The organism is Candidatus Acidulodesulfobacterium ferriphilum (assembly GCA_004195035.1).
GTDB classification, from domain to species: domain Bacteria; phylum SZUA-79; class SZUA-79; order Acidulodesulfobacterales; family Acidulodesulfobacteraceae; genus Acidulodesulfobacterium; species Acidulodesulfobacterium ferriphilum.
On record SGBD01000004.1, the window covers coordinates 57,672 to 115,342 of the forward strand.

General features: G+C 36.3%; 58 protein-coding genes (2 of these 58 cut by a window edge). 9 read left to right on the top strand and 49 right to left on the bottom strand.

The genetic code is table 11. From position 1 onward, the window contains the following. The 3 genes in view from EVJ47_07340 to EVJ47_07350 are tightly spaced (at most 35 nt apart) and all read right to left on the bottom strand, a layout consistent with a single transcriptional unit that may run on beyond the window. Positions 1-707, bottom strand: the beginning of a protein-coding gene (locus EVJ47_07340) for an HD domain-containing protein (GenBank protein RZD14040.1). Its footprint begins 2,101 nt before the window's first position; 707 of the gene's 2,808 nt are visible here — the first part of the coding sequence; the start codon lies at positions 705-707; its stop codon lies beyond the left edge, outside the window. A 26-nt stretch (positions 708-733) separates the two neighbouring features. Further along, on the bottom strand, positions 734-1,729 hold the full coding sequence (locus EVJ47_07345) for a tyrosine recombinase XerD (protein ID RZD14041.1): 996 nt from the start codon (positions 1,727-1,729) through the stop codon (positions 734-736). A 35-nt stretch (positions 1,730-1,764) separates the two neighbouring features. Continuing rightward, positions 1,765-2,868, bottom strand: a complete 1,104-nt coding sequence (locus EVJ47_07350) for a 3-dehydroquinate synthase (protein RZD14042.1) — start codon at positions 2,866-2,868, stop codon at positions 1,765-1,767. Positions 2,869-3,244: 376 nt separating this feature from the next. Between EVJ47_07350 and EVJ47_07355 the strand changes: the two genes are divergently transcribed. After that, positions 3,245-3,652, top strand: a complete 408-nt coding sequence (locus EVJ47_07355; GenBank protein RZD14043.1) for a HEPN domain-containing protein — start codon at positions 3,245-3,247, stop codon at positions 3,650-3,652. Beyond that, on the top strand, positions 3,600-3,953 hold the full coding sequence (locus EVJ47_07360) for a nucleotidyltransferase domain-containing protein (protein ID RZD14044.1): 354 nt from the start codon (positions 3,600-3,602) through the stop codon (positions 3,951-3,953). The genes EVJ47_07355 and EVJ47_07360 overlap by 53 nt, the downstream gene beginning before the upstream one ends. Before the next feature lie 99 nt (positions 3,954-4,052). On the opposite strand, the gene EVJ47_07365 is transcribed toward EVJ47_07360, so the two are convergent. The 3 genes from EVJ47_07365 to EVJ47_07375 form a co-directional block, all read right to left on the bottom strand. Then, on the bottom strand, positions 4,053-5,330 hold the full coding sequence (locus EVJ47_07365) for a B12-binding domain-containing radical SAM protein (GenBank protein RZD14045.1): 1,278 nt from the start codon (positions 5,328-5,330) through the stop codon (positions 4,053-4,055). Positions 5,331-5,694: 364 nt separating this feature from the next. Beyond that, a complete protein-coding gene (locus EVJ47_07370) occupies positions 5,695-5,973 on the bottom strand; it encodes a hypothetical protein (protein RZD14046.1) in 279 nt (92 codons plus the stop codon). Beyond that, positions 5,957-6,268 carry a toxin gene (locus EVJ47_07375; GenBank protein RZD14047.1) on the bottom strand — a complete coding sequence of 104 codons (312 nt, stop codon included), beginning with the start codon at positions 6,266-6,268 and terminating at the stop codon, positions 5,957-5,959. The genes EVJ47_07370 and EVJ47_07375 overlap by 17 nt, the downstream gene beginning before the upstream one ends. Positions 6,269-6,507: 239 nt before the next feature. Between EVJ47_07375 and EVJ47_07380 the strand changes: the two genes are divergently transcribed. Next, entirely contained in the window at positions 6,508-6,615 is a 108-nt protein-coding gene (locus EVJ47_07380; GenBank protein ID RZD14048.1) for a hypothetical protein, read from the top strand. A 33-nt stretch (positions 6,616-6,648) separates the two neighbouring features. On the opposite strand, the gene EVJ47_07385 is transcribed toward EVJ47_07380, so the two are convergent. The 20 genes from EVJ47_07385 to pilM form a co-directional block, all read right to left on the bottom strand. Beyond that, the gene (locus EVJ47_07385) at positions 6,649-8,313 is read right to left on the bottom strand and encodes a tetratricopeptide repeat protein (protein ID RZD14049.1); all 1,665 of its coding nucleotides are present in this window, start codon (positions 8,311-8,313) and stop codon (positions 6,649-6,651) included. A gap of 310 nt (positions 8,314-8,623) precedes the next feature. Next, positions 8,624-9,394: a class I SAM-dependent methyltransferase gene (locus EVJ47_07390; GenBank protein ID RZD14050.1), complete on the bottom strand. Its 771-nt coding sequence runs from the start codon at positions 9,392-9,394 to the stop codon at positions 8,624-8,626. Between the two features lie 191 nt (positions 9,395-9,585). After that, positions 9,586-13,788, bottom strand: coding sequence for a glycosyltransferase (locus tag EVJ47_07395; protein ID RZD14051.1), 4,203 nt, complete (start codon positions 13,786-13,788; stop codon positions 9,586-9,588). A 7-nt stretch (positions 13,789-13,795) separates the two neighbouring features. Then, positions 13,796-14,275, bottom strand: a complete 480-nt coding sequence (cysC, locus tag EVJ47_07400; GenBank protein RZD14052.1) for an adenylyl-sulfate kinase — start codon at positions 14,273-14,275, stop codon at positions 13,796-13,798. A 291-nt stretch (positions 14,276-14,566) separates the two neighbouring features. Further along, positions 14,567-15,193 carry a hypothetical protein gene (locus EVJ47_07405; protein ID RZD14053.1) on the bottom strand — a complete coding sequence of 209 codons (627 nt, stop codon included), beginning with the start codon at positions 15,191-15,193 and terminating at the stop codon, positions 14,567-14,569. A 62-nt stretch (positions 15,194-15,255) separates the two neighbouring features. Beyond that, positions 15,256-17,055 carry a glycosyltransferase family 9 protein gene (locus EVJ47_07410; GenBank protein RZD14054.1) on the bottom strand — a complete coding sequence of 600 codons (1,800 nt, stop codon included), beginning with the start codon at positions 17,053-17,055 and terminating at the stop codon, positions 15,256-15,258. Further along, the gene (locus EVJ47_07415; GenBank protein ID RZD14055.1) at positions 17,055-18,926 is read right to left on the bottom strand and encodes a hypothetical protein; all 1,872 of its coding nucleotides are present in this window, start codon (positions 18,924-18,926) and stop codon (positions 17,055-17,057) included. The genes EVJ47_07410 and EVJ47_07415 overlap by 1 nt, the downstream gene beginning before the upstream one ends. 15 nt (positions 18,927-18,941) lie before the next feature. Next, positions 18,942-20,654, bottom strand: coding sequence for a hypothetical protein (locus tag EVJ47_07420; protein RZD14056.1), 1,713 nt, complete (start codon positions 20,652-20,654; stop codon positions 18,942-18,944). Next, a complete protein-coding gene (gene fliS, locus EVJ47_07425; GenBank protein ID RZD14057.1) occupies positions 20,641-21,078 on the bottom strand; it encodes a flagellar export chaperone FliS in 438 nt (145 codons plus the stop codon). The genes EVJ47_07420 and fliS overlap by 14 nt, the downstream gene beginning before the upstream one ends. 72 nt (positions 21,079-21,150) lie before the next feature. Next, on the bottom strand, positions 21,151-22,902 hold the full coding sequence (locus EVJ47_07430; GenBank protein RZD14058.1) for a hypothetical protein: 1,752 nt from the start codon (positions 22,900-22,902) through the stop codon (positions 21,151-21,153). A gap of 226 nt (positions 22,903-23,128) precedes the next feature. Further along, a complete protein-coding gene (locus tag EVJ47_07435; GenBank protein RZD14059.1) occupies positions 23,129-23,563 on the bottom strand; it encodes a hypothetical protein in 435 nt (144 codons plus the stop codon). Between the two features lie 101 nt (positions 23,564-23,664). After that, positions 23,665-24,771 carry a hypothetical protein gene (locus EVJ47_07440; GenBank protein RZD14060.1) on the bottom strand — a complete coding sequence of 369 codons (1,107 nt, stop codon included), beginning with the start codon at positions 24,769-24,771 and terminating at the stop codon, positions 23,665-23,667. Between the two features lie 185 nt (positions 24,772-24,956). Beyond that, entirely contained in the window at positions 24,957-25,580 is a 624-nt protein-coding gene (locus EVJ47_07445; protein ID RZD14061.1) for a shikimate kinase, read from the bottom strand. Between the two features lie 88 nt (positions 25,581-25,668). Beyond that, entirely contained in the window at positions 25,669-26,892 is a 1,224-nt protein-coding gene (locus EVJ47_07450; GenBank protein ID RZD14062.1) for a chorismate synthase, read from the bottom strand. A 250-nt stretch (positions 26,893-27,142) separates the two neighbouring features. Next, positions 27,143-27,982, bottom strand: a complete 840-nt coding sequence (locus EVJ47_07455) for a GTP cyclohydrolase I FolE2 (GenBank protein ID RZD14197.1) — start codon at positions 27,980-27,982, stop codon at positions 27,143-27,145. A 124-nt stretch (positions 27,983-28,106) separates the two neighbouring features. Beyond that, positions 28,107-29,582 (bottom strand): type IV pilus secretin PilQ, encoded by a 1,476-nt coding sequence (gene pilQ, locus EVJ47_07460; protein RZD14063.1) that lies wholly within the window; start codon positions 29,580-29,582, stop codon positions 28,107-28,109. After that, positions 29,557-29,997, bottom strand: a complete 441-nt coding sequence (locus EVJ47_07465) for a hypothetical protein (GenBank protein RZD14064.1) — start codon at positions 29,995-29,997, stop codon at positions 29,557-29,559. Before EVJ47_07465 ends, pilQ begins: the two co-directional genes overlap by 26 nt. Next, positions 29,994-30,605 carry a hypothetical protein gene (locus tag EVJ47_07470; protein ID RZD14065.1) on the bottom strand — a complete coding sequence of 204 codons (612 nt, stop codon included), beginning with the start codon at positions 30,603-30,605 and terminating at the stop codon, positions 29,994-29,996. Before EVJ47_07470 ends, EVJ47_07465 begins: the two co-directional genes overlap by 4 nt. A gap of 3 nt (positions 30,606-30,608) precedes the next feature. Further along, on the bottom strand, positions 30,609-31,277 hold the full coding sequence (locus EVJ47_07475; protein RZD14066.1) for a hypothetical protein: 669 nt from the start codon (positions 31,275-31,277) through the stop codon (positions 30,609-30,611). 20 nt (positions 31,278-31,297) lie between these two features. Beyond that, entirely contained in the window at positions 31,298-32,350 is a 1,053-nt protein-coding gene (gene pilM, locus EVJ47_07480; GenBank protein ID RZD14067.1) for a type IV pilus assembly protein PilM, read from the bottom strand. 304 nt (positions 32,351-32,654) lie between these two features. Between pilM and EVJ47_07485 the strand changes: the two genes are divergently transcribed. After that, positions 32,655-34,199: a hypothetical protein gene (locus tag EVJ47_07485; GenBank protein ID RZD14068.1), complete on the top strand. Its 1,545-nt coding sequence runs from the start codon at positions 32,655-32,657 to the stop codon at positions 34,197-34,199. Positions 34,200-34,218: 19 nt separating this feature from the next. Here the strand turns inward: EVJ47_07485 and EVJ47_07490 are convergent, their stop codons facing one another. From EVJ47_07490 to EVJ47_07525, 8 genes are all read right to left on the bottom strand, one after another. Continuing rightward, positions 34,219-34,596: a rubrerythrin gene (locus tag EVJ47_07490; GenBank protein RZD14069.1), complete on the bottom strand. Its 378-nt coding sequence runs from the start codon at positions 34,594-34,596 to the stop codon at positions 34,219-34,221. Between the two features lie 186 nt (positions 34,597-34,782). Continuing rightward, on the bottom strand, positions 34,783-35,718 hold the full coding sequence (locus tag EVJ47_07495; GenBank protein ID RZD14070.1) for a disulfide reductase: 936 nt from the start codon (positions 35,716-35,718) through the stop codon (positions 34,783-34,785). A 41-nt stretch (positions 35,719-35,759) separates the two neighbouring features. Further along, on the bottom strand, positions 35,760-36,524 hold the full coding sequence (locus EVJ47_07500; GenBank protein ID RZD14071.1) for a 4Fe-4S dicluster domain-containing protein: 765 nt from the start codon (positions 36,522-36,524) through the stop codon (positions 35,760-35,762). Positions 36,525-36,582: 58 nt separating this feature from the next. Next, positions 36,583-37,347, bottom strand: coding sequence for a hypothetical protein (locus EVJ47_07505; protein RZD14072.1), 765 nt, complete (start codon positions 37,345-37,347; stop codon positions 36,583-36,585). Positions 37,348-37,352: 5 nt separating this feature from the next. Then, positions 37,353-38,396, bottom strand: coding sequence for a CoB--CoM heterodisulfide reductase iron-sulfur subunit A family protein (locus EVJ47_07510; protein ID RZD14073.1), 1,044 nt, complete (start codon positions 38,394-38,396; stop codon positions 37,353-37,355). A 220-nt stretch (positions 38,397-38,616) separates the two neighbouring features. Continuing rightward, positions 38,617-39,816 (bottom strand): heterodisulfide reductase subunit B, encoded by a 1,200-nt coding sequence (locus EVJ47_07515; GenBank protein RZD14074.1) that lies wholly within the window; start codon positions 39,814-39,816, stop codon positions 38,617-38,619. A 107-nt stretch (positions 39,817-39,923) separates the two neighbouring features. Further along, positions 39,924-40,601, bottom strand: a complete 678-nt coding sequence (locus EVJ47_07520; protein RZD14075.1) for a heterodisulfide reductase subunit C — start codon at positions 40,599-40,601, stop codon at positions 39,924-39,926. A gap of 234 nt (positions 40,602-40,835) precedes the next feature. Beyond that, positions 40,836-42,239 carry a hypothetical protein gene (locus tag EVJ47_07525; protein ID RZD14076.1) on the bottom strand — a complete coding sequence of 468 codons (1,404 nt, stop codon included), beginning with the start codon at positions 42,237-42,239 and terminating at the stop codon, positions 40,836-40,838. A 112-nt stretch (positions 42,240-42,351) separates the two neighbouring features. Here EVJ47_07525 and EVJ47_07530 point away from each other — a divergent pair, with 112 nt between their 5' ends. After that, complete coding sequence (locus EVJ47_07530) at positions 42,352-43,665, top strand: MFS transporter (GenBank protein ID RZD14077.1); 1,314 nt, start codon at positions 42,352-42,354, stop codon at positions 43,663-43,665. Here the strand turns inward: EVJ47_07530 and EVJ47_07535 are convergent. The 9 genes from EVJ47_07535 to EVJ47_07575 all read right to left on the bottom strand — a co-directional run bounded on the left by EVJ47_07535 (position 43,654) and on the right by EVJ47_07575 (position 48,536). After that, the gene (locus tag EVJ47_07535; protein ID RZD14078.1) at positions 43,654-44,364 is read right to left on the bottom strand and encodes a hypothetical protein; all 711 of its coding nucleotides are present in this window, start codon (positions 44,362-44,364) and stop codon (positions 43,654-43,656) included. The genes EVJ47_07530 and EVJ47_07535 overlap by 12 nt on opposite strands. 201 nt (positions 44,365-44,565) lie before the next feature. Next, positions 44,566-45,483 (bottom strand): universal stress protein, encoded by a 918-nt coding sequence (locus EVJ47_07540; GenBank protein ID RZD14079.1) that lies wholly within the window; start codon positions 45,481-45,483, stop codon positions 44,566-44,568. Between the two features lie 29 nt (positions 45,484-45,512). After that, positions 45,513-45,794, bottom strand: coding sequence for a hypothetical protein (locus EVJ47_07545; GenBank protein RZD14080.1), 282 nt, complete (start codon positions 45,792-45,794; stop codon positions 45,513-45,515). Then, entirely contained in the window at positions 45,778-46,098 is a 321-nt protein-coding gene (locus tag EVJ47_07550; GenBank protein RZD14081.1) for a BrnT family toxin, read from the bottom strand. Before EVJ47_07550 ends, EVJ47_07545 begins: the two co-directional genes overlap by 17 nt. A gap of 73 nt (positions 46,099-46,171) precedes the next feature. Continuing rightward, on the bottom strand, positions 46,172-46,729 hold the full coding sequence (locus EVJ47_07555) for a hypothetical protein (protein RZD14082.1): 558 nt from the start codon (positions 46,727-46,729) through the stop codon (positions 46,172-46,174). 10 nt (positions 46,730-46,739) lie between these two features. After that, the gene (locus EVJ47_07560) at positions 46,740-46,982 is read right to left on the bottom strand and encodes a hypothetical protein (GenBank protein RZD14083.1); all 243 of its coding nucleotides are present in this window, start codon (positions 46,980-46,982) and stop codon (positions 46,740-46,742) included. Beyond that, the gene (locus tag EVJ47_07565) at positions 46,930-47,466 is read right to left on the bottom strand and encodes a prepilin-type N-terminal cleavage/methylation domain-containing protein (protein ID RZD14084.1); all 537 of its coding nucleotides are present in this window, start codon (positions 47,464-47,466) and stop codon (positions 46,930-46,932) included. Before EVJ47_07565 ends, EVJ47_07560 begins: the two co-directional genes overlap by 53 nt. A gap of 86 nt (positions 47,467-47,552) precedes the next feature. Further along, positions 47,553-47,840, bottom strand: coding sequence for a GIY-YIG nuclease family protein (locus EVJ47_07570; protein RZD14085.1), 288 nt, complete (start codon positions 47,838-47,840; stop codon positions 47,553-47,555). Positions 47,841-47,981: 141 nt separating this feature from the next. Beyond that, positions 47,982-48,536: a hypothetical protein gene (locus EVJ47_07575; protein RZD14086.1), complete on the bottom strand. Its 555-nt coding sequence runs from the start codon at positions 48,534-48,536 to the stop codon at positions 47,982-47,984. Between the two features lie 186 nt (positions 48,537-48,722). On the opposite strand from EVJ47_07575, the gene ispF reads away from it, so the two are divergent. The 4 genes from ispF to gltX all read left to right on the top strand — a co-directional run bounded on the left by ispF (position 48,723) and on the right by gltX (position 52,342). Then, positions 48,723-49,226, top strand: coding sequence for a 2-C-methyl-D-erythritol 2,4-cyclodiphosphate synthase (ispF, locus tag EVJ47_07580; GenBank protein ID RZD14087.1), 504 nt, complete (start codon positions 48,723-48,725; stop codon positions 49,224-49,226). Between the two features lie 109 nt (positions 49,227-49,335). After that, positions 49,336-50,094 carry a 2-C-methyl-D-erythritol 4-phosphate cytidylyltransferase gene (locus EVJ47_07585; protein RZD14088.1) on the top strand — a complete coding sequence of 253 codons (759 nt, stop codon included), beginning with the start codon at positions 49,336-49,338 and terminating at the stop codon, positions 50,092-50,094. Positions 50,095-50,408: 314 nt separating this feature from the next. Beyond that, positions 50,409-50,726, top strand: a complete 318-nt coding sequence (locus tag EVJ47_07590) for a hypothetical protein (protein ID RZD14089.1) — start codon at positions 50,409-50,411, stop codon at positions 50,724-50,726. A gap of 17 nt (positions 50,727-50,743) precedes the next feature. Then, positions 50,744-52,342, top strand: a complete 1,599-nt coding sequence (gene gltX / locus EVJ47_07595; GenBank protein RZD14090.1) for a glutamate--tRNA ligase — start codon at positions 50,744-50,746, stop codon at positions 52,340-52,342. Positions 52,343-52,567: 225 nt separating this feature from the next. Here gltX and EVJ47_07600 read toward each other — a convergent pair whose 3' ends face one another. The 6 genes from EVJ47_07600 to EVJ47_07625 all read right to left on the bottom strand — a co-directional run. Beyond that, entirely contained in the window at positions 52,568-53,632 is a 1,065-nt protein-coding gene (locus EVJ47_07600; GenBank protein RZD14091.1) for a TRAM domain-containing protein, read from the bottom strand. 112 nt (positions 53,633-53,744) lie between these two features. Next, complete coding sequence (locus EVJ47_07605; protein ID RZD14092.1) at positions 53,745-54,257, bottom strand: CarD family transcriptional regulator; 513 nt, start codon at positions 54,255-54,257, stop codon at positions 53,745-53,747. Positions 54,258-54,311: 54 nt separating this feature from the next. Further along, positions 54,312-55,406, bottom strand: a complete 1,095-nt coding sequence (gene mqnE, locus EVJ47_07610; GenBank protein ID RZD14198.1) for an aminofutalosine synthase MqnE — start codon at positions 55,404-55,406, stop codon at positions 54,312-54,314. A gap of 7 nt (positions 55,407-55,413) precedes the next feature. After that, the gene (locus tag EVJ47_07615) at positions 55,414-56,076 is read right to left on the bottom strand and encodes a UbiX family flavin prenyltransferase (GenBank protein RZD14093.1); all 663 of its coding nucleotides are present in this window, start codon (positions 56,074-56,076) and stop codon (positions 55,414-55,416) included. A gap of 194 nt (positions 56,077-56,270) precedes the next feature. After that, positions 56,271-57,164: a 4-hydroxybenzoate octaprenyltransferase gene (locus EVJ47_07620; GenBank protein ID RZD14094.1), complete on the bottom strand. Its 894-nt coding sequence runs from the start codon at positions 57,162-57,164 to the stop codon at positions 56,271-56,273. Position 57,165: 1 nt separating this feature from the next. Beyond that, positions 57,166-57,671, bottom strand: partial view of a menaquinone biosynthesis decarboxylase gene (locus EVJ47_07625; GenBank protein RZD14095.1) — the end only. Its footprint extends 943 nt past the window's final position; the window shows 506 of its 1,449 coding nt (coding positions 944-1,449); its start codon lies off the right edge, out of view; it ends in the stop codon at positions 57,166-57,168.

The following is a 57,671-nucleotide window of genomic DNA, read 5'->3' on the forward strand; positions in this document are numbered from 1 at the left end:
CTGCCGTTAAATAAAATTTCATTTTCATAGTTTATTATATTTGGATTGTTATGCAGAAAATTAAGCGGAGCAAAGGGTTTTTTTGCAATATAATAAACCCACTCGCAAAACGAGTAATCCCTTAGCCCTCCTATTCCTTCTTTAACATCCGGTTCAAGAAGGAATATATCATTGTCAACCATTACATTAATTAACCTTCTCCTCCTTAAGCTTTTCATAAGTTCGACTAAAAAGACGGAACAAGCGTCTATCTTCTTAAACTCGTTTTTAAACCCGTCGTATAATTCCTTATTGCCAGCTATATATCTGGCATTTATAAACGATGTATATGTATTAAAATCGGTTTTCATTAAACCTATCGCTTCTTTAACGGTTCTAACGCTTTGAGCCAAATCGACGGATGCGTCCCAAAAGAGGTAAAAAAAATCCTTAAGTCTTTTCGAAACATCCTCCTGAGCAAGCCCGTCCCGCGTAATTACCATAATATCGACATCGGAGTAAGGGCATAGTTCGAGGTTGGAATAACTGCCCCCTGCTATGAGACAAAAGTCGTTTTGCGTTTTAATATCGGGAAATGCCTCTATAATGAGGGAATCGAAGAAAAGGGATATTCTTTTTGTCGTGTGAAAGGAGGAAAAATTAAGCAGGTCGTCCTTTAAGGATTTATACTCTAATGCAATTTTTTCTTTTAAGTCTTTCGGCGTCAAGTTTAACCTCGGTCATTCCCCGCTTTTCATTTATTCCTCGGATGAAACTTGGAATGCTGCGCTTTTAAATGCGATATGTCCGTATGGGTATATATTTCGGTTGTGGATATGCTTGAATGGCCCAGCATCTGCTGAATGGACCTTAAATCCGCCCCGCCCTCTAAAAGGTGTGTGGCAAATGTATGTCTTAACATATGGGGCGTAATGTTTTTATCTATGCCTGCGAGGAGCGCCGCCTTTTTAATTATTTTCCATAATCCCTGCCTCGTAAACGGAAGCCCGTTTTTTGCGATAAACATATAACTTTTGCCCGATTTTTCATATCGCCGCCTTAACGGCAGATAGGTCTTTAAAGCCTCTTTGACCGGGGTGCCGAACGGAACGATTCTTTCTTTAGAACCCTTGCCCCGCACCCTTATAAAATTCAAGTCAAAATTGAAGTTTTCAAGTTTTACTCCCGCCAGCTCGGAAATTCTTAAGCCGCTTGAGTATAAAAGCTCTAAAATAACTTTATTCCTTATATTTTCAAAATTTGTACCCTCTTTTGCTTTATTCCCGCCGTTTTTACCATTTTTAAAATCGACATTTAAAATCCGGCTGATTTCATCTTTCGTAAGAAACTCGGGCAGTTTTTTGGCAACAAAAGGATATTCTATATCCTTAAACGGAAATTCGCTTATTATACGGCACTTAAATAAAAACTTATAAAATCCTTTTATCGAGGAATAAAACCTTGCCCTTGTCTTTCCGTTTAGCCCTGCCTGCGCCAGATAACCTAAAAAATCCTGAAAAAATAAGGGTGGTAATGTCTTAAAATCAACTTTCTTACTCATTACATATTTATGGAATTTCATTAAATCGAGATAATACGATGAAACGGTATTGGCGCTTAACCCTCTTTCTATCTTTAAAAACGAAATATATTCCCCTGTAAAACCTTCAAGTTCGTCCTTTTTCCGGCCTGTTCCATTTTCACCGTTTTTACCAGCTTCTTTATTATCATCACCATCCGTTTTTTTCATTTTTCCGTTCCCGGTTTTAATGGTTTCTTTATTTTTTACAAAATTTTCTTTAAAAATTCATGGATATAATCAAAATCCAGTTCTTTAAAAACAAACCCGCCGATCTCTTTTACGAGAACAAATTTGATTAACCTGCTCTCCACCTTTTTATCGAGTTTCATTGCGTTAATATACTCTGCCGGAGTAAAGTTTGGAATTTTAGCGGGGAGACCCGAATTTTTAATAAGCGTTTTAATCCTGTTTAAGGTTTCGCCCGTGCAAAAACCCAAATCCTCAGAAACCATAGAAGCAAATATCATTCCTATAGCGATTGCCTCGCCGTGTTTAACGGTTTCGTAGTTATAAAGCGTTTCAACGGCATGTCCGAGACTGTGTCCAAAATTTAGCACCGACCTTAGTCCCGCCTCCTTTTCGTCTTTATTAACAATATCTGCTTTGATAGCGCATGACCTGCGGATAATGCGCGTCAAAGCGTCTTTATCCCGTGAAAGGATTTTTTCGTAATTATTTTCAAGGTATATAAAAAATTCCTCGTCTAAAACGGCGCCGTATTTGATAACCTCGGCAAAGCCGTTTTTAAGCTCGCGCTCAGGAAGGGTGTCGAGGAGATTAACATCTATAATTACGCATTTCGGCTGGTAAAATGCCCCGATAAGGTTTTTGCCGCCCGGATGGTCTATGCCGGTTTTTCCGCCCACGCTTGAATCGACATCCGCGAGCAGAGTGGTGGGAATTTGAATAAAATTTATCCCGCGCAAGTATGTTGCCGCGGCGTACCCTGCAATGTCCCCGATAACGCCGCCGCCGAAAGCGATTATAAATTCCCCTCTTTCGAACCTGTTTTTAATAAGTTCATCATAAATATAGGAAAGATACTTAATGCTTTTTGTGCTTTCGCCGTCTGGCAATACCAGGACAACCGGTTCGATACCGGCATTTTTTAGGAAATTTTTAAAAAGTCTTTCGTATAAGCCGTTAACGGTTTCCGTAGTTATAACGCATGCCCGGCCTTTTAACCCTGCCTGTTTAATAACATCTATAACTTCGCCGCCGGCTTCCGCGTTGACAATCCCAGAACCTATTAAAATGTCATAACTGTCGTCTTTGGCTGAACTGCTTAAATCTACCCTTATTTTCATCGTTTATAATGCCTTATCCCGCCTGCCGCCATGCCAAACTCTACCCTGCCCTTTATAGATTTAACCTTTTCGACCTTCTTTATCGACATATTTTTTAATACTATACAATTACGCATATATTGTATGTATAATTTTAATATCATTTTCGTGCCAATGTCAATAAATAAACATAAATCCAAAATCGACCCTTGCGCGATTTTTTTTCAAGTTCATCGAGGTTCGGTCCTTCATTTAAGGGATTTTTTTTAGGTAAAATCAATTATAAAGAAGTATTCATCCCTGCCCTCTTTTATGGTATAATTAAACAAGTCGGGCGCTAAGAGCCGGATAACGGAAATGCGTGCCCTTCCGTTTATAATTATACGGTCAAATAACAATGAACAGATGGAAAGATTGGTACAACCAGGGTAAAAGAGATTTTCAAAAAGCAAAACTCGATTACGATTATAAATATTACGAGTGGTGCTGTTTTACATCTCAGCAGGGAGCCGAAAAAACTATTAAATCGCTTGGGCTTAAAAATGGCGTAAACCTATGGGGACATTCCCTCACTGAAATGATAAATATACTTTCGGATAAATCATCGCGTACTAAGATAGAATTTCCTTTAAATATTAAAGATAGCGCTAAAATATTGGATATGTTTTATATACCTTCAAGATATCCCGACGGATTTTCTACGGGAAAACCTGAGGATTACTTTTCGGAAAAACAGGCCATGGAGGCTATCAATGCGGCGAACGATATCATCAAATTCTGTGAAAGCATTTTACTTCAATCATGAAATCGTTTTAGATAAATTAAAAGAAATATCGAAAGAAGCCTTGAATGTTTTTCCCGAAATAATCGAAGTCAGATTAATAGGTTCTTTTGCCAAAAACGAGGAATCGGGGTTAAGCGATATCGATTTATTTATAATTACAAAGTCAAGCGAAAAGAATCCGTTAGAACGGGTAAGACCTTATTATATGTGGTTTGCCGAAAAAATCGGAATATCTCTCGATTTAATTGCGGCAACCGAACAGGAACTGCGATTAAGCGATAATTTGAGAAAGATGATTGAAAATAGCATATTATTAAGTTAAAATAATTTTCAAAATATATATCGTCTGGTGTCTGGTATTCCAAGGACTGATGAAACCTTTCGGGGATACGGACATACTTGCCGTTCCAATTTAGCTAATTTAGCTTATAACCATTTTTTTATATTCCAAAATTAAATCTTTTTGAATTTTACCTATATCTTCGGCGCTAAGACCCGATGTTCTTACGGTTATCTCTGCGCTTCCGCCCTTGCCCTTATAAAAGCCGAGCATCTCGTCGGGGTCTTTTGTAAAAAAGATATCATAATGATTATCTTTTTTATCCATGTAATCTCTTACCCTCGTTCCTTTATACGGAAAATAAACCGTGATGTCAAAATCGTTGGTAATTTCCTTTCCGAATTTATTTGTGAATCTGTTAGACATAAGTACATCCAAAAATCTCCTTGTCTGCTTTATCGTGGACATATCTTCGCCGGGTAAACCCAAAATTATAAAGGCTTTCACCTTAATCTTATATTTGTTGCATATCTCTATAAACTTAATATTATCTTCGACTTTGGTTCTTTTATCTATCACATCCAGTATCTTTTGCGAACCGGACTCTGCGCCGAAACCTATTTCAATGCAGCCTGATTCCGATAACATTTTCGCCATCCCTTCATCCATGCTCCTTGCATGCCCGAAACATCTATAAAATATATCATGTTTTGTTATAACGGGAAAAAGATCCATTACCCTTTTTTTAGATATGGCAAATATGTCGTCAAAGAACATTACTCCTTTAAATCCTGCGCTTAAAACATCTTTTATCTGCATATTTATATTAGATGGGTTATATAATCTTACCTTGCTTCCCGCATCTTCGCAAAATGCGCATTTCATCGGACAGCCCTTGGCTGTAAGAATTGTAGATGTGTTAACCCCCTGTATGTCGAAGTTATATTGCTTTAAAAATTCAGGTTCCCTATACGGCACGGGAAGGGCGTTCATTTCTTCCTCGCTTATGGGGATATTTAATATTCTTTCCGGGGCTTTACCTTCCATAACGGCTTTAAGAGCAAACTCACCGTCTCCGACTATTATGTAATCGAAGGGTTCTTTTATGCAATCGTCGATATAATACTTGGCATGCGGTCCGCCTATTATGACGGTTTTGTCTTTAAATTCAGACTTTATAGCATGCAATATTTTATATGCCTCGACCTTTTGGGGCGTCATGCACGATATGGCAAAATGGGTATATTCGGAGTATTTTTCTATATTATCTATATCGAAGTCGTTTTCTATTGCCGAATCAATTCCCGAAGGCGGCATATAGGCCTGAAGGGACATGATGCCGATGGGGGGCATAACCCTGTCAGAATCTAAAAAAGGGTCGTGAAGCGAGATTAAAAGCAGCTTTCTATCAGCCTGCATAAAAACCCTCTAAATTTTCCATTTTAAAATTATAATTAAATTATAAAATAATAAAAAAGGGGCCGGTATCCTTTTCCGAAATTATAAAGATAAGCAAAATATTTACATTTATGATTATTTGGACGAAAATGTTCCGCTTCTAACTGCAATGCACAAGAAACGGATTAAAACTTATAACCTGCTGGATTATAATATTTGCGGTTAAGAATTATTTGCAATGCTGCTGGGCATGAAGGCAAACTGCATCGGTAGCAGGTTTATAAGTAGTTATTTCGTCTTTAGCGGTTTTTAAATAATTAATTTTTCGATTCAGTTTGTTATGAACTATCGGCAATGGCTATTATAGCTATTTTTTCTGTCACGGTTATATATTATTTTCAACATATTTATGAATAACCGACCTTATCAAGACCTGATAAGGAATTCCTTCTTTAAGGGCAATCGCTTTTATCTTTTCTACGTCTCTATTTAAAAGCCTTATATTTATTATTTTCTTTTCGGAATAAAAATTGTTTTTAAAAATTTTTTTAATCCTATCCTTTTCTTTTTTTACGCCGGGTACAGATTTAAAATTACCTTTTTCCAACTCGGCGAATAAACCGAGTTCAGCATCGGTATCGTTAAATTTAGTCGTTTTTTCCATTTTTCAAATCCCCTTCATTATTTAAATATATTTTGGTGAGTTTTCTGCTTGGATAAATAGTTTTAAGGAATATTTCATTATCGTTTTCAATAAATGGACATAAATATATATAACTATCTATTTCAACTACTAAAACTTTCTGATCTATATATTTTTCGTTATTCTGTATAATATCAATTAATTTATCGTGTTCTGCGATTGTAACGATTATTTCTTCAAAAGATATATTTCTTTCCGATTTCAGCCATTCATTTTTATCGCTGCTCCAGTTTACTATTTTTTCCGGCAGATTCATCTTTTCGTCTAATTTAGTTTATGTATATATTATATATCTAATACGCTACAATTTCAATGATTAAAATCTAAAATGATTAAAATCTAAAAATTTTAATAGGACATTTTTTTATCTAATTAAAAAATTTGCCTCGACTTTGTATGCCGTTTTAAAGATTTTTATCCTACATTTTTTCTTCATACGTTCCGATTTGTTTACTGCATAATTCGTAAACGTCTTCATATCGGCAACGTTTAGGCATGATTGATGCTTTTATTGATAAATATAATAATCACAGGCTGCATTCATCTTTGGGCCACAAACCGCCTCTAAAAGTCTATAACCAATATTTTGAAAAGGCGGCATGAATGAAAGGGGTTAATGCAGGGGGCGCGTCCCCGTTATTCTATCAGTCCTTCAAGTCTGCTTCTAAATTTTTTCCATTCTTCCGAGCTTCCCTGATACATTTTTTTGCGGACCTGCGCAAAGCTGGCGGTTCTCACTGCCCGTTTGTTTTTTTCAAATTCCATGCACCCATTTTCCCAGTTGAGTCCGCAATAATCAAGGAGTTTTTTTGTTTCTTCCTTCTGATTTTGGGTAAGTTTTTCGTAGTTAAGGTTATATATGCGACCCGGAAATAGCTCTTGCCAAAATTCCATAAGATCTTTATAAATTTGGTAATATCGATATATATCTTTTAAATCATAAGCAAACCCCGCTCCCGTTCCCGAAAAAAGCTGCTTGAAATTAGACCAGCATACCGCTTCAGGATTTCTAACGACATGTACTATTTTAATATCGGGTTGCGAAAGCATAATAAAACCCAGCCAACGAAAATTAAGCGGCATTTTATCGGTAAAATATTTTTTACCGTTTTCCGTTAATTTATCTATTTCGTCGAGATAGCCGGCCGTTATAAGCCTGCACCTTTCTTCTATGGAGCAAGACTCTTTTGCTTTAAGGAAATATTTTTTTACAAGCCTGTCCAAAGCATCTAATTCGCCGCCTCCAAATACTTCCGAATGCGAAGCAAGAATCTGTTCCACTAAGCTGGTCCCGGATCTCGGCATTCCGACTATCATTATAGGTTTTACTTTCTTTAACGGAATTTGTTCGGTTTTAGGAACTTTACGGAACAAAGATTTAATATTTTTAAAAAGCGATATGTCCTGTTCAATGTTATAATGAAGCTTTTTTTTCATAAGTCTATTGCCTTCCGCGTAAAAGTCGAAAGCCCTGTCGATTTTATTTAAGTCTTCGCAGGCTTTGGCAAGGGCAAAACATACTTCGATTTTATCGGAATCGTTTTTGTGGCTTTCATAAAGATAATTAAGGGTTTCTAATTGCGGATCATTTTTAGTAAAAGTCTTTATCTGGGCTAAGTTTCTATGGCACGCAACAAAATCGGGTTTAATGGATAACGCTTTTATATATAATTCTTTAGCTTCTTCTATTTTTCCTATGTCATTTAAAAGATTGCCCATATTATTATAGCTTTCCGCATAATTTGGATTTAATTCTATTGCGCGTCTAAAGCAGGCTTCGGCTTCGGTTATGTTTCCGGCATCTTGCAAAACAATTGCAAGGTTATTATAGCTTTCCGCAAAATCGGGTTTTATTTCTATAGCCCGCCTGTAACAGTTTGCGGCTTCATCATTCTTACCCTGATATTTCAAGACGACTCCAAGGTTTAAATGAGCTTCGGCATAATCCGGCTTCATCTCGATAACTTTTCTGTAAATAATTTCTGCTTCTTTATATGCGGAAAGTTCGGTCAGGACTATTCCTAAATTCATTTGAGTTTCAATATCTTCAGGCATTAACTCTAAGGATTTTTTAAGCGGTATAATTGCTTCCGAAAATCTTTTCATTATTTTTAAAGATAAGCCGAGCGACTTCCATGCAATATAATTATCGGGGAATGATTTAGTCATCAAAATCGACAGTCTTTCAGCTTCTAAAAAGTTTCCGCTGTTGAATGCATTTAATAATGCATTCAATTCTATTCGTGAATTTGAAGCATTTATAGCATATGACGAAAGATTTGATTTATTTTTTGTATCCATAAATTACTATATCGGAAATTTTTGTCATCTTATTTCTTGCCAAGGAACAGAATGGTATAATTTTTTTGGCATTAAACTTATTGGCATATATTTTTAATCATATAATGGTTTTATCTTTTAAGAATTATTTTAAGATGGTCTTAAGTTATCTATTCAAATAATCCTTAATCCTATCCGCTCATTACACAATGGGCGGAATATTAATTGTATATTCTAAACTTTTGGGGTATTATTTATATACTTTTAAGCATAATTAATTAATCACCTATGATTAAATATGTAAATTTAAATAATACTTATAAATTCTGTTTTATTTTTCATTATTTTCAAGAAATAAACGCAGGTTTAATATATCTTGTTGAGATTTAGAATAAGCCATTAATATTTTATCTAAAGCATCTTGAAGCTCTTTTATCTCAGTTTTACTTTTAATTAATTCAGACTTTAAAATATTAATTAAAGTATCTTTCTCTTTAACAGTAGTTCTAAAATTATATATAGCAATTGAATGGTTCATCTTTCTAAATCTCATTGCATGATCGATTATGAAAGAACAATTATAAGTATCTAAATAAAAACCATGCCTTGCAAAACTATCAATCCAATAAGATAAAGGTTGAACATTTATATGCGTCTTTTCTGAAAAATCATCGGGAGTTGAAGAAAAAATAACATCATCGGTACTTTTACAAATATTTTCAATGGCTTTCTGCGAATCTTGTTCAGTTAAATGCTCTAAAACTTCAATGCAAGTAATTAAATCGTACCAACTATCAAACTTTTCATTTGCCGGAGAAACTTTACAATATTTTTTTATATCTTGTCTAACCTCATTTATAGCGTATTCTGAAATATCAATGCCGAAAGCTTCTCCTCCTCTATCTCTAAAGGATTCGACCAAAAACCCCTTAGCACATCCAACATCCAAAATAGACTTAGGTTTTAGATCTTTTAAAATTTTATCAGCTATATTTCCAAAAAACCAGAGCCAGTGAGGATTAGATCTATCATAAGCAATAGGTCCTAAGCCAGTGTTATAATTGTTATAATAATTTTCATCATAAATAGATTGCAAATCCATATTTTGTCAATCCCTTTACTTAAAATTTATTAATTATTATGAATAAAAAAATTTATAAAAATAAAATTTGAATTAATTTTTAAACTTTAAAAAATCTTTTCGGTATTCCGTAAATTATTGCAATAAACATTCGAATGCGTAAACTTATTAAGTCTGTTTTGAACATATTTTTTCCATTCATCGCTCGTTTTTCAAGAACTGATTTCCATCGTTCGTAAAGATTTTTTTAATTTCTCATCTAATATGTTTTTATTCCCATAGGAATAGTCCACTGAATAATGCAATATTATCGACATATTGGAATTTATAATTTCAATTAATTTTTCCGGCAATTTTATTCCAAATAAACTATCAGACTCATGGCTTAAATTAATATTGTAAGCAAAATCCCGTTCAAGTAATCGTCCCCATTTATCTTTTAAATAATCCATTTCTTTTTTAAGTCTCAGTTTCTTTTCTTCCGTATCTTCATATCCTCTGATTTTAGATTCATAATTATATAAAACCGAATAAGGGGTATATACGTTAAAATATCCAAATTGCATTAATTTAATGCAAAAATCTATATCATTATAAGCTATCGGCAAATTCTCGTCCATACCGCCTGTTTTCATATACAATTCTTTTTTTAAAGCCATACATGCTCCCGTAACGGCTGAATAATTCTGTAATAAGTTCGCTCTTCCAGCATAACCGGTATCGTCTCCATGAAGTCGCGAAAATACATGCATAGGTCTATATTGCTCAACCACGACCCCCGCATGTTGAATAGTATCGTCGGGATACAAAAGCTTGGCTCCAACAACCCCTACTTCGGGGCGCAACGCATGAGAGACGAGTTCTCTTAGCCAGTCGTCGTTGATTACTTTCATATCGTGGTTTAAGATTACAAGAATTTCGCCATCAGCATATTTAACTGCAAAATTGATAATTTTAGAATAATTAAAAGGCTTATTGTAATATATAACATTAATTTTTTCATGCTCATTTAATAATTTTAGATATTCCAATGTTTGCATATCATCGCTATTATTAATCAATATAATCTCAAAATTTTTATATGAAGTTTTTTCAAATATGCTTTTAATAAGGTCTTTAAGATATTGATATCCGTTATGCGTGATAATTATTATGCTCACTAAATGGCCGCCTTCGATATCGTAAATAACGCGGTTCCAAATAGGCATCAAAGGCGCTTCGACCACTTTAGCTTTTATATTCATTCTGCCAAAATGGTCTTGAATTGCTTTTCTTGCGGCTGATACCGCATATAATTTATTTCCTATATTTACAGCCGTTGAACCTTCCCCCATTCCCCAGTGGTATAAAACCCTTGGAATATGCCTGATTTCGCCGTATTTTATTTTGTCTATAAAACGAAGCGCCAAGTCGTAATCCTGCGAGCCTTCATAGCCTTCTCTAAAGCCGCCTATTTCGTCGACAATCGATTTTTTAAAAACACCTAAATGGCTTATCATATTTTGCGATAAAAATAAATCAGGATTATAGTCGCATTTAAAATAAGGCGAAACCCTGCTGCCGTCATAATATATCTTATCTTCATCACTGTAAATCAATTTTGCCTCAGGATATTCGTTTATTTCCTTTACCGCAAAAAATAATGCGAATTCGGAAAGTTCGTCGTCATGGTCAAGCAATGTTATGTAATCTCCCGTTGCCAGTGAAAGCGCGCTGTTAGAAGCTTTTGATATATGACCGTTTTCGGTTCTGTATATAACTTTAATTCTTTCATCTTTTTCTTTGTAATATTTTAAAATTTCCTTTACGTGAATTTCCGTCGAAGCATCGTCGGCAATACACAGTTCCCAATTTGGATAAGTCTGGTTAATTACGGATTTGATCGCCTTAATCAAATATTCTCTGTCTGTATTATATGCAGGCATAATAATGCTGATTTTAGGTTCATATTCAAATTTAAAAAACCTTTGTTTTTCAAGCTCGACTTGAGAAGGCTCATTATATTTAATCCATACTTGATAAATTTCATTTTGGTCTAACGATATTTTTAAGTCTTTATTATTTTTAACGATATTATCCAGAATTGCCTGATAGGAAAAAAGCGTTTTATCCTTTTTCTCAAGGATTATCCTAAAGTCTTTTTTGGATTCCGATAAATCCAAAGCCTGTTTTATCTCAATTTTTTTTTTATGAACTTTTAAATTATATTTATTTATTTCTAAAATTTCTCCGCACAACTTTAACGCTTCTTCGTATTGCGTATTTGATGTAAGATTATCTATTTTATCCTCTGCCGCTTTAATTTTATTTAGCGGAATAATATATTTCGAAACATCGTCTTTAGATTTATTATTGATAAATAAGTTATCCATTTCTGTAAAAATATAATTGTCTCTTTTATATTTAAATTTCCATTTATCCATAAAACGATTAATATTGTCTATATCGTGCTTTTTCCTGCCGGGCGTCTTTTCCTCAAAATGAAAGATAATACTTTTGGGATTAAATATTAATTTATAACCTGATTCACGAAGTTTTAAACACAAATCGACGTCTTCAAATCCGTTGACATAACCTTCGTCAAACCCCCCGACCGCCTCGAATATATTTTTTTTAACCATCAGGCATGCCGCTGTAAGCGCATTAAAACTTCTTAAATATATTGCATTTTTAATATCTGATTCCTTGCATCCGGATATATCCATTCCGGAATATGCGTTATACGGAACTAAACGTTCCTCAAACATTATTCCCGCCTGCTGAATTTTTTTGTCGGGATATAAAAGCAGGGAGCCTGTGGCGGCTATATTTAAAGATTTTGCCTTATCCGCGTTTATAGAATAATAAAGTTCGTCTATAGCCCCCTTAGAAACAACCGTATCGTTATTTAAAAACAGTATATTCCCTGAATTGGAAATTTTTGCTCCAAGATTAGACGCTTTTGCAAATCCTAAATTTTCTTTGTTTGAAATAAACTGAAAATTCTTTAAATCTTGAAAATTTTTAAAATATTCCTTAGTTTCGTCAATTGAACCGTTGTCTATTATAATTATTTCAAAATCTAAAAGAGGGTGGTTTTTAAATATCGAAAAAACGCATTGCTTAGTATAATTAAAATTATTATATGCCGGTATAACGATAGATACGTCAAAACTTTCGGCTTTATGTTTCCTTTTATAATTATCAGTGCCTAAATCGGCATTATAAGACGGAACATAAAGGGCGTCGGCAAGAAAATAATTAAACCCGCCGCCTGCATAAAAAGACGAAAGTTGTAAAAGCAGAGATTTGTCTTTCATTGTTAAATCGTTAAAATCATCTCCTATAATAAGCGTTTTAAAGTCAACCCTGGTAATATAAGGAAAATCGATTTTGAACTTTTCTAAAACAATTTCTTTATTTTTGATATCTATAAAAGCATTATCTATAACCAGAAAAAAATCATCTACAGCAATGCCGTGTTCATCCATGAAGGCACGGACATTAGCCAAATTTTCCTGTGAATAAAATAAATCGGCTTTCCGGCTGTTAAGGTTCTTAAGTTCATAATTTATATGCGGAAACGGATTAAAATCGTCTATATAAACAGCATAATCTATATTTACAGAAGGCGGCTCAGAAGAACAGTATTTTAAGTAAATATTTTCGTCGAAAAATTTCCAGTCGTCGGAAACAAGATACAAATCCCAATTATTGTATTTATTATGCAAGTCTCTAATTAAAACAGTGCTTTCAAGTAATTTTTCAGGTTGTTTTAAATCGATGTTTATTAAAACTTTTTTAGGTTGTTTAGATAAGTCCGTTAAACCGGTTTTTTTAGAATAAATCTTTATTTTGCCATATTCGTATTCTACCGGAGACGTTGCCGGAAAAACATTTATAAAACCGGCATATTCTATGTATCCTTTTAAAAGATATTCGGAAAGAATGTTTCCTGTATATTCCATATAAAACGACGATCCATGGGATAAGATTCTGAAAGCCTCGAAAAATAATTTTTCTAATTCATCGTAAGTAAAATCGTCCGTTATTCCATTTATTGAAAATGCCTTGATAGAAGAATCTGGCATATTTTTCAGTATATCGTTTAACTCATTAAACTCTTTTTTAGTTTTCACGTTTAAATCAATAGCCGTATTAAAAGTGCTTATTTCCGAACCTGCAGCTTTTATCTTATTAAAATCGTGAAATTTTTTTACGGCAATTTCTATATGGTCGGAACTTTCTTTTAATATAAAAATCGACAAACCGCATTTCTCAATTTTTTCTTCTAATAAAGGTAAAAAAATATAATCTTTGGGAACGGCAAATTTAAAAAAATCTGCTGTTTCCAGCTCTTTTATAATTAAGGATACGGATTCGTTAATTGCTTTGTCGCCAAAAATATTAAATATTTTGAGTTTTATATTTTCCATATTTATATTAGAGCTTGTTTATCGCGGATAATATTTCGATGATTCTTTTAACCCCATCTTCGGCATTTATACCGCCGGCCTTTATATGCGCATCCGGCTTTTCCGGCTTTTCGTAAGGCGAATCTACGCCCGTATAGTTTTCGATTTCCCCGTTTAACGCTTTCTTATACCAGCCTTTAGGGTCTCTTTTTATACATTCGTGGAAAGGCGAATCAATAAATATTTCGACGAAATCGCCTGCGCCGATTATTTCCTTAGCCGTCTGCCTGTGTTTTTTTAGCGGCGATATAAACGATGCTATTACGATTATTCCTGCATCCACAAAAAGTTTAGCGATTTCGGCAACCCTTTTTATGTTTTCCAGCCTGTCCTCTTCAGAAAATCCTAGTCCTCTGCTTAGACCGTGCCTTATATTGTCCCCGTCGAGCAAATAAGTATGGTAATTTTTGGTGTTTAAGACTTCCTCGAGCATGTTTGCAATTATCATTTCCGCTATGATAAATATCTAAGGCCAATACTAACGGTTTTATTTCTTGTTTATAAAATTTCACAAATTTTCTGTTAATATTAAATCTATTTAAATATATGTCTATTTTAATAAACTTAATTTTATTGCTTATATTAAAATCGCCTTCCGGCGGCATTTTATCGGGTTCAGAAAATTTTTTGCTAATTTCTTCAATTAAACGGCTTATTTTAAAACTGCTTGAAATTTCATGCATGATAGTTAATTATCATTTTTTGTGCATTTTAATATTTATTTAATCCATTATTTGTTTTATTTATTATTCGTTATATCATTTTTAAGCGATAAAATAACCTCTTTCCAAATTTTAATTAGCGGCTCCATTTCAAAATCTATTAAATCCGCCAACATGACATAATCAAGAGTTTTTTGAGTTTCCAAAATATTTGAAAGTAATTTTTCCGTATCGTCAAAATAATCTTTAACGCTTTTTTCTTTATACTTATGCATTGAATAATCAATATTAAGAAATAAAGCTATTTTATCCATAATCTGGACAAAAGCTCCGATACCTTTCAAATCGGCGGCAAAATCTGTAAAACCTTCTCTATCGCTTCCAGCTCTTAATAAATCAGCCACTTTCCCAATATTTTTCAATAAATCGCTAAAATAAGCATCAACAGAATCTAAAGATTGCGCGACTAATTCCTGCGATGTCATCGTATTAATCTTGAATTTCCCTGGATTACTTAATTTAAATGATTTTGCTTTTTCGTCATCAATCATTAAATCATCATAATTCTTATCATCTAAAAATATTTCTTTAATTACCGTTCCCTTTGAAATAAATTTTTTTATGTCGTTAGTCAAAAAATCATAAATGTTTTCAACATTCGATGGATCAAAATCAATTTTATTGCCGTCAATTATAATATCCATTGTGCAACGCGCTCCTTAATAATTTTAAGTAAAATTATACAATAAAATATATATTTAATATTTTAATTAAATTTTAACTTAATTTCTTCTAAAAATACATCTATAAATTTTTTATAAGTTTTCAAAAAAAGTTTAAATCTTGAAAAATTTTTTAATCTGTCAAAGGCGATTCCAAATAAATCATAGCTTAAAGTACTTTCTTTTGCCGATCTATGCATAATATTTAAAGCATACAGCTCATCATAAGCTAAAGCCCTAAGCAATAGTGAATTGTCAATTCCGTTTAAATTAAAAAACAATTCAGCAATATAGTTTTTTTGATTATCTGTATTAATTTCATTATTTATAGATATTTTAATTAATGATTTGCAAAAAATCATTGCATCTATGCATAAATTTACCATAATATCTAAAATATTATATAATTTGCTTATATCAAAATTAAAATTTTCATCTAAATATGAATAGTTATCCATAAAAACTGTTATATCATCTTCGCTTAAGGGTTGACTGGAAATATTTGCAAGACAGGATTCCATCGCAAGTTTAAATATTTTTAACCTGAAATTTTCAAAAGTTAATTTTATATCTTTCAATGGTAAATAATCCATAAATCCATAACCGTCAAACTTTGAAACCATAGGGATTATTTTATTTAAAGCATGTAAATTATCACAGTCATTATTTAAAGCATTTAAATTTTCTTTATTTAATTTATTTTCTAATTTGAGCTTTATAATTTCAAAAACATTTTCGGGCCTTATATATTCGCCGCATAAATAATTTGTGCATGCCGTTTTAAAATCGCATGGAAAACATGGAATATCAGGTAAAATAAGTGTTTGGTTTTCTCTGTACGGTCCTGTTTCATAAAAACCTGCCTGCCCGGTATAAATAACTGTAACATCCGTTTCAACGGCAGTTGCTATATGCATTGTTCCAGTATCGTTAGTAACAAGCAAATTGCTTTTTTTTACAAAATTAACAAGTTCAGAAACAGTAGTTTTTCCTGTCAAATCGATAACATTATTACAATTATTATTATCTAAATAACTTTTAATATATTGTCCGCCTTCTTCATCATATTTAGCGCCTAAAATTAATATTTTAATATTTTTATCATATTTCAATAACGATTTCCCCAATTCTGCAAAATATTCCTTTTTCCATTTTTTTAAAGGGGAAGAAGCACCTATCGCAAAAGATATAATTCTATTATTTTTATTAACATTATTTATGCTAAAAAATTCATCTATTCTTTTCCTTGTATTCTTTTTTTTTTCGGTATTTAAATAAATTTTACCGGTATAATTATTTTGATTATATTTGCTATTGCCATTATTATTTTTATATATAACGTTGCGCATTATATTTTCGTTAAACATTTTTTCATATATATCAACAAGATTAATACAGCTTGCCTTTCTAACTTTTGCAATTGCGCTAAAAAATTTTAAAAATTCCCCGTAAGTAATTAGAGAATCTTCTCTATTTCTGGAAAAGCCGACAAATTTTTTTGAATTTAAAATATACATAAAATAAGAACTGGCTATATCATGAGTTAAATTAAAAACAATATCATAATTTTCACCGGTAAATTCTTTTAAAGCATTTTCAAATTTTTTGTATGTCTCATAATTAAAATTAAATTGATTGTTTTGAAGTTCAGTTAAAATAACATTCATATCAAAAATCCTGATTTCATCTATATCGTCAAAAAAATCACAAATTTCAAAAAAATCAGGAACCACTGCAAGCGTCACATAGCTGTCCGGATAAACAGCCTTGATTCGTTTAAATAAAGATGTGGATTCAATGAGATCCCCCATTCTTGTAAAATTTAACATTAAAATTTTTTGCATTATGTTATGGATTTAAGCTTTATTTGTTGAAGCATTAAAATTAAAGCTTCGGTTTTAGATAATCTTCCTCTGCCTTGTCTTATAAAATCAACAATATCATCTATAGAAATTTCATTCTTTGATACAGCGCCGTTATTTATCATTTCTGAAATTATACTATACAGTTCTTGATTTTCTTTAACCGAATTTAAAAGTTTAGCAAGGCTTTCTTTCCTATTTCCAAATTTTGATATATAAAAGTCATAAGAATCGATTAATATAATATTCATCATTTTTTCTATTCTTTTTTCATAAGTATGATATTTTCTTACCGTGTTGTAGCCATGCTCTGCTATTTCTAACCTTTCATCTTCATTTTTAAGATAATAATTTATTTTTTGCCTTAAATCTGAAATACTATCAAAAACTACAAAATCCTTTCCTTTTTCAAACTCATTGTCCATATATTTTCTGTTATCTACAAGCTGAAAACCGCCGCATCCTAAAATTTCATAAACTCTTGGATTTAAAAAATCGCCGTCGGGATTTATATCCCAGTGATATGTCGATGAGTGTAAATTTATATTTATTTTTGAATAATTATAAATTTTAACTACTTCTTCTTCGGTAAAACCTTTATTGTTGTTTTGAATGAATAAAGCCATCGGGGATTGCATATCCCAATCCCGCCCCCACAATTTAAAATTGTAATCGGCAAGCTTCAAAAATGCATTCCTTCTGTTATAATAACCTGCTCCCGCAAAACTTACATCGCTTCCGTAATATTCTTTGTCCTTTTCATTTATTTCAGAAATATCAAATTTTTTATGAAAATCAGGAAGACAAGCCAGAGGTATATAATAATAATTATTATCGGCAATCAATTTAAGTTCTTCAAAAAAATCGTCCTTCTGTATCGTAAAAAAATAATCAACATAAGGAGCGATTTCTTTCCAGTATGTCAAAACCCTAAAATCTTCGACAAACCAAAAAGCCGTTTTTATCCCCATCTCTCTAATTCTTTGAAGCACTGAAGAATTTACGGGGGATTGCGCCATAAAAAAAACCAAATCAGGTTTATCGTCTTGCAATTTTGCAATAATGGCTTCGCCCAATACATTTATAAAATTATCTCTTATAAATTTCAGATGTTCATTATTGGCGGTAAAATTTGAAAAATCAACATACGATTCAAAAAATTTTGAAAAATCTATAATATTAGCCTTATAGCCTAAATTTAAAAATGCTTTGTACACATAGTTTCCGATAGTAGAAGAACCGCCGTATAGCGGTTGAACTACCGTAACCTTAAAATTAGAATTATTAAAAAGTTGTTTTATATTAAAATTCTTATAAAAAATATCATATATTTCAGGAAAAGATTTTTGATATCCCGCAAGAGAAAAAAAAGCAAGATTTAACGAAGATAAATTAAGAGTTTCATCTAAATTATCCCCGTTAATGTTCTGGTTGAAAACAAATAAATCAATATATTTTAAAATATCGGATAAATCACAATTTTCTAATATTTCAAGCAATGAATCAAGAGACGGTTCTATTGCGGATATTTTTTTATTTATTTTATCGGATTCTGACCTATTGATAATTTCTTTAATATGATAACCGCATCCTATTCCAAAAATTAAATATCTTTCGGCATTAAAGGATAAAGTTTCAAAAAAAGAATTTATTAATTTTTTTGCCTCGCCGGCAGGATCGTAAACGGAATGAATTGTAATATTATTAATTTTTATGCTTTTAAGATTAGGTTGTTTAGTATCTATAATACTAATATTTATTTTTGAATTTATATCTTTGTTTTTAATTATAATATTAAAAAGTTCTTCATTGCTTTCTTTAATTATTTTTAAATTTTTTTCAAAATAATGCATTATTTAAATTACCAATTATTTTAATTTTATTTTTAAATTATCCAAAATTCCTGAACTAAATTCAACAAGATAAATAATTTCATTAAAAATATCTTTAAAATTTATTGAATTATTTATTAATTTATAATTAATTTCATCTGTAAAATAATCAAATATCAATGAATAATCAGGATAATTTATTTTTAAATTAACAATATTATTTTTAAAGTTTAAAAGCTCATATTTTTTTCGACTTTTTTCTTTTATATTATTAATAGAACAAGCATTTTTAAAAATTTCAATTAAATATTTTAATTCTGAATTTAAATTTTCGATTATAATATTATTTTTATCATTAAATATTTTACTGTTAAATAAATATTTTTTATTAATAATTTTTATTACATTTTCTTTCTTAATTTTATTTTGCTCGTCAAACGCAAATAGATTTATCCATGCATATTTGAAAATTTCGGCAATAAGTTCCTGTTTCGTAATATTTTGTTTAAAAATATTATAATATGCAACCGAAACAGAAGTATCACATTTATAAACATTAAATCTTTTTTCCTGCAAAGTTTGTTTCAGATTGTTTAAGAGCGTTTTTTTTGTATATTTTTTTCCCAATAATTTTAATTCAAGTACTTTAAATACATCATCTGCTTTAATATTATCTTTACATTTAAAATTATTTTCGCATTTTTCGGGTTCGCGGCATGGATAGCAAGATAAGATTGGGGAAATAACATAAGCATTTTTTAAATAAGGGCCCGTTTCATATACATTGGCGTTGCCGAGAAATATAGAAACGGAATCAAGACCGATATTGCATGCTATTTGCAATAATCCCGTATCGGGAGAAATAAGAATATCTCCTGTTTTGAGTAAATCTATTAATTTATTTAAAGTGGTCCTGCCTGTTAAATCTATAACGGAATGATTTAAATGATTTAAACCATTTTTGATTTCGGAAGCAGTTTCGATTTCTTTCTGCGTTCCAAGAAGTATTATTTCACAATCAAAATTTTTAATTATTGATTCGGCAAGTTTTGTAAATTCTTCCACAGGCCAATCCCGTTTGGAATTGCTTGAGGCTACAACAAAAAAAATTCTTATTTTATCTTTTATTTTTTTAAATTTAAAATTATACTTCGAATTTAAAAAATAACGGCCTGCACCGATTAGCGAAAATACATCTACGATATTTATTCTGTTTTGTTCTCTATACTTTATAGTATTATAAAAATAGTTTGCCGCTTTTCCCCTGCAAATAATTTCATTTTTTTTTTCGCTTTTACCGCATCCGATAAATCCAAATTTAACTTTTGAATCAATAATATTTAATATTAATGAATTTGTAATATCAAAAGTTAAATTTATTGCCTCGTCAAAATATATAAAATCATAATTGATACTGCTATCAATAGCGATATTATTTGAATTATTCCAGTAATAATTTTTAAAATTTAATTTAAATAATTCAATCTCGTTCGGATTTAATTTTAGTTTATTATTATTTGCAATATTTAAATAATAATGTTTGTAAAACTCCTTTTTACCTATTAATTCAATATTTGATTTAAAATTACTTTGAAGGTTGACAAAATCATCATCAACAACGACTAATATATTGCATTCATTATTATGCTTCTTTAATATATTATTGATTAAAGGCAGTGTTTGAAATAAATCGCCGATTCTTCTCGTTTGGAATATAATAATTTTCTTTTTATTCTCACGCGCAGACATGTGCAAAAGATTCCGCGGGGGTCATAATTTCTTCATGATTTTGAATTTTTTTCTCACGAGTAAGTTCAATTATCTTAACCCAATCGTTATGTAAATTCTCAAGTATTGATATTGCTTCGTCCATTTTATGAGTATCTTTTTTTAAGTTAGCGGTAGTTAAATGCATAGCCAGAAATATATATAATTTATCTAAATTTTTTGCTGTTTCCCCTCCTTTTTCAATATCCAATCTTGCCCTTAGTTCATTGATTATAGCAACGGCATTTGATATGTTTATAGATTTACCTGCGAAATCATTTGCCGAAAGTCTTTCTTTTGCAACTTTTATAAAATTAATAGCTCCTTCGTAAGCCATTAAAATAAGCTTTCCTTGGTCTGCGGTAGAAACATTGACTTCTTCATAGTTGGATAAACTCTTCTCCATAATCTTTTATCTCCTTAGGTTTTTAAAATATATAAATTTAAATAAATATTTTATATACTGAATTTATTAATTTTACGGCAGTTGGGCTATCTGGCTTGTAAGCGACTGCGATGTGGATTGCATTTGACCGATATATGACTCAAGCTGTGAAAATTCCTTTGCGTATGCCCCCATCTGTTCCTGCACTAAACTTTGCTGCAGGGAAATTTGATTATTTAAATTAGTAACATTGCTGTTAATGCCGGCTTCTTTATACTGGATTACCCCTGTTGCGGGGTTTGTAAAACCGTTAAGAAAATTAATCATACCGCCCGAACCTGCCACGCCGTTTGCGGTGGGCGAACCGTCAAATAATGAGCTGAAATATTGCTGCGCCTGATTTGGATTAGAACTTAAAATAGAATTAAGCGTAGATGAACTAAACTGAATCTTACCGCTGCCGGAAGTATCGGGAGTTATGCCGAAAGTGGAAGCAAGACCGTTATTGCCGGTAAGCTGCGGCGCCTCAGTCGCCATAAAAGACATAAGGCTATTTTTTAAAGTTTGAAGCGTGGCGCTTCCGCCGAGAGGTCCTGTGGACTTATTTGTCGTATTATATTGAAGCTGGGAATTGATATCCGTAATGAGCTGATTATAACTTGAGACAAAACCTGTAACCGCCGAATCTATCGAACTATTATTAAGAGCCACAGTTACAGTATCAGACCCTGTTCCCGCAAGGGTCAAAGTAACTCCCGGTATTGCATTGGTAACGGTATTGGACTGGCTCTGAATATAATCGTTGCCATAATTAATAACGGCATTTTGAGCTGCCGCCATTGTAGGATTAAAAGCATCTAAGGAAAATTTGTCACCCGACGACACGGTCTGACCGTTAGCAAAGGTAAGCTCGATGCCGCTGTTTGTGGAATTTGACGAAGTAGCGCCGTCTATATAATAAGATGTTGTTCCAGTTTCGGTTGACGGAACCGTAAAACTTCCCGATTGACCCGAAGAATTGGTCCAGTCATATGTAATTGCATTAGTTCCGACAGTTCCGCTGCCTTGAGCCGTAAAAGTATATGTCTGGGTCTGTGTCCCTGTGTATGTTCCTGTATCGGACGGCAAAGCATCTGTTGAAACTGCTTGATTAACCCAATATGTCGGGTTTATACTGGTTGAGTTCAGATTAAGATTTACCGCACCGCCAGATAAATTATTCGTAATAGTAATAGCACTGTTAGTTCCTGTGGTATTACTTGTTAAAACCAACCTGTACGGGTTATTGGCGATTCCGTCATTAATTATAGCCGCGCTGACCCCTGCCCCTGCATTGTTTATTGCCTGCTGCAAATCAGCCAAAGTATAACCTGTAGTTGAACTTAAAGTAACATTTGTCGTCGTTCCGTTAACGGTTATGCCGAATGTTCCCGTTCCGCTTCCTGCAACGGCAGTTGAAGTTGAAGCAACGCCCTGTGAACCTATCTCCGCCGCCTGCGCAAGCTGATTAACGGTAAAAGAGTATGTCCCTGGCAAAGCGGATGACGAAGCCGTTGCGGTTGCAACGGAAGAATTACTGGGGGTTGCAGTATATGACTGCATCAAGCTTGGACTTGCCAGTGCCTGTGCCGCCGTATTTAAATTGCCGAGATCGGTTCCTATCGTCTGCCATGCCGAAAGCTGATTGCTATAAACACCGGCCTGCATTTGAAGAACGGTTATAGGTTGTGAAAGGTATTGCTGCAGTGCGGATAAAATTTGGTTATAATTTATACCTGAGACAGGTCCTGTCCCCATTGTGATTAAGCCTTGATTCGGATATGAGCTTGTTTGTTGAATTGACATAATATATCACCCCATATTACCCAAATCCAGATTTAGAAATTTATTTTCTGGATTCCCGCTTTCGCGGGAATGACAATGCAGTGATTTAAAGTTTCACCCTTTGGGTGTCATTCCCGCGAAAGCGGGAATCCAGAATTACTTAATATTGGAATATCTTAAATATTTTCTAAATCGGGATTTGGGTATTACTGCATTTTTATTAAAATTTACGCTATCTAAAAATTATTCAAAGTTTTTTATGATAAAGCATTCCTTTTTGATAATCTTTTATATATTTAAGCGCCTGGCTTGGAGGCACGCTGCCGATTACTTTGCCGGTTTTAAAATCAATTATATCCAATATAACGCCGCTGTCCGAACCGCTCCACTTATATAAAAAAGCAGTGGGAAGAAGCGGCGAAGGATTTAAGGTTTTTTTAATTTGTGCGCTTAACTGTTTTGCTTCCGTATTTTTATCGTTAATTTGTTGATTAATGAAATTTGCGGCAGAATTATTTTGTGAACTATTGCTTGACAGCTTCGGCAAATTTGAATTATTACTAACACTATTAGCATTATAAGGCGGCGCATTGCCGCCTGCAGGCAGCATAACATTAGGTAACTGTCTTTGTCCGTTTAAATCTACATTAACTATATTTAAACTGCCGTTTCCTATATTCATGATAATTATTGCCTTGCAGGCGTAAGAGTTAGGATTTAATGCCCATTAAATAGTATTTAATCCTAACCCCTTTAACCTGCATAATTATATTAATATTAAATTTACCTGAGCAATGTTAAAAGCCCCTGCGGCACTAAATTAGCCTGCGCAAGCATAGCCTCGCCTGACTGGGCAAGGGTTGACTGCAATGTATAAGTTGCCATTTGCGAAGCAAAATTAACATCCATAATCTGAGAATAAGCAGCCTGAGTATTCTGCCCTTCAGTCTGTAAGTTATTTAATATCTGGGTAACCCTGTTTTCATAAGAACCTAACTGACCGCTCATTCCTGAAACCTGAATATTGGCCTGTTGAATAGCGCTAAGAGCGGTTAAAGCATCGCCGGTTGACAACAAATCAACAGAAGTTTGAACTGCTGTTCCATTGTTACCACCTGCAGCCACTGTAGAGTACACATAGCTGCCTAAGTTGCCTAAAGTTGAACCGCCGCCAGATGAGGATGCGGAATAATAATTAATGCCTGACAGTGAAATAAATTCTGTGGCAGTCAAAACCGAAGTGCCTGAAGACAAAAATACGGTCCCTGCATTCAGACCCAATTGAGAAGCTTCCGTTCCGCTTATTGTCACTCCGATTTGATTTGTAGCGGTATTTGCATTGTATCCGATTTGAAAATTAAAACTGGTTGCCGATGTATATATCACTGATGTTTGCCCTGCACTTTGAACCGTAACATAAGCGCTTCCGCTTCCGCCGTTTAACAAATGAAGACCGTTAAATTGTGTTGATTGAGATAACTGGGTTATCTCTGACGCTAACTGATTATATTCGCTGTTTAGAGCTGCAAGATCAGACGCGCTTGACGTTCCGTTCGCCGCTTCTGTTGCCAGCGTCTGCATTGTTCCAAGCATCCCCTGAATAGTGGACAAACCTCCTGAAGCAATAGCAACCAATGAATTAGCATTATTGGAATTTCTGGTTGCCTGCGCAATACCAAGATTTGTAGAATTCAATCCCTGGGCTATTTGGTAACCTGCAGGGTCAACCCATGCGCCGACTATTCTTAAACCGCTTGATAATTTTTGAAGCGACAAACCTAAGGCATTTGAAGTGTTTTGAAGGTTGTTTTCCGCAATAATTGCAGATTGGTTTGAATTGATAAATAAACCGTTATACATTTTATCCTCCGTGATAAATTTTTCCGGCATCCGTGCCGAAAGTTTTGTTTAATTTTACATTGAATTATTAAAATAGTAAGGCTATATGCCAAAATACTAACCCCGTTCACCTCCTTTTTGTATTAATTAATTCACATTTTTAAAAAATTGAAGGCAAATCACCCTCTTTCTTTTTTATAGCCTTTGTTTATATATCGTCCTTTTAAAAATAAACTTTAATTTTTTTCAAAAATGTCTATTTCCTCGGCAACGCTTTGCGGCGATAAACCATCCGTATAAATTATCATATCGGCTTTTTTATAAAATCTTTCCCGCTCGTCAAGTTTATTTTTAATATCCTTTTCGCTAAAACCGTTTATTCCTAAAACCGGACGGTTCTTTTCCGCCCTGATTCTTTGATATATCGTTTTGCCGCCGGCTTTAAGGTATATGGTATAACCCAATTTTTTCAATATTTCCATGTTGTTTTTATAAACCGGCATACCTCCTCCCGTGGAGATTACCCAACGTTTATCCTCTCCGTTTATAATTAAATTACCGGATTTTAAAAAAAATGGGTCTGATTTCAAATCAGACCCATTTTTTTCTTCTCTTAAGAAACTTAAAATATTATTTTTGTTTTTTTTGAAATCCTTTAAAATTTTATTTTCCGCGTCCCTGAAATAAGCCTCGCCTTTTTGCTTAAATATTTCATTAATCGTCATGCCCTCGCGGCTTTCCGCAATATAATCGAGGTCAACAAAGTTATACCCCCATTTTTCTGCCAAAAGCCGGCCCACCTCCGTTTTTCCCGCCCCCATAAATCCGATAAGCACAATATTTGTTTTCATTTTCATCATCCTTTTCTGGATTCCCGCCTTCGCGGGAATGACTAACAGTGGTTGTCATTCCCGCGAAGGCGGGAATCCATGCTAATCTAATCCTTCACTACTTTTTCTTGATATACCCTTCGTAATTTCTTTTAATCTCGTCTAAGCCGTCTCCGCCGAACTTTTTTAAGAAGAAATAGCAGATAGAAAAGGCCAAAGCGGCCTCCGCCACAACGGAAGCGGCGGGAACGGCGCAAATATCAGACCTTTCAAGAAACGCCTTTTTGGCTTCGCCCGTTTCTAAATCGACCGTGTCAAGATACGGCTTCATAAGCGTAGGAATAGGCTTCATTGCGCATCTGACGCTGATAACCCCGCCGTTAGACATTCCGCCCTCTATGCCGCCGGCATTGTCGGTCTTTCTATAAAAACTCCCGGCCTCGCCTTTGCCGCCGGTGAAATCAGACCCCTTTTTTCCGTAATAAATAGAATCATGATATTCTGAACCCTTTACAAAAGCCGACTTAACGCCCGAACCTATTTCCACACTTTTAATCGCTTGAATACTCATTAAAGACATTGCAATATGGGCATCCAATTTCTCGTCCCACTGGGTAAAACTGCCCAGACCTATCGGAAGATTTTTTACCTGCGCGACAATTAAGCCGCCCACGGTATCCCCCTCTGTTTTCATCTTATCGATTAATGCTTTTGCCTTACCTTCCAAATCTGGATAAGGCATTCTAAGTTCGGAATTGTTAATATTTTTAACAATTTCGTTGTCGAAAAGGTCGATAGCGTCAAAGAAAAAGGCGTCAGAATTGAAATCAGACCCATTTTTAGAACCGGCACCGCCGATACTGAGCACCGCCGAAGCGAACTCGATGCCGAAATTATTCAAAAGTATCTGGCATATCGCCCCGACAGCAACCCGCGAGGCGGTTTCCCTTGCGCTCGAACGCTCCAGAACATTTCTTATATCGTCAAGGCCGTATTTTAGCGAGCCGGCAAAATCCGCGTGCCCGGGTCTCGGAACATGAATTTTGGTTTCTTCGGGAACGGGCTTATAGGCATCCATTCTTTCTTTCCAGTTTTCGTAGTCCTTATTTTTTATAAAAAAGGATACCGGGGAACCCGTTGTATATCCGCCCCTGATGCCGGATAAAAATTCGATTTTATCGGTTTCTATTTTCTGCCTTGCGCCCCTGCCGTAGCCCGATTGCCGTAAGACTAACTTTCTATCGATAAAATCCCCGTCTATTTTCACACCCGCAGGAAAGTTGTCTATTATCGTAACGAGTCCTTTTCCGTGAGACTCGCCCGCCGTCAAAAATCTTAACATATATTATTTCACCCATTCCTTGAAAAAGTGAAAAGGGGACAGACCCCTTTTTCTTCTTTTTCTTTATTTTTCTTTACTATACTTAATCAAGTCATTCCTGCGTAGGCAGGAATCTATGCCGCAATTAATCCCGATCACATACGTAATTCTTTAACGCTGGATTACCGCTTCGCTCTCGTGCCTTACGGCACTCGTGAAGTTCCTTTAGAACTTTCCCGCTTTCGCGGGAATGACAAACCTCTGTTTCCCCTTATCCTTCTATCATTGCATAAGCATTATGATTATGTATGCTTTCAAAATTTTCGGCCTCGACTTTATACCACTTGATATCTTTGTTCTCTTTTAAAATTCCTGCCACGCACCTGACCACATCCTCGACAAACCTCGGATTTTCATAAGCATGTTCCGTCAGATACCTTTCGTCCGACCTTTTTAAAAGCGAATATATCGGAGAACTTGCGCATGATTCCACATCTTCTATTATATCTTCGAACCATATCAATTTGCTAAATTCGACGGAAACCGAAACGACGCCCCTCTGGTTATGCGCCCCATATTTCGATATTTCCTTAGAACAGGGACACAGGGTATTAATAGGCACCTTAACGCCGATTTTAATAACGCTTTCTTCATTTTCCTCAATACCCGCAGAAAAGGTGTCGGATTTAAAATCTGACACCTTTTCTGATTTATCGTTCCGCGCCTTATTTTTTATCGTGCCGTTATAATAACAAACATACTCCATTAAGCTTTTTTTTCTGCTGACGGGGGCTGTTTTCTCGATAAAATAAGGAAATTCCATTTCGACCGAAGCCGAACCTGCATTCAAAACTTTTTTAATTTTCCTTAAAATATCAGGAAAGCTGACTATGCTTATTTCGCCCATATGTTCGTTTAAAACCTCTAAGAAGCGGCTCATATGCGTTCCTTTGAAATAATGCGGAAGGTCAACATACATATTAATATTGGCTATGGTATGCTGGAGAGATTTTTTTTTATCGAGAACGGCAATCGGATAACTGAGATTTTTTATGCCGACTTTGTCTATGGCTATTCCTCTTTTATCCTTCGAATTTTGAACATCTATCAACATTGCTTAATTTTATCAAAAAAACACAATAAAAAAAAGGGGGAGCAAATAGAAAAAGGTGTCGGATTTCAAATCCGACACCTTTTTCTCAATATTGCGTGAATGCCAAAAACAAAAGAAATAATCAACTTTTTATAATTCTTGGAGTAATAAATATCAATAATTCATCTTTGGAATAGCTTATGTTTTGAGATTTAAAGAGCCAGCCTAAAAGAGGGATGCTCATTAATCCGGGAATTCCGTTATTGGTCACCGTTTTGTTCATCTGGTAAACTCCGCCTATAACGACTGTCTGCCCATTTTTAATAATAACCGTAGAATTTGCGCTTTCAGTGTCGAGCGTTGCCTGCGCGCCAGAAACCGGCGGCGCAACCGTATTGTTTGTAGAATTTATAACGAGTTTAACATTTCCGTTAGCCATAATATGAGGAGTTATGTTAAGAGATATCTGCGCTGTAATGGCCTGGGGCGCGGCAGTAGCTCCGACACCCGCAACTCCCGGCAAATATAAAGTTTCTCCTTTTTCAATAGTAGCTTTCTGATTATTAAGAACGACAACTTTAGGAGATGCAATAGATTTTGCCTTCGATAAACTTTCAAGCGCCTCAAGAGTCGCATTTATGCTGACAGCCGAGTTCAATATTCCCAGGGAAAAAGTTCCGGGAGATGCCTGTGTAGTAAGCGTAGGACTGAGACCAGGACCCGCGGGAGAACCGGTTGTTTCGCCCCCTGCATATTTCGAGAAGGCAGGCAGCACAGAGGTCGGGGAGGCGCCGAGATAGCTTCCGTTCCAGTTAATTCCCAATTGGTTAGAGTAATTTTTACTGACCTCCACCATTTTGGCAATAATCATAACCTCAGGAGTTCTTTTGTCCAATCTTTCAATAAGGCTAACCGCCCTCATAACATGCTTAGCCGTATCCGTTATCATCAAGGCGTGAAGCGATTTATCGTATATTATTGTGCCTTGAGAGCTTAAAACCGTTTTAATTTTTGGCATAAGACCCGTTGCGCTAACATAATTCACAGGGACAATTTTAGTAATTTTTGGCTCCGAAATAGCTCTGGCGTTTCTTTCCGCAGAAACAACCGATGCTATCGTTCCAGACGCATTTATGTAATAAATCCCATCCTTTTTAACCATTCCAAGCCCGTATGCTTCCATTATAACCGACAATATATCTTTAAGCGGAACATTGCGCATTTTCATGGTTACGGTTCCTTTGACATCGGAACCGATTAGAACATTCATATTCGAAACCTTTGCTATCATTCTAATTACATCTACAATGCTTGCGTTTTGAAAATCAAAACTAATCCTCATGTCCGAGGGGTCGACAAAAAACTTTTTAACCGTTTGATGATTATTAGGATTATTGCCGCCCGAACTTGCAAAAGAGTTAATCTGAGGAAATATAACAAAAACCAAAAACAGAGATGCTATAAACATTAACTTAAGACCCGCTTTACGGTAAAATCTAAAATTGACCGCTTCGCTTTCCATTCTCTTTAATTTTTCCATTTTAATTTCCTCATAAATATAAAATATAAATAAAATTATCTCATTGACGAAATTACTTCGTAATCCGCATGACAACATTGACGGCGCGCATTTGCCCTAAAGCGTTATATGTATTTTCGACTAAGTTTATCGTACTGTCGTTAATGGATACTATTCTTGCCCTGCCAACCCCTATAATCGAACCGACCGTAACTATGTAAGACCTGTTATCGGGGGTCTGAATCATAGCGAAATATTTCCCCCTTCTTTCCATTATCCCGACTATTTTTAAAGATGACAGGCTGTATTGAAGCAGCGGTATTTCCCCGACCTTAAATGAAACGGATGGCTTTTTTGTATATAAAAATGTTTGAAACGGATTCCTTTTTAAAAAATAAGGATATACTAATGAGCTTTGATGTTTTTTAGCCTGCGGTTTTGTAAAGCCTGCCGACAAAGAAGGCAAAGCTAAAATGACGGCAAGCGATATTAATATTAAAACGGCTCTTTTCATTTTTTAACGACGCCTCCCGCTTTTTTAACAAGTTTTTGAGGGGGGGTTCCCGTAAAAGAAAAAGTAGTCCCATTAAAACTGACGGAAACCTTTTGTCCTTTTGCGCCGTTCGATATGGAAACATCATGGACATCGACTATTCTTTTCATAGTAGCAAGCTTATAAAAAAATTTATAAACATTGTAAAAATTTCCGCTTATATTCATCGAAAAGGGGACTGCTTCATAAAAACCTCTGGCAACAACCTTGCCGGGTTTAAACATTTTTAAATTAAGACCGAGAATTTTTTCATAATTTGCAATTTTCATAAGAAGCCCCGGAATATCCTTTTTTGACGGAAGTTCTAAGACGAGGCTCGCAAACTCTTTGTTTAAAGCTTCGTATTGCTTCACCAAAACGGGATAGCTTCTAACCAAAGCTAAATCGGCATCATATTTTGCTTTAACCGTATTTAAAACCCCCTTTTTTTGGCTTAAGCGCGCCTCTGACTTTGAATAAGACAGAAAATAATAGCCGCCCATAATAATTATGAATATTGCAACGCTCACAATTAAGCCATAGCCTGCTGGTCCATTAAATTTAATATTACGCGCTAATTTAGTGTCCATAGATTATTTATTGTTTACGGCACTTTTAATGCCCGGTTTATAATTTGCGTTAAATGTTAAATTAAAATTTTGGAGTTTTAATTCTTGTTTTTTGACCTCGGATGTCTGCAATAGCGTCACATTATTAAAATAATCGGTTTTGTTTAAATTATCCATGAAGAGCGATACAACCTGTCCGTCGAGGGCGATGCCGTTCACGCTTATATTGCCGTTAACCGACTTTAAAGAGTCGATCCATGCAAACCGGGGAAGCGCCGTTGTTATATAATATATATAACCTATCGGCCCGCTCTGTTCTTTTTTTAATGTTTTTATAATATTAATCTTTTGAAGAATATCGGCCTGTTTCTTTTTAATGGCGTTAACCTTTTGAACTTTGGGAAGCAGAGCGGAAGTCTTGCCGTTATATACCTTAATATTATTATTGACCGCATTAATCTTTGCCGTAATGGCTAAATTCATTGCCTCCGCAGCAACGACGCCCGCTATAATCGGTATTATCACAAAGCCGCTTATGCTCTTTATGCTTTTCTTTTCGATTTTAATTCTTGTCTTTTTCTGCTTTTTATTTAAATTAACTTTAATCATGCCATCTCCGCCATCTTCGCCCGCCGAAAAGACCTGCTTTTCGGAATTTGCGGGCGAAGATATGGAAGCCTTCGGCTTCCTCATTAAGTTACTTCATAATTTTATTATTCAAGCCCTCGTAATGCCAGCCCGACGACAACGCCGAACAGATGGCTTCGGTTATCGGCTGATTCATCTTTAAAAAGAATATTCCTGAACGGATTTATAACCTCTACCGGGATATTCAGTTTGCCCTCTATATCGCCCGAAAGACCTGGTAATTTACTTGAGCCGCCCGTTAAATAAATCTTTTTAGGATATTGTTTGTCGTTATTCGCCGCAAAATAATCTACCGTCCTTTGAATTTCCGAGGTCACTCTGGATATTATCATATTGAGATAAACGGCGTAATTCGATTGAAAATTAATATCCCGATTGCCGATATCGCCGGTTTTTATATTTTCTGCTTCGTTAAAATCTATCTGAAATTTCTTGGCTATCTCCTCGGTAATATTCACTCCTCCGATAGGAATATCCCTTCTAAACAAATTCAAACCTTTTTTAATTACATGAACATTTGTTTCCGATGCGCCGACTCTCACAAGCGATACAAGCTCGTCAAATTCTTCCGGATAGTTAAAGTTAAACATGTTTTCGACGGCTATACAATCCACATCCACCCTGAACGGATTTAGGCCGCATTCCTGTATGAGTTCTGTTTGATTGTTGATGATGTCTTTTTTACCTGCGACTATCATTATCATATTGTTGTTCGGATCCGTTTGAGATTCTCCTAAAACGACATAATCGTAAAAAACCTCGTTTATATCATAAGTAATGTATTGCTGGGCTTCGTAATATATCGACGAATCAAGCTCGCCTTCTTTCATTTTTGGCATTTCGATTGTTTTTATAATAACATGCTTGCACGGTACCGCTATAACGACATTTTTTTCTTTAATCCCAAGTCTCGAAAACGAACTTTTTAAATAAGAGGCGACGGAAGCCTTATCGTTTATTACCCCGCCGCTGACGGCACCGCCAGGTAAACCTATTACATCGGAATCCAAAACACGGTATTTATGACCCGACTTCGAAAGCCTTAATACCTTAATCGAATCCGAACCTATATCGATTCCTACGCCGTTTTTTAAACCAAAGCTAAGTTTAAATGCCATATAAGTTTATTACCCCTGTAATTTGACCGCTCCATGAAGTTACTTCGTAACTTTAAGTCCCCGTTCCCCGTCCATTTACTTACTTAATATTATATCGTCATTTTTTAATATTTTAATTAATTAATTATCATTAATTTTTATAACTATTTTAATGTAAATTATAATTAAATATAAAGATAAATCAAAACCGCTTTGATTGTCAAGTCTTTTTTATTAATTCTATTAAAAATTTTTAATTTATTTTTTTATCGATTTTTTTATTTCAATTTTGGCTTCAAAAATCGTATAATGTTTCCTAAAAATTATGAACAAAAACAAAATCATTCTATATTCTCTTTTTGCCGCACTGATAATCCTTTTTATAATCAGACTCGTATTGATAACAAAAATAGACCTGATTCCCGAGGAAACCTATTACTGGCAATGGTCAAGGCATTTATCGCTTTCTTACTATGATATGTCGCCTATGGTTGCCTATACGATAGCCTTGACGACATTTTTCGGCAGGCTTAATTCTCAGTTTTTCGTGAGGTTCGCGGCGCCTGCGATTTCTTTGATTTTATCGATATATGTATATTTGGCTTTAAAAAAGATTACGAACAATAATCTGCTTTCTCTGCTGTGGGCGGTGCTTTTAAACACAATCCCGATACTTAATGTCGGTTCGATATTAATTGTCTATGGAAACCTGCAAATGTTATTTTTCTCGCTGACGATATTGCTTTTAATATACCTTATTCTGACCAAAAAGGATTTTTATTGGTATCTCATAGGAATTTCAACGGGGCTTGCGCTGCTCAGCAAATATACGGCGGTTTTTATATACCCCATAGTGTTTTTATTTCTCGTTTTAAGCAAAAACTATCGTAAATATTTTTTTAAAAAAGAACCGTATTTAGCCCTTTTAATCGGGGCAGCCATATTTTCGCCCGTAATAATATGGAATTACCTGAACAATTTTGTATCTTTCAGGCATCTTATGACATTATCGGGTCATTTTGTAGGCTTTAGCGCATTTTTATCGAATCTGTTTTTATTTTTTATTTCCCAGATGGGTATAGTTTCCCCGTTTATATTTATAATTATGCTAATATCTATTTTTATAGGTTTCTATCTTGGATTAAAAGAAAATAACGACATATATTTAGCGCTATCCATATCATCCTTAGCTCCATTTTTATATTTTATATATCAATGTGCAAAAACAACGGTTCAGCCTAATTGGCCCGTATTTTTATATTTTCCCGCTTTTTTATTATCTTTTATCCTGATACTGCGCTTAAACTTAAATTTAAAATCGAAAAAACTTAAAAACTTAACAACCTATTTTTATGCCCTTTCTTTTATAACGGGACTTGTTTTTTCATTAATTATATTTTTAGAACCTTACTATCCGTTGATTAGCATTAAAATAAGCAAAAATCCTATGAGAGATGTATTGGGATGGAAAAAATTGGGGCATTATGTCGATAAGGAACTCGCGGCTCATAAAAAAGACAATTTATTAATAGCGGCAAGAAGGTTTCAGGTAGCAAGCGAACTTGCGTATTATGTAAAAGGAAAACCACAGACATACTCGTTTAATTATTTTATAAGAGATAACCAATATGCGTTCTGGAACAATTTTAACGATAAAAAAGGACGAAATTTCCTTTACATAATAGACATAAAATACGGCAAAAATATAGAAAACAAGTTATGCCAAAATTTTAAAAGCTGCACGCTGTTAAAAGAGGCGGCAATAACGGATAATCATGAAACAATAAGAACCGTAAAGATTTATTTGTTAAAAGACTTCTTATATAAAGATAAATACCTGTTTGAAAAATTCTCCTCGAAAGAGTTTTAACCCGGGATATATACTTATCTTATGCCAATTCATTTAATGCCTTTTCAAATGCTTTCGCATGAGCGCTTTCAGCCCTGCTCACCATTTCAAACCATTTTGCCAATTCCTCGTTGCCCTCAAGCCTTGCTTCTTTAGCCATTCTTGGATACATCTCCGCAACCTCGTATTTTTCACCCTCTATAGCCGCTTTTAAATTTTCTATCGTCGATTTTATCCCTTTTAAATGATTTAAATGTCCAAGCGCGTGCGCTGTTTCACCTTCGGAAATAGTTCTAAATAACTCTGCAACCTCTGGATACCCTTCGGCATCGGCCTGCCTTGCGTAAGCAAGGTATTTTCTATTAGCCTGAGACTCTCCCGAAAAAGCCTCCTTTAAATTATCTTCCGATTTCGACATAAAATATACCTCCTCTTTAATCATAACCGATTTATTTTATCTTATTTTCTGGATTCCTGCTTTCGCAGGAATGACAATGCTGAAATTTAACTTTTCACTCAACAGATGTCATTCCTGCGAAAGCAGGAATCCAGAAGTTGCTTAGCATTAGAAAGTTTATATATTTCTAATGCAGGATTAAGGTTATTAAAATCCCTTTTCCTGAAGCACTTTAACAGGGTCTGAAATCATATCGCTAAACTCGGCTTCTTTTTTGGAAAAACCAAATGCCAGCGCCATAAGTTGAGTTAAATATACAACCGGAAGCCCTGAATCCTTTCCAAACTTTTCGACTATCTTAGGCTGATTTACATCCAGCGCGCCCGCGCATTTTGGACAGATAAGAACAAGGAAATCCGCCCCTGCTTTTTTTGCCTTCGAAAGCGTCTGCGAACATAACGCAAAAGAGGTTTCTTCATCCTGAACAACATTTCTTCCGCCGCAGCACTGCACCTCGTTGCCGTAAAAAACGACTTCCGCACCCATAGCTTCTAAAAAATCATTCATAAACCGGGGTCTTTCGGAATTGTCTAACTCAGGTTTTTTATCGGTAAAAGTGTACATAGACGGCCTTGAGTAAAGGCATCCGTAATATGGCGCCGCTTTTAAACCTTTTAACGGCTTAACCGTATTTTTCTTTACCTCGTCCACCCCTTTTTCGTTATATAAAAACTCCAGAATATGCCTTGCTTCGCCGTCAGGGGTAAACTCGCCTTCAATTTCGCCCGTTTCTTTAAATATAGCGTTGACGGAGGCAAGTTCGTTTTTATTTTCCCTTACCCTTGTAATGGACCTGCTAAACTCGTGATAGCAGACCGAACATGCCATAACCAAATCTTTTGAGCCAAGCTGCGATTTTGCAAGCATCATATTTCTAAGCGGTAGATACATCGAAACCGCCCCTTTAGATTTCATCTCTCCTATGCCGCAGCAATTATAACCTTGCAGCTCGACAAGTTCGATGCCCATTTTTTTCGATACTAATTTAGAACTGTTATTATAAGCTCTATCTATCGTTAACAAAGCACATCCGGGATAATATGCCGCCTGGTTTTCCTTTAATTTTTCCATGTAAACCCCCATTAATTAATTTTTACCTTAATCCAGTCCTTGCCGCAAACATTTTATGCCTCGCTTCTTTCAAGGGCATTGGCATTTTTTAAATAATTTTCTATCGCCCCTTTTGATTTTCCCCAATTATGCGGTCTGCCGAGCTTTAATATCGAAAAGGCCCGTCCATCCTTAACCATTTTAAAAATAGCATCCCTTTCTATTTTTCCGATAAGTTCCTTTGTTCTCCCCATCTTTCGCATCGACGAGGTATGAAGCTTTGCCAGGTCTAATCTTCCGTGTCCCAGAATCATATCCTCGTATATCTTTTTAACATCTTCGTCAACTTTCAATTTACTTTCCACTTCTTCGGGAAAATATTTTTTTATCAAAAGCGCAAGCGCCTCCATCATTTCGGCGGGGTTTACCTGTTTAGGGCATCTCTGGGAACATTTATAGCACCCGACGCAACGCCATGCGACATCCACATATTTTTTTAACTCTTTTAAGTTGCCGAGCTGCATCATGTAAATAAATGCCCTCGGATTAAATCTCCGGTATAGCGGGGTCACGGTACAGCTTGCCGTACACATTCCGCACTGCCAGCATCTGTTAATTCTCGAACCTACAACCGTTTCTTTAATCTCCCGAAAGAAGCCCCTGTCAAACTCCGAATCGACCCTCGTAGTAATGAATGTATTCCATCTGCCCGAAACATCGACCCCGTCGATAACTAAATTTTTTTCTTCTTTGATGTGGTCGTCTTCGATTAAATGCCTTGCTATAATATGTTCTCCCTTTTCGGCAACAGGTCTTTTTTCTTGCTTTTCTAAAGCCATAAAGCCCTCCAAGTTTTAATAATATCCCGTTAATAATCCTTTAGTAATCCTGTAAAAATTATACCGCTACCGCTTCCGGCAACCCCAATTTTTCAATCCCCAATAACTTTTTCATCAATGTAAAGCCATCCGGCACACCGATAGATAAAGACTTAGATTCGGCATATACCATTTTATAAACATAATCCGAATACATATAACTTAAAAGAATATCGACGCCGTAAGGGGGTTCTATTGCAAAACCGTTTTTATTTGATAATTCATAAAGATAATCTGCCTCATCTTTCATTTCTTTAATACTAAACGGCATAATATAAGGATTTCCGTCCCATGTTCTTTTTAAAAAATCAGCCATGTAAGGCAAACAGCCGGTTCCGTTATCCTGCCTGTAAACCCATGATGTCCATAAAACATTCTTTTCGGGCTCGCAGAAATGCAAAACTTCTAAAGCAATATCCCTTTTAACGATAACGTTTTCATAAGGGATTGCCGCTAAAAACCGGCCCAACCTTATCTCTGCGGATTTTTTTGAATCGCTTAGATAATTAAACCCGTTGTTCAGAATATCAACGCTCACGGTCTCGATAATCTGTTTTTTATGCCTTCTTACGGAAAAAATAAAGGACAGTATCGTGTCGAATCTATCCATTTCTAATTTTCCATCCCGAACATCCGATAAAAATCCCCTGATAATTTCTGTTTTCCGGCTTAAAAGATCGTTAAACAAGCCTATTTTGCCTGCGGGTAAATTTTCTTTTATAATTTCAAAGAACTTTTCCTCGTATCTTTTGTCGATTTTATTGTTTTTTAAAATATATGTCATAAGAATTAATGATTTTTAACCGCATAAATATAGGCATCCATCGCAGCTGCGCCGCCCTCTGTAATCGAATCGGAAATAGCCTTCGGTCCCGTGCAGGCGCCCGCCAAAAATACGCCCTCTTTGCTGGATTTAAAAGGCGCCAGCGTGACATTCAGCGGCTTTAAAAATCCGTGCTCGTCAAGCTCAAGCCCAAGCTTTTTAGCCATTTCGGACGACTGGGGTCCGCCTTCCATGCCCGAAGCCAGCACAACCATATCGAACGGAATCTCGAACGGCCCTCTTAAAAGCGTATCCTCGCCCTTGCAAATAACCGTATTATCGGGTCCCGAGGTAATTTCGGCAACCCTGCCTTTAACTATCTGGACATCGTGCTCTTCCATAGCCTTCCAGTATAAATCTTCAAAAAATCCGTAAGTTCTTATGTCCATATAAAATATATACACTTCGCAATCGGGGAAATGTTCTCTGAGTTCGATAGCCTGTTTAACCGAAACGGTGCAGCATACCCTTGAACAGTACTGATTGCCGACATGCCTGTCCCTTGAACCCACGCATAATATAAAGGCAACATTTTTTGGCAGCTGTCCGTTAGAAGGTCTGGCAAAATTTCCCTCGCCCATCATTCTTTCCAAATCCTTAATATCGACTACATCATCGAATAATTGATAGGAATATTTGGCATCTCTCGCAGGATCGAAATGCTCAAAACCGGTAGCAACGATAACCGAATCAAAGGTTTTTGCTTCATTCCCGTCAGGCGATTTTATCTGCGCATCGAACTTTTTACCGTTTTCCTTAAAATCCGAAACCTCCGAAGATAAATATACCTTAATATTGCTGTTTGTTTCTGCCTTTTTAATCAGCTCGCCTATCACATTATCCGCAGGCTGCATATCCGGAAATAAAAATTTATATTTAAATTTCTTAGGATTGCCGCCAAGAAACGAATCCCTTTCCGCCAGAGTTACCTTTACGCCCAATTCGGCAAGCATAGTCGCCGCATTTAAACCTGCCGGACCCGCGCCTATTACCAAAATATTCTCAGCCATATAAAATCCTCCAATGAATTATCTTAAATCACCGTTAGAAATTTTTTTATCTGGATTCCCGCTTTCGCGGGAATGACAACCGTTTGGTGAAAAGTTATATCCCCGTAAAGTCATTCCCGCGAAAGCGGGAATCCAGAATTTATAACATGCCGAAACAATTGCGATAGTTCGTAACGATGATTTAAGGTGTTATTATTAAATATATTTTTACGTCTTAATTTTATTTCGGATACTCGTACAAATTAACGGTCTTTCCGCCTGCCTTAAGCTCTTCCAGATAGGCATTGTATTCCTCTTCGGACTTCCTCCAGTCTATTCCCATCTTTTCGCACAGAGGCCTCCAGTCCGTCGTATGCCACTGAAGCTGAACGATTTTATAAACATCGGCGCCGCAGGCTAAAGCGGCAAACATGACATCCGCCATAACCGGAACCTGCTCGGTATAGCCCATAGCCTTTCCGATCCACTGGTTTTTATCGAGCGTTGTCGTACAGCCGGTATCCTGCGTAATACAGACATCGGAGTGAGCCTCTCTAACCATAGGTCTGATTTTTCTATCCATCACGAACGACCTCGATGCTTCCCTTTCGGTTAAAATATGCCTGAAACCGAACCCGCAACAGTCGTACCATGTCGAATAATCGGCAACCTGCGCTCCCAGGGCAAGCGTAACACCCGTGGATACCGCCGTCCGTTTCCCTGCATAAATATCTTTATCGTAAATGCAATCCTCGGGTATCATTTTATAAGTGTGGCAGGCAGGATGAACCGTCGCTATCACATTACTAAGGTCATATTTTTTTAATTTGGCTATTTCAAAACGCATAACATGAACCCATTCGCTGTAATGCACGATATATTCGGGAATAACAAGTTCCCTGCCGATTTTGTGCATTATCCTCCTGACCTCGTCTCTTAACTCCTTATGTTCGACAAGCAGGTTTCGCATTTCTTTATAATCCCCGAATGTAGTGGCGCAATGAAACAACGGAAACAGTCCGAGTTCATAAGCCCTGTGCCAGTTCCTGACGGCAACGGCGGCAAGCCCCACCGGATTGGATGTGCCTGAACCGTGATAATTCCATGCGGTGCACGATGTCTGATTTCTTTCGTCGACATATTCAAGTCCAAACTTATTCATAAACCATAAAAGCGATACGGGATAGCCGGGGATGTTTCCGCACTGCCCGCATGATTTATGGTGCCACAATTTATTGGTTGGAATCTTTTTCTTCCAGCCGAACAGGGTTTCGGCTTCGATAGGCTTATTTTCATCCTTTACATGTATAACCTTAACCTCTCCCTTTGCCTCGAGTTCCAAAAGTTCGTCATGAATATCCTCAAGCTTTCTTCCCGCAGCGTGAATATAGTCGGATTTTACATTGGCAAGACCTAATCTGTTATTTATTTCGATAGCCATATATCTCTCCTTTTTTTGTAATTCCCATCTGTTTAATTTGTCATTCCCGTCTTTTTAATTTGTCATTCCCGCGCAGGCGGTAATCCAGTCTTACATTGCCCTTTCCGTTAAGAACTCCTCACATCGTCCACTATATCCTGTATAATCTCGTATAAAGAAGGGTCAACGGATTCTATAATCTTAAAAACCCCCGCTTCGTCAAATATATCATAAAGCTCTTTCATAGTTTCTGGGGCAACATCCCATGCAAGATTTGTGACCTGAAGGGTCGGCATAGGAATGGCTTTTCTTTTAGCGGCAAGATCGGTGGAGGCATAGCCTATATGCGGACCCCAATCGGGAAAGAAATCCGGCTGAATCATGTCGGGGGAAAGCTGGTTGCCGTAAGCCGTGAGCTTTAAGAGAACCCTCGAGTATGGTTTTAAAACCTTTTTTGCGGATTCAAAGCCTCTCCTGACGGCAATTTCCCTTAATATTGCAATTACTCCGCCTGGACTGTTGAGAAACGGGCAAATCATCGCACAGGTAAAGCATTGAAAGCATGCCCAGACATATTCGTCCATCATCGTCCAGATAAGCTCGGGGTCTTTTGATTTCATTTTTTGCAGAACTATGCGGGGAGAAAAATCGAAAAACCTGTGAGGCGGGCAGCCGCCCGTACATACGCCGCAGTTTAAACATCCTCTGACATACTCTTCATATCTAAAATCTTTTTTTGCTTCTTCGAAAATCTCTTTTTTAAACTCGAACGGAACAATGCTTACCCCATTTTCATCATATTCCATAAATTACTCCCTCTATTTATTGGTTTGATTTTAATTTAATATAAATTTATCGGTAAAATGTAAAAACGGAAATTTGCCTATAGTTTAATTCTATCTTAATAATTCAAAAAATCAAGAAGCTAAAATCACATTTATCGATTTATTTAAATTTATTTGATAAATCTATCGTACTTGCACATATGCCCGCGCCTGCGCTTTTTTCCACGCCTTTATAATTTATAATAAATAATAATATTATAAAGTATCCTCGATATCTTCTACCTCATCCGCCTTTTTAGAAGCGGCCCTGCTAAACATGTTAAGTTCACGGGATGAGCGAATAATGTCTTCGGAAGACGAGGTTGCATGCAAGATTTGTAAATATTGAAGAATGGTAACAAAAAATAGTCCGCCTATCATATTGCCTATGATAGTTAAAGGAACATAAGGATAAAGCCATGAAAGGTATGATATATGGGAACCGGTATTAATAGCGATTAAAATTTCGGATGAAGCAACGACGATGTGGCTGAATGAATTTAAAAAAATTAAAAAACCGACAATCCATATTATAAAAATTCTCGCAAGAGTGCCGCTTGAGGCAATTAAAAGCCATGTCATAAGCGTAATCAGCCATCCGGCAAAAATTGCGCTTAAAACCATTACAAACGGACTTTTACTCATATAGCTATTGGCTACGCTATGTATGTGGCTTACGACGAATGAGGGAACCAGCTGGTTTAACGAGCCGGCGATAGCGAGGGCAAATATAAAAATTCCGGCCATATTACCTATTAATGTTAACGACCATAATTTTAAAAGGCTTCCGATTTTATTTTTTTTTGCGATGACGGAAGTAACAGGAACTAAAAAATTTTCGGTAAAAAGTTCGCTTTTGCCAATCATTAAAAAGATAAAACCGATTGGGAAAAATAGCGCCCCGAATATTTTAGAAATATTTGCCCCGACAAAAGGAGCGGTTGCGCCCGCAACATAAGAAGAAGCTATTATGCCGAAGGTAACATTCATACCCGCAATTAAACCTGACATCGACATCTCGAGCCATGTCCTGTTAAGGCGGGTCTGCCCGACCTCGACGGATGCTTTAAAAATCTCGGACGGCTCTTTCCCTCCCGGTTTTTCAGCGCCATTAATAGCGCCGATGCGGGCTTTTGTGGACTCTAAAACTTCGTTTATCCTTTTTGATAAATATAAAGAATGATGTATCTCTTCGGCAAGATTATTTTCTAAAAGCGCCCTCACACCCGGGTCGGAGGTGATTTCCAGCCCTGCGGTATAATCGTTTATTGCGTTTTCTTCTATTTTTAAATCAATCCTGAGCATATCTAACGGAGCCGCAACCTGATGCGAGGCTTTGCTGACGCCTTTTTGTGCTTCCCTGATTTCATCAAGCGGTTTCGGCGTGCCGCCAAGTTCTGTTATTTTTTCCCTGATATTGATAATATGCCCGCTTTCCGTCGAGGCAAAGGATTTTAGCGCCTGAACTAATGTAGGGTCTTTAAGGGTTTTTGCCTGCTCCATATACAGATCCCGACCGGCAACCTCGGCGGCAAGGTATTTTTGGAGCAAAAGGATAGTTTCTTTTATTTTCTTTTTATCGCTGTCTCTATCGTCATGCTTAATATATAAATCGGTCATTTGACTTTATATTATAATTCATTGCGCATGATTTTGCAACCTCGGTATCTGCAATTTTGGGGATATCGGGTTCATTGACTTCAAAGTCATTATGTTATAAAATAAAATCCCTATGGCATTAAATAATAATAACGATAACACCTACGAAACAGCCCCCGCTTCGACAAAAAGGCTTTTAATTGCCATTCTTTCTACGATTGCCCTTGCAGACTTCGGATTAGGATTAAACACGGTCGTTCTCCCCCTCTATGCAAAAAGTTTAGGCGCCAGCATAATTACAATCGGATTAATAATAGCCGCTTTCGGACTCGCCCGTATATTGGTAAATATACCTGTAAGCATAATAAGCAAAAAACTTAAATCCCAATACATTCATATAGGAATGCTGTTTATTTTTCTGGGCGCCGCCGGCTACCTCCTCTCAACGGCATATTACCAGTTATTTATTTTTAGATTTTTGGAAGGTTTTGGTTCAGGCATTATAAATACTTCTTCAATGATAATTCTTACCAAACATCTTTACAGGGATGAAAAAAGAGGGAAGGTTTTAAGCAGATATATGATAGCAAGAAGGCTTTCAATGGGTTCCGCCCCTTTCCTTGGAGCTATTGTCGCATATGAGTTTACCGACAAAACAGCCTTTTTGCTTTATACGGTAATTATGCTTATAGGACTAATAATAGCTTTTTACAACAAAAAATTCTTAAATAACATAAAAATACCTGAAACTGCGGATAAATTTGCAAGCGAACCGGATGGAAATACAAATGAACCGGAAAACAAGGAGCGTAAGGTAAGTAAAGGATATTTTAAAAAATATTCCGCCCTTCTATATGACTTAAATTTTATAGCCCTCTGTTTCCTAACCTTCTCTTTTTTCTTTTCGAGGATAGGCTCGAGAAGGGAGCTGGTGCCTCTCGTGGGCGTCAGCGTAATGAATTTAAACAAGGCAAGCATAGGTCTTCTTATTTCTATATCCGCTGTGATAGGAGTGGTGCTCACATACTATTCCGATAGAGTAATAAACATAATGGGAGTAAAAAAATCTATCATAACATCCTTCATTATAAGCGCGGCCGGCGTGCTAAGCTTTATTATTTTCAAAAACCTGTTCACATTCGGCGCTTCTATCATACTTATAAGCGCGGGCGGCGGTTTTTCGGGGCCGGCAAGAAATCTATATCTTATGGATAGCGTCGATAAAAATCATTATGACGAGGCAATAGGAATTTACAGAACATTGAGCGATTTAGGGTTTGTTTTAGGGCCGTTTGCCGTAGGCGCCGTATTTGATTACTTCAATTTTATATCGGCTTACAGCTTAGTCGCCCTCGTCATTATCGTAGCGACAATAATATTTGGTCTTTTTGCAAAATCATACGATAATAAACCGCCGATGTGGCTTAATTCCGGATTAAACGAGTGAAATCAACCTGCCGCAAATAAACCCGAAGGCGGCGGCGGCACCGCCTATTAAAACCATCTCCGTAGAACTCTTTAATCCGTTGGTTTTTGTAACTTTAGCTTTTGCAAAGCCGGCAAATATCAAAACTAATATAGAAAGCAAAATGGACATAACGATTGCCATAAAAGAATTTCTGGTAAAAAAATATGGAATTAGCGGCGGAATACCCCCCGCTAAAAAAGACAAACCTGTATAAGAAGCGATTTTAAGAGGTTTTTCATAATAATTAAGACTTATCCCTAACTCATCCTGTACCATAAAATTAAGCAAAACCTTTTTGTCGGACATAAGCCTTTTAACTATCGGGTCGATTTCTTCTTTCGTAAAGCCCTTATCCGCGTATAACTCATAAATCTCTTCTATTTCGTGGTTAGGGTTTTCCGCAATCTCCCTTTTTTCCCTTCTAATTTCTTTTTGGTAAAATTCGTTTTGGGACTTTGTGGCAAGATAAGCCCCGAAAAACATCGAAACCGTCCCTGCAACAATCTCGGCCACACCCGACATAAGAACTATTCTGGTGTTTACAAGGGCTCCGGTAACGCCCGCTACAAATCCCACGGTTGTAACTAAGCCGTCGTTTATCCCAAAAACAAACTCCCTGATGAGTTTCCCTTCAGGGGTATGCCAGTCCTCGTTATGAAATCTTTTTAAAGGGTCCATAGGTTTAATTAAATAATTATAATTACCTTAAATCACCGTTAGAAATTTCTTTTTCTGGATTCCCGCTGAAGCGGGTTGGGACACCCGTCGGGTTAAAAGTTAAATGCCTGCAAAGTCATTCCCGCGAAAGCGGGAATCCAGATTTAACATGGCTTTTGAGTATATAATGTAATTTCTAATGCAGGATTAAGGAATTATTATTTATTTGACGATAAGAATCGAACAGGGCAGTGCGTTTACCACTCTTTCGGCGGTACTGCCGAAAAGTATTTCGGCTAATTTTTCTTTATCCTTTCCCTTATGTCCCAAAATTAAAAGTTTTTTTCTCGTCCCTATCATGAAATCCGTTATCTCTTTGCATGGAACACCCTTCCTGACAATCACCTCAAGATTGGATTTTTCCTTCGTAAAACGGTAGCCTAATCCGCGGACGGCATCCTCTGCCTTTTCTGCCAGATTTTTTTCGTAATTCTTTATTTCTTCCGGCTTTAAATTCTTTACCGCCTTTTCGTCGATAACATATAAAATCGTGAACATCTTGATTATATCGGCAGGCACTTTATTTATGAACGGCAAAGCCCTGAGCGAAAACTCCGAAAAATCGGTAGCAAAGACGACATCCGCAAAAAGATTTTTGCAATTCATTTTTTCATCGTTTTTTATAATACCCGATGCGTGAAACAAAACTCTTTTCATAATAAGTACCGGCTTATCGACTTTAATTAAAATGTCATATAGCGGCGAGCCGTAAAATGAAAGAAAGCCTCTGGACTTAATGCCGGCCTTTTTATCGAGAACGACGAAGTCTATATTTTCATTTTTTGCCTCATCCGCAATTTCACCTGCTATATTACCGGTTCTTATCACATAGCGAACGCCGAATCCCAATTTCTCGAGGTCTTTTTTTATATCCTTAAGTTTAATTTCCGCAAGTCTCTTTATCTTTTCCTCATCCTCTTTTTTATAAACGGAATAAAGGCTGTGCTGAAAAAGGGCGGGATCGATGACATGGGCGAGTACGATTTCTTTTAAGCCGAGCTTCGAATAATTCGCAAAACAGTCGAGATTTTCGTAATAGAAATCGCCGAAATTTATGGCGTAAAGCGCGGTGTTAAGCATATCAAATCCTCAAATCTTCCAAAAGACTTTTACTTTCTTTTTTCTGAATTTTTCTCCAAGTTCTCGTTTATTTTTTCGATAAGGAATATTTTTAAAAGGGATTGGTAAGGCACATCCCTCTTGTTTGCCAAAAATTTAAGTTCTTCTATGAGATATTCAGGCATTCTGACGGATATAGTTTTGAGAGACGGCTTGAGATTAGGAAGCTTAATTTTTTCGGCATTGTCCCAGTTTATAAATTCGGTAGAGTCCCCCGCCCCCCAAAATTCTCTTTCTTCGTCTTCGTTTTTAAATTTAGGAATTTTTTTCATAATTTTTATATATCTCCTTTTCTTTTTTATTCATATCTCTTGCAGAAATTACTCTTATTTTATTATTTCTCACGGTAAAAACGATAAATAACGACCTGCTCATGTTCGTATGTCCCAACAGATAAAACCTTGTTTCTTTTTCGGAATGTTTTTTGTCGAAATAAACAATTAAAGGCTCATTAAAAAACGCTTCTTCGCATTCTATATAATGTACTTGATGCTTTACGCTATTTTTATATTTATTATTTTCGTCCCATTCAAAACCTGCACAGTTAAACAAAAGTTGTTTAATTATTTTATCCATATTAAAAGTATATCTTAAACATATACATTAATCAATAATATTTTTGCAAATGGGGACGAAATATCCTGTAAAATCAGGAATTGGGCAGTTCGGCTTCGACATAGATGCCGGTGCAGTTGCCGGTGCCGGTGCCTTTGATACCGACCTCCGCCGTAACCTCTCTTTCCGTTCCGCCGGCAAAGCCGTTGGAAGTGATGATGTAATAGGTACAGTTGCCGGTGCCGCCGCCGGTACCGCTCAATGTGCCATAAACGGCGCAAAAAGCCGGAGTATAATTAACGGAATGGAGTAAGTTGCCCTGTAAGTTGCCGGAAAGATATTGTGGTGAGCCGATACTGCCACTTACCCCCGGCGGCAAAACGGGAGGATTCGGACAGCCTGACGGACGTGTACCGGAAAAAGCGCCTTGATTTTCCAGTTCGTAAAGCGTTATCTCCACTCCCGATTTTGCGGCGTATTTCGCCGCCACGCCCGTCAGATTAGACCTCGAAACGATGCTTCCGCTTGCCATAAGATATGCGAAAATCGACCCAGCCAGCCCCAGCACTATAATAATTATAATCGCAAGGATTATGGAAATACCCTTATTGGAATTAACAACCCCGTTTTTTAAAAATTTTATCATAATCATTAGTTTGTCATTACTGCGGATTTGCCACGATAACCGAAACCCCGCCCGTCTGGCTGTAACCCGCCAAATTTGTTACCGTAAAATTTATATTGCAGGAATAGACTTTTGTTGTCGTATTTTTATTGCAATAAGATGAAGCCGCTGGTGGCGGAGGTGGCGGAGGCGGAGGCTTCAGGCAACCGCTTAAAGAAACCGCCGCGCTAAAAATTAATGCCGCTAATATAATCCGCAACGGGATACGATGTCGTTCCATTAGTCGTAGTTACCTCTTTATATAATGCGTTATTATTTGGATTCACGCAAAACACCACAAGCTCTTGCTCTTGGTTTGCGGTTCCGGTTATATATTTATAAAAAGCAACCTCGTTGCACGGGGTGGCGGAAGAACCGCAAGATGTCGTCTGACTCGATAAATTAGCTATTACGATAGGCAGGTTTTGGTTCTTGTCCGGATTAATTTTATGTTTCAATTTACAATAAGCCTTAGCCGCAGGTCTTATATATCCTGACGGCTTAGCCGCATTTTCCAAATTCCTCCTGAGCGCCGATATTGCGTAAGTCATAGAATTATTCGAATGAAGATAATTTTCGTTCTGTAAATAGTCGCTTATTCCCCACATTACGACTTCGTACAACCCTATCGACAGGATGCCGATAAGAAGTATCGTCATAACCAGTTCGATAAGGGTAAACCCGCCCTTATTTTTCTTAATACCATTCAAAGTCTTCATTATCATCTTCGTAAAAATTTAAGAATATACCTTGTCATTCCTGCGAAAGCCCTGCCGTCATTCCTGCGAAAGCAGGAATCCAGTCTTTGTTATTAACATATGCTTTCATATAAATCTATCCATTCGGGGTTGTCTTTTTCAATTAATCTTAATTTCCATGTCCTCTTCCATTTCTTTATCTGTTTTTCTCTATTAATAGCCGATTCTGCGGAATCGTGTATCTCATACCAAACTAATACATGGATGTTATATTTCTTTGTAAAGCCTTCGACTACATTTTGTTTATGTTCATAAACCCTTTTAATAATATCCGAAGTAACGCCTGTATATAAAGTGCCGTTACGTTTACTGCTCAGAATATAAACATAATATTTTTTCATTCTTAATGCTTTTTCTGGATTATCGCTTCGCTCTCGTGTCTGACGACACTCGTGAAGTTTCTTTGAAACTTTCCCGCCTTCGCGGGAATGACAATAACTAAAATTTTTCTTCGCATACCCTTTCGCGGGAATGACGAATCGTTAATAATTAGCAAAAATCGTCGAAACCGTTACCGGATAACTTGCCGGAGCGGCGGGGCAAGTCCCGCCCGAATTTAACGCAAACCAGCCCGTTCGAACTATCGTCTGAATAAAATCGGTAGGACTCTCGCTTCCACTAATAGTTCCGTTTCCGTTAGTATCGGTAAAATTAACATTTTGAGCCGTTATAGCCGTGTAAAAGCACTCGTCGTTTACATTTATCGGGCCCTGAGGTGTGGTATAAAAACTTGAAGGACAATACCAAGTATTTATTCCATTTCCATTACTACTACAATTACTGCTGCCCGTATTATTAAACGCGCTGCACACCCCGCTCACGCTCCCTCCGTTCCTACAGTAATTCAACTCCGCCATAGTTTGCTTTGCCACATTAACCGCCGTTTGCTGATTTACTATATTTACGCTCTTTGCCGAACCCACGATAAAACTTTCGGCTATCGCGCTTAAAGAAAGTCCGATTATAATAATCGTAATCACTATCTCCAGAAGGCTGAACCCGCCCGTATCTTTACTTTTTTTAATATGCTTAAGCATTAAGCTGAATTATATGGTTTTTGTTAATTATCCGCTCATTATTAGAAAATCATAAAGAAATTATATCTTAATATTAAGCCATTTTCAAACTTACAAATATTATAAAAATCTGTTATAATTTATAAATGTTTTACGGGATAATGCTCACTGGAACAACAAAAATTAATAAACGGTGCAACCTGCATAATGAATGACATTAGAATAGGATGCGGCTACGACATCCACAAATTTTTAGAGGTTGCGCTTTTTGAAAAAGCCGCCAAAAGACTTTATCTCGGAGGGGTGTTAATCGAGGGGCATATCGGGGTTGCCGCCCATTCCGACGGCGATGTCGTTCTTCACTCCCTTACCGATGCCCTTCTCGGCGCTCTGAGCCTGCCCGATATAGGCGTTCTTTATCCCGATAACCTTAAATCGACAAAAGGGGTCAGCAGCATCGAAATTATAAAATATGCCTATAAATTGGTTCAGGAAAAGGGGTACGCGCTGGCAAACGCCGACATCACGATTATAACCCAGACGCCGAAAATATCCGCCTATAAAGAACAAATGATAAATTCGGTATCAGCCGCGCTCGGCGTTGACAAATCCCGCGTCAACATTAAAGGAAAAACCAAAGAAGGGCTTGACTCTGTGGGAAAACAAAAAGCGATAGAAGCTTTTAGCGTCTGCCTTATATCGCAACAGTAAATTCTTTCTTTTTTCTTTGCCCGATTTCCGCTTTTACCCTGCGTTTCTACTGAGGGATTAAGGTATGATTATGGTATAATAAACAATACAAAATAAATTATTTAATAAAATGAAATCATACGCGATATTGCTTGCCGCCGGAGCAGGTTTAAGAACGGGGCTTAATGTCCCAAAACAGCTTGTAAAAATCAAGGATAAAGAAATTATACTCCACAGCCTTGAAATATTTACAAAATCGAATATTAATTTTGATGCCGTCGTTATAGCAACGCCGCCTTCTACAGTTTTTGGTTTTAACTGGAGCGATTTTTTTAAGAAAAATACCGCAGGCGGCGATATAAAAAAATTGCACATAATAACCGGCGGCGCGGCAAGACAGGATTCCGTGGACAACTCCATAAAATATTTAGAAAGTATTTTACCTGCCTCCGAGGCGGAAAATGCCATCGTCTTTATTCACGACGCCGCAAGGCCGTTTGTAAAGGACGAAGAATTAAGCCTGCTTTTAGATAAAGCAGCGGTCCACGGCGCCGCTTTTTTATGTTCGCAGGCAACGGAAACGATTAAAGAAATAAATTCTCAAGAAATAAATTTTGACAAATCGATATTGCCGTACCCTCTTAAACTTAAAACCGTTAAAAGGGACAATTTAATATCCGCAAAAACTCCTCAAGTATTTAAGTTTAACATTATAAAAAAGGCTCTTCACGAAGCCCGCCGAACAGGCTTTACATCGACCGACGACATATCTTTAGTGGAAAATTTAGGCTTAACGGTCGTGCCGATACTATCGACGGACTTCAATATAAAAATAACCTCTGCCTTAGATATTGAAATTGCGGAATTGCTTTGCGATAAGTTTAAATAAAACTTAGCATAAAACTCAGCCCGATATTTACTTTTTTTGAAAACAATGCAATAATTGTCAATATAACTAATAACCCAAAATTGCCGATAGAAACTTCTATGCTGGATTCCTGCTTTCGCAGGAATGACAAGTTGAGGTTAAATATAATAGATTAAAATGTCATTCCCGCTTTCGCGGAAATGACACCTAAATGGGTGAAATTATAAATCACTGCATTGTCATTCCCGCGAAGGCGGGAATCCAGTGTTATTTAGCATTAAAACTTATAAATATTTTCTAAATCTGTATTTGGGATAACAGAGCGGTATTTCATTATGAAAAAATTATCGGCGTTAATCGTTATAATTTTATTCCTTCCCCAAACTGCTTACGGTTTTGGCTACTGCGGGGGCATGCCTTCGCCAAAACAGGTGCTTACCAAGCAGGATAAGCAAAAAGCCCGTTCCGTACTTAAGACCGAAAGCAAAGACAGCATTAAAAATAACTGTATGGACTGCCACTATATGGTTAATTTAGTCTCCAAAATGAATAAAAAACAGCGGTTAAAATGGTTCAGCGGAATAAAAAATTTAAGGGAAGTTATTAATGAACTCAATTTTAAACAACAAACGCACCATACAACAAAACAATAAACGATTCTTACGGTTATATGCGCACAGATAAAAATTCCTCGGGGGTTCGCGTCCGCTTTGCCCCAAGCCCTACGGGAAACCTCCATATAGGCGGTGTAAGAACGCTTTTGTTTAATTATCTTTTTGCCCTGAAAAACAAAGGCAGGTTTATTTTAAGGATAGACGATACGGACAGGGTTAGAAGTAAAAAAGAATACGAAGATTCTATCGTAGGCGATTTGGAATGGGTAGGTATTAAATGGGATGAATTTTACAGGCAGTCGGAAAGAACCGCCGTCTATGAAAACTACCTCGATATTCTTAAGAAAAAGGGGTTAATTTATGAATGCTTCTGCGACGAAGAAGATATTTTAAAATCCAAAGAGTTAGCGATAAGGTCAAAAAAACCTTATATTTATAGCGGCAGATGCCTGCATCTTTCGCCGGAAGAAAAAGAAGAATTCCGCTCCAAACTTAAAAAAAGGGGTCTTCACCCTTCAATCCGCATAAATGTTCTAAAAATTGGGCTAAACTTCGTGGAGTTTAACGATATGGTTCACGGACGCATATCTTTTAACCCTAAACTCATCGGCGATTTTATCCTTAGGACCGAAGATAGCAGATTTACTTATAACTTTGCATCTATAATCGACGACAGCGACTTAGGTATAACTCATGTAATAAGAGGCGAAGACCATATCCCCAATACGCCGAAGCAGATTTTACTCCTTAAGGCTTTAGAAAAAAATATACCGAATTTTGCGCATATTTCACTTTTATATGGAAAAGACGGCAAGATGATGTCGAAAAGAGACCTTGTTTCCAATATAGATTACTATAAAAACGAGGGCTATCTTCCGAACGCCATATTAAATTATCTCGCTATTACCGGCAATACCTTTATAGAACATAAAGTTTTTCTGGATTCCCGCTTACGCGGGAATGACACCCGTATTACCTGCAACACCTTTATAGAACATAAAGGCAAAACGGGTAGAAATGCAGGCGCGGCGGAAAAAGAGATATTTTCAAGCATATCCGAAATGGCATCCGCCTTCGATATAACAAGAACAAAAAGTTCGAGCGCCGTTTTTAACGAAGAAAAATTAAAATTCGTCAACGAAAAATGGCTTATTAATACCCCCGCCGCAGAACTAATTAATATTATTACGGAAAAATTCAGCCAGCTTGACGCCGTGCAGGCGGCGCCTTCGGGAAGCCCCAAGTCCCTTATGTCCAAACTTAAAGAAATCTATCCGACAGGAACATCTTTGAAGATAATAGATTTTTTAAAGCAGGAATTTAAAACCGTAAAGGAGATATTAGAAGAATTAAAAATATTCTTCGACGATTTCAAAATAAAAGCAAATGCGGATAACATTAACAATAATAAATATAACTTTGAAGACCTTAAAAGCCTGAAAACAATCCTGTGTGAAAACATTGAAAAAACGGCGGAGTTTAACGAAATTTCAATTAAAAACGCAATAAAAGAAACTGCCGCGGGCAGCAATAAGACCGTCAAGGACTGCTATGAGGCTTTAAGGCTTTTCCTTACGGGCAAATTAGACGGTCCTTCCATAATTAAAATCGCAGTCATTTTAGGCAAACAAAGGGTCATAGCAAGGCTGTCGTAATATCGTAACACCCAAAATTGCCGATAGAAAATTTTAATTCTGGATTCCCGCTTACGCGGGAATGACTTTGAGAGAATTTATCGTTTCACCCGTCGGGTGTCCCAACCCGCTTCAGTAGGAAAGTTCCAAAGGAACTTCACGAGTGCCGTAAGGCACGAGAGCGAAGCGGTAATCCAGATTTACTTAACATTGGAATATATAAACAGTTTCTAAATCGGGATTTGGCTAAACTGTCTCTCTATCGTAATTTATTTTTGCAAATATCATTCTGCCGCTCGATGTTTGAAGAACGCTTGTAACCGTAACATCGAGTTCCGAACCGACTAATTTCATTGCATCTTCGACCACTACCATAGTTCCGTCATCCATATAGGCAATACCCTGATTTTTTTCTCTTCCCTCTTTGGCAATTAAAACGGTTATCGCCTCTCCCGGAAGCAAAATCGGCCGAAGGGCTTTAACAAGGTCGTTAATGTTTAAAACATTAATATTTCTGACCTGCGCCACCTTGTTTAAATTAAAGTCGGTTGTGATAATTTTTCCGTTTTTTTCTTTTGCAAATGCGATTAGTTTTGCGTCAACCTCTTTAATATTCGGATAATCGATGTCAGCAAATTCGATATTGATATTTTTATCCTCTCTCAGCTCTTTTAATATATCGAGACCCCTTCTTCCTTTCACCCTTTTAAGCGGGTCCTGGGAATCGGCGATATGTTGAAGTTCATGGAGAACGAATGTGGGTATTATAAGAACGCCGTCGATAAAACCGGTTTTTGCTACATCGAGTATGCGTCCGTCAATCAAGGAACTTGTATCTATTACTTTATAATTGCGGCAGGACTCGGACTTATCCTGTTTACCCTCTATATCTTTTGGATTTAAATGGTGAGCCTTATTGGCAAAACCTCCGATGCTCACCTCGTCGCTTACCCTCAACCCGATGATAAGACCGAGATAGCCCGCGACAAAATTGACAAAAGCATAGGTTATATAACCTAAAAGATTGCCGGTAAAAAATCCTTTAAACAGTTGATATGTTACATAATTAATTATAAAAAGAGCTATAAAAAGCCCTATTCCACCCGCTAATATCTTTTTGGTGGATATGGATTCCATGCTTTTTTCAACGGTTACGACAATAAAACCTATCGTAAAACCAAATAAAAGCCCGACATAAGATAGAAGGTCGTTGTGCCAGTACTCCTTGCCGATTAAATAACCCAAAATTGCCGAAATCAAAACAAGAGATATTCTTACAAAAAGAATCGGCTCCTTATTAAAAATTTTCATTAAAATTCACCATTCAATTAAATCATTTTTATAAAATTCGTTTTAATTTATTTTATATATCAGCTAATTAGCAAGTAATCAGGATTTCAGGTTTTTATTTTTTTATCGCCTATTACTGAACGAATATCCGTTTTATTTTGTCCTCTACAAATGTCTCCGGCCTGTGCATAACGGTGGATAATTCTTTGATTATTAAATGTTTTGCTTTTTCGAACATCTTTTTTTCCGCAAAAGATAGTTCTTTTTCCGCCTTTAATATATAAAGGTCTCTTAAAACCTCGGCAACCTCAAAAAGGCACGACGAACATAGTTTTATGTTATAGCCGTTAAACCGCTTATTCCATGATTCTTTTCTTGCAAAAGGATTTTTAATGCATCTGGCTTCCAATACATCAAAAACTTTTTGTATTTCATTCTCCTTAATCAATTGACGAAGTCCAACTTCATGCGCATTTTTCACGGGGACCATAATTTTAGCATTGTTTTCTAAAATCTTAACATTGTAAAAAGAAATGTCCGCCAAGCCAATTTTTTGCACGGAAATACATTCGACAATGCCGACTCCGTAACTGGGATAAAAGACAAACGAGTTAACGCTAAACTCCGTTTTGCTTAGGTTTAACATAATTTAACCTCCTTAAACTTTAAACTTTTAGATTTTTTTAATTTAATAGATGCGTTAGCTAAACACTGCATTATATAGAGTATCCCTTTCGGTTGGGATATTACCAGTCTCTTCGATAATCTTCTTTACCATTTTGACGCTAAGCCCTGCCGGGTTTGTTGAACCTGCGTCATGAGATATTTTTTCTTCTATTAATGTCCCGTCAAAATCATCGGCTCCGAAAGACAGGGACACCTGGGCAAGATTGATGCCTAAATTGACAAAGAAGGTTTTAATATGTTTAAAATTATCCAGAAAAAGTCTGGACACCGCTATCATCTTTAAATCATCATATCCTGAGGTTAAATTAGAATTTTTAACTGCCGTGTTTTTAGGCTGGAAGGCAAACGGAATAAAAGATTTAAAGCCGTTAGTTTCATCCTGGGCGTTTCTTATCGCGTCTAAATGGCTAACCCTGTCTTCATAGCTTTCTTTTACTCCGTACAGCATCGAGGCATTGGACGGTATGCCGAGACTATGCGCCGTTTTATGTATTTGAATCCATCTTTCTCCGCTGATTTTTTGCGGACACAACCGCTTTCTTATAACCGGGTTGAATATTTCCGCCCCGCCTCCGGGAAGGCTGTCTAAACCGCTATCTTTTAAGTCCGATAGCACTTCGTCAACCGATAATCCCGAAATTTTAGATAAATAATCTATTTCTACCGCGGTAAAAGCCTGAATAAGAAGATTGGGAAATTCTTTTTTAATCCCGCAAATCATACCGGTATAAAAACTGTAAGGAAGCGAAGGGTGAAGACCGCCGACGATGTGAACTTCTCTGAAGTTATTGGCTTTATAATTGATTTTAATATACTCAATTATTTCGTATGTGTTCATAGTGTATGCGTCTATTTCCTTTCCATTTCTGTAAAAGGCGCAAAAGGCGCACCTGTTTACACATATATTAGTATAATTTATATGAATATTGACTATATAATATACTCTGTTTCCGTTGATTTGACGATTTTTAAAATTTGCCAGCTCGCCTAACGCAATCAAATCATCGGTTTTAAATAGAAATAAAGCATCATCAGCTGAAAGCCTTATATTATTATAAACTTTTTCTCTTATTAAATCAAAAGTTTTATTTTCTATTGCCTTATTCATATTTTGATTAATCATAACCCTTCCATCTTATGTACATATCATTATCTATCCCCAGACTATCTAATATTTTACCTGTTATAAAACTTATAATATCGTCTATTCCCTGCGGTTTATTATAAAAAGCGGGAATAGGGGGAAGAATAACTGCTCCGGAATTAATTAACGAGAGCATATTTTTAAGGTGAATATCGTTAAACGGGGTTTCTCTCGGACATACGATAAGCTTCTTCCTTTCTTTAAGCATAACATCGCTTGCGCGCTCGATTAAATTTCCCGAATTTCCGCAGGCAATTCTAGAGAGGCTTCCCATAGAACAGGGAATAACCGCCATACCTTTAACCTGCTTTGCCGACCCGCTCGCAATCTTTGCCTCCAGAAACATTTCATCCAGAAAAGCAAATCCGTCATTATGAAGCTCAAATTTATTCAGGATTTCATCTTTAATTTTACCTTCAAGCTTTGTTAGATTTCCATCCGTATCGAGATTGACAAACATTCCTAATTCGTCTTTAATTACTTTAAAACCCGGTTTAGAAATTATAAGATAAACAAAATAGGAATTATTAACCAAGGCTTTAAGAAGGCTGAATCCAAATATCGCTCCGGATGCGCCGGTTATGGCGACGATATAAGAAGGTCTTCCGGTTTCGGACTCTAAATTTTCTTTCATTTTTCTTTTAATAAATTATTCTTAATCATGCATTAGAAAATTATTTTCTGGATTCCCGCTTTCGCGGGAATGACTTAATAAGATTTTAAAAGTTCACCCTAAAGACGTCATTCCCGCGAAAGCGGGAATCCAGTCTTTACTATATGTTGAAGCAGTTTTAATAACTTCTAACGGTGATTTAAGGTAATTATAAATTACGACTTGAGGTAAAAATTACCGTACATCACGCTTATAAAAATAAAAATAAAAAATGTCACGGAAATATAACCGTTCATGGTAAAAAATGCCATATCTATATTGTCTAAACTTTTATAGACAAGATAGTGTTCATAAGCAAAAAACCCAGCTACTAAAATTATCCCCGTAATGTATAAAAAATTAAGATTAAAGATGAAATACAGGGATATTAAACAGATTAAGGCTGACAAATGAAATATTCTTGAGATAATTACCCCGTTTTTTATTCCAAATTTTGCGGGAATAGAAAATAATCCGTTTGCGACATCAAAATCGTAATCCATTACGGCATATAAAATGTCAAACCCCATCCCCCAAAAAACCACCGCGAGGCCAAGAATTAAAATTTTATAATTAATGCTTCCCGTTACCGCAAGCCATGTCCCTATCGGTCCTAAAGCCATACTTATTCCCAGAACCAGATGGGAAAAAAAGGTAAACCTTTTTGTATATGAATAAAATGTAACAAAGGCAATTACAAACGGGGATAAGATAAAACATATAAAATTTAACTCATAGGCGGCAATAATGAGAATCGAGTATGCAATGATGCCAAAAACAATGCTATATAGAGCGGTAAGGTCGCCCTTCGGAAGCGTCCTGCCCATAGTCCTTTTATTTTTTGCGTCTATTTTTCTGTCGATTACCCTGTTAAAAGCCATTGCCCCGCTTCTCCCCGAAACAAGAGCAACAATAATCCATATTATTTTATAATAAAAAAAGGGGGCGCCGAAATCCGCGGGATACTTATCGTAAAAGGCAAGCAAAAAAGCGCTAAGGGCAAACGGCAAAACAAATATCGTATGAGAAAATTTGACTAACTCTAATGTATTTTTTATTTTTTTAAGCATTTTAACTTAAACCATATTCCTTCCATCTATCGTCAACCAATTTTTTTATTTCGGCAGACATAACGATGTCGTTTGGCCATCTCCTTTTATAACCCTCTGATGCCCATTTTTTTGTGGCGTCGATCCCCATTTTGGAGCCGTAGTTCGGAATATCGGACGCATGTTCTAATACATCGATAGGTCCATCCACAAATGTTATATCCCGTTTTGGGTCTATGTTATTGCATATTCTCCAGATAACCTCGCCTTTATCCTGAACATTGACATCTTCATCGAGTACGACGATTATTTTTGTAAACATCATAAGCCCAAGCCCCCATATTCCATGCATAATTTTTTTTGCATGCCCCGGATAGCTTTTTTTAATGCTTATAAAAATTAAATCGTGAAATATTCCTTCAAATGGTAAATTCATATCGACAATTTCAGGAAATATCTTTTTTATGGCAGGCAGAAAAAACCTTTCCGTCGCCTTGCCGATATAACAGTCCTCCATAGGCGGTTTCC

Excerpts from the sequence above, each read along its gene's own strand:
- EVJ47_07345 (RZD14041.1), bottom strand. The coding sequence starts at position 1,729 with ATGAAAAAAACGGATGGTGATGATAATAAAGAAGCTGGTAAAAACGGT.
- EVJ47_07350 (RZD14042.1), bottom strand. The coding sequence starts at position 2,868 with ATGAAAATAAGGGTAGATTTAAGCAGTTCAGCCAAAGACGACAGTTAT.
- EVJ47_07355 (RZD14043.1), top strand. The coding sequence starts at position 3,245 with ATGAACAGATGGAAAGATTGGTACAACCAGGGTAAAAGAGATTTTCAA.
- EVJ47_07360 (RZD14044.1), top strand. The coding sequence starts at position 3,600 with ATGCGGCGAACGATATCATCAAATTCTGTGAAAGCATTTTACTTCAAT.
- EVJ47_07365 (RZD14045.1), bottom strand. The coding sequence starts at position 5,330 with ATGCAGGCTGATAGAAAGCTGCTTTTAATCTCGCTTCACGACCCTTTT.
- EVJ47_07370 (RZD14046.1), bottom strand. The coding sequence starts at position 5,973 with ATGGAAAAAACGACTAAATTTAACGATACCGATGCTGAACTCGGTTTA.
- EVJ47_07375 (RZD14047.1), bottom strand. The coding sequence starts at position 6,268 with ATGAATCTGCCGGAAAAAATAGTAAACTGGAGCAGCGATAAAAATGAA.
- EVJ47_07380 (RZD14048.1), top strand. The coding sequence starts at position 6,508 with ATGATTGATGCTTTTATTGATAAATATAATAATCACAGGCTGCATTCA.
- EVJ47_07385 (RZD14049.1), bottom strand. The coding sequence starts at position 8,313 with ATGGATACAAAAAATAAATCAAATCTTTCGTCATATGCTATAAATGCT.
- EVJ47_07390 (RZD14050.1), bottom strand. The coding sequence starts at position 9,394 with ATGGATTTGCAATCTATTTATGATGAAAATTATTATAACAATTATAAC.
- EVJ47_07395 (RZD14051.1), bottom strand. The coding sequence starts at position 13,788 with ATGGAAAATATAAAACTCAAAATATTTAATATTTTTGGCGACAAAGCA.
- cysC (RZD14052.1), bottom strand. The coding sequence starts at position 14,275 with ATGATAATTGCAAACATGCTCGAGGAAGTCTTAAACACCAAAAATTAC.
- EVJ47_07405 (RZD14053.1), bottom strand. The coding sequence starts at position 15,193 with ATGGATATTATAATTGACGGCAATAAAATTGATTTTGATCCATCGAAT.
- EVJ47_07410 (RZD14054.1), bottom strand. The coding sequence starts at position 17,055 with ATGCAAAAAATTTTAATGTTAAATTTTACAAGAATGGGGGATCTCATT.
- EVJ47_07415 (RZD14055.1), bottom strand. The coding sequence starts at position 18,926 with ATGCATTATTTTGAAAAAAATTTAAAAATAATTAAAGAAAGCAATGAA.
- EVJ47_07420 (RZD14056.1), bottom strand. The coding sequence starts at position 20,654 with ATGTCTGCGCGTGAGAATAAAAAGAAAATTATTATATTCCAAACGAGA.
- fliS (RZD14057.1), bottom strand. The coding sequence starts at position 21,078 with ATGGAGAAGAGTTTATCCAACTATGAAGAAGTCAATGTTTCTACCGCA.
- EVJ47_07430 (RZD14058.1), bottom strand. The coding sequence starts at position 22,902 with ATGTCAATTCAACAAACAAGCTCATATCCGAATCAAGGCTTAATCACA.
- EVJ47_07435 (RZD14059.1), bottom strand. The coding sequence starts at position 23,563 with ATGAATATAGGAAACGGCAGTTTAAATATAGTTAATGTAGATTTAAAC.
- EVJ47_07440 (RZD14060.1), bottom strand. The coding sequence starts at position 24,771 with ATGCCGGAAAAATTTATCACGGAGGATAAAATGTATAACGGTTTATTT.
- EVJ47_07445 (RZD14061.1), bottom strand. The coding sequence starts at position 25,580 with ATGATGAAAATGAAAACAAATATTGTGCTTATCGGATTTATGGGGGCG.
- EVJ47_07450 (RZD14062.1), bottom strand. The coding sequence starts at position 26,892 with ATGTTAAGATTTTTGACGGCGGGCGAGTCTCACGGAAAAGGACTCGTT.
- pilQ (RZD14063.1), bottom strand. The coding sequence starts at position 29,582 with ATGTTGTCATGCGGATTACGAAGTAATTTCGTCAATGAGATAATTTTA.
- EVJ47_07465 (RZD14064.1), bottom strand. The coding sequence starts at position 29,997 with ATGAAAAGAGCCGTTTTAATATTAATATCGCTTGCCGTCATTTTAGCT.
- EVJ47_07470 (RZD14065.1), bottom strand. The coding sequence starts at position 30,605 with ATGGACACTAAATTAGCGCGTAATATTAAATTTAATGGACCAGCAGGC.
- EVJ47_07475 (RZD14066.1), bottom strand. The coding sequence starts at position 31,277 with ATGAGGAAGCCGAAGGCTTCCATATCTTCGCCCGCAAATTCCGAAAAG.
- pilM (RZD14067.1), bottom strand. The coding sequence starts at position 32,350 with ATGGCATTTAAACTTAGCTTTGGTTTAAAAAACGGCGTAGGAATCGAT.
- EVJ47_07485 (RZD14068.1), top strand. The coding sequence starts at position 32,655 with ATGAACAAAAACAAAATCATTCTATATTCTCTTTTTGCCGCACTGATA.
- EVJ47_07490 (RZD14069.1), bottom strand. The coding sequence starts at position 34,596 with ATGTCGAAATCGGAAGATAATTTAAAGGAGGCTTTTTCGGGAGAGTCT.
- EVJ47_07495 (RZD14070.1), bottom strand. The coding sequence starts at position 35,718 with ATGGGGGTTTACATGGAAAAATTAAAGGAAAACCAGGCGGCATATTAT.
- EVJ47_07500 (RZD14071.1), bottom strand. The coding sequence starts at position 36,524 with ATGGCTTTAGAAAAGCAAGAAAAAAGACCTGTTGCCGAAAAGGGAGAA.
- EVJ47_07505 (RZD14072.1), bottom strand. The coding sequence starts at position 37,347 with ATGACATATATTTTAAAAAACAATAAAATCGACAAAAGATACGAGGAA.
- EVJ47_07510 (RZD14073.1), bottom strand. The coding sequence starts at position 38,396 with ATGGCTGAGAATATTTTGGTAATAGGCGCGGGTCCGGCAGGTTTAAAT.
- EVJ47_07515 (RZD14074.1), bottom strand. The coding sequence starts at position 39,816 with ATGGCTATCGAAATAAATAACAGATTAGGTCTTGCCAATGTAAAATCC.
- EVJ47_07520 (RZD14075.1), bottom strand. The coding sequence starts at position 40,601 with ATGGAATATGATGAAAATGGGGTAAGCATTGTTCCGTTCGAGTTTAAA.
- EVJ47_07525 (RZD14076.1), bottom strand. The coding sequence starts at position 42,239 with ATGACCGATTTATATATTAAGCATGACGATAGAGACAGCGATAAAAAG.
- EVJ47_07530 (RZD14077.1), top strand. The coding sequence starts at position 42,352 with ATGGCATTAAATAATAATAACGATAACACCTACGAAACAGCCCCCGCT.
- EVJ47_07535 (RZD14078.1), bottom strand. The coding sequence starts at position 44,364 with ATGGACCCTTTAAAAAGATTTCATAACGAGGACTGGCATACCCCTGAA.
- EVJ47_07540 (RZD14079.1), bottom strand. The coding sequence starts at position 45,483 with ATGCTTAACACCGCGCTTTACGCCATAAATTTCGGCGATTTCTATTAC.
- EVJ47_07545 (RZD14080.1), bottom strand. The coding sequence starts at position 45,794 with ATGAAAAAAATTCCTAAATTTAAAAACGAAGACGAAGAAAGAGAATTT.
- EVJ47_07550 (RZD14081.1), bottom strand. The coding sequence starts at position 46,098 with ATGGATAAAATAATTAAACAACTTTTGTTTAACTGTGCAGGTTTTGAA.
- EVJ47_07555 (RZD14082.1), bottom strand. The coding sequence starts at position 46,729 with ATGATTATGATAAAATTTTTAAAAAACGGGGTTGTTAATTCCAATAAG.
- EVJ47_07560 (RZD14083.1), bottom strand. The coding sequence starts at position 46,982 with ATGGAACGACATCGTATCCCGTTGCGGATTATATTAGCGGCATTAATT.
- EVJ47_07565 (RZD14084.1), bottom strand. The coding sequence starts at position 47,466 with ATGATAATGAAGACTTTGAATGGTATTAAGAAAAATAAGGGCGGGTTT.
- EVJ47_07570 (RZD14085.1), bottom strand. The coding sequence starts at position 47,840 with ATGAAAAAATATTATGTTTATATTCTGAGCAGTAAACGTAACGGCACT.
- EVJ47_07575 (RZD14086.1), bottom strand. The coding sequence starts at position 48,536 with ATGCTTAAGCATATTAAAAAAAGTAAAGATACGGGCGGGTTCAGCCTT.
- ispF (RZD14087.1), top strand. The coding sequence starts at position 48,723 with ATGAATGACATTAGAATAGGATGCGGCTACGACATCCACAAATTTTTA.
- EVJ47_07585 (RZD14088.1), top strand. The coding sequence starts at position 49,336 with ATGAAATCATACGCGATATTGCTTGCCGCCGGAGCAGGTTTAAGAACG.
- EVJ47_07590 (RZD14089.1), top strand. The coding sequence starts at position 50,409 with ATGAAAAAATTATCGGCGTTAATCGTTATAATTTTATTCCTTCCCCAA.
- gltX (RZD14090.1), top strand. The coding sequence starts at position 50,744 with ATGCGCACAGATAAAAATTCCTCGGGGGTTCGCGTCCGCTTTGCCCCA.
- EVJ47_07600 (RZD14091.1), bottom strand. The coding sequence starts at position 53,632 with ATGAAAATTTTTAATAAGGAGCCGATTCTTTTTGTAAGAATATCTCTT.
- EVJ47_07605 (RZD14092.1), bottom strand. The coding sequence starts at position 54,257 with ATGTTAAACCTAAGCAAAACGGAGTTTAGCGTTAACTCGTTTGTCTTT.
- mqnE (RZD14198.1), bottom strand. The coding sequence starts at position 55,406 with ATGAATAAGGCAATAGAAAATAAAACTTTTGATTTAATAAGAGAAAAA.
- EVJ47_07615 (RZD14093.1), bottom strand. The coding sequence starts at position 56,076 with ATGAAAGAAAATTTAGAGTCCGAAACCGGAAGACCTTCTTATATCGTC.
- EVJ47_07620 (RZD14094.1), bottom strand. The coding sequence starts at position 57,164 with ATGCTTAAAAAAATAAAAAATACATTAGAGTTAGTCAAATTTTCTCAT.